Here is a 46,291-nt window from a genome sequence, read left to right as displayed (position 1 = left end):
TTACAACCGCCTGTACTGTCTCTTTTACCTCTTCAACGGCTTTTTCAGCCGCTTCTACAACTTCTTTGGCTGCTTCTGCTGTTTTGCTTTCAACAGCTTCAGTAACCTCTTCGGTCACTTCAGCGACTTTTTCGGTCATGGTCTCTTGGGGAGTTTCCTCTGGTTTGACCGCTTCGGCCACGACAGGGGCAGCAACTGGGGCAGCAACTGGGGCAACAATCACAGTTTCTTCAGACACAACATCGGAGCCATTAATCTCTTGCACCAAACTCAGCACACGCGCGTCTTCGCTTGGCGCAATGGTCAAGAACCCAGCAAAGCGACCGTCAGAACCGGCCTCGGATTGCGCGACTTCGTCACCGTCTAAAAGGATGCGGACCGCACCGCCATTGCCATCGGCCGATCCCGCGATCACGGCGCTCCCATCAGGTTCAACACGGACAACGTCAAACGCCGGGGCGTTGGGTTCTGGCAAGGCTTCGACAACTGGTTCAGTTTCTACCGTCTCTTCCGCTTCAGCGCTTGGAGCGCGCTCCACTTCAACAACAGCCTCGGTCGGCGCTTCTGTTTCCGCCGCAGGCTCTGCTTCTGCAACGGTCGCGTCCTCTGTGTCCGCCGATTCAGGCTTTGCCACCGCTTCTGTCACGGTCTCCTGTACAGTTTCCCGCGCTAGAGGCTGCGAGCGATCGAACGCACCGGTAAAATAGAAACCAGCACCAATCACGACCACTGCGGCGGCCCCTACTGCTGCGAAATTACCTGCAAAAAATGATGAGATTTTGCTCATGGCTGCCCCTTCCCCAGTATTTGGCAGTCGTCTTAGTTGAGGGACCCTAGCAACTTGGGTAACCATGGTCAAAAGCCCTTTGATTCCTCAGGAGATTTTCATGGCAACTGCCTCCATTTGTGTCTTTTGTGGCTCGCGCGCGGGCGTTGATCCGGCTTATGAACAAGCAGCAACCGCGCTTGGCCAAGCCATCGCTGATGAAAATTGGCGTTTGGTCTATGGCGCGGGCGATGTGGGGCTGATGGGCGCGGTGGCACGCGCGACGCAGGCGGCACATGGCGATACGTTCGGTGTGATTCCCCAGCATCTTGTGGATTGGGAGGTCGGGAAAACCGATCTGACCCGCTACATCGTCACCGAGAACATGCACGAACGCAAAAAGGTCATGTTCATGAACTGCGATGCGGTGGTGGTCTTGCCCGGCGGCGCGGGCTCATTGGACGAATTCTTTGAAGTGCTCACATGGCGACAGATTGGCCTGCACGACAAGCCGATCGTTTTGCTGAATGTGAATGGCTATTGGGATCCGCTGATCGGATTGATTGATCACGTGGTTGATCAGGGGTTTGCCGATGCATCGATTAAAGACTTCATGTTTGTGACGTCGACGGTCGAAGAAGCTGTAGAAACCTTTAAAGCGCGTCTGTAACGGCGCGCGGACCGGGGTTGTTTTCAAACATCGTCCCAACCGTGCGGAAGACCGAAAGCGAGTCTAAGAGCTCAGCATTGGAAGACACGCCAACTTTCTCATAGATCATCTGAATCTGATTTCGCACGGTTTTGGGGGATCGATGGGAGGTCTCAGCAATCGTGGCGACGCTTTGCCCCATTAATAAACTCTTACAGACCTGCGCCTCGCGGATACTGAGATCGAACACGTCTTCAAGCAAACCGGTGTTCACCGCATCCCGTTCCGACTGACCCACAAAAATCGCAAACATGCGTTCTTCATCTAACAGGTGTCTATCGATGGCACTGGCATCCCTCATGGACGGGCGAAAGGGTGAGATCGCCAGCATAAGCGGACTGTCACCTGCTTCAATGCGCATGCCACTTTGGATCTGATCACGGTTGGTTTGGCTCAGCTTGTGATAAAGGTCCAAAGTATCATGGCTATTGGTGAGCTTTAGCGCCCCATCAGCACCGAGGCGCAAAGGATCCCCGCGTTCCAAAACGCGGCGCCCTGCTCCGTTGGCAAACAGGTAGCGCCCGCTGGCGTTGGTCACAAGCATTGGCAAAATGATCCCGTCAAGGAAACCACTGAACACTTCGGTCGCACGTTTGGCCAATGTCAAAGCCCGCGCGAGCTGGCTTGCCCGTACCGCATGGGGCGAAAGGTATTTTAAAAGCTCAAAAAGCGGGTCATGCAGCTCGGCTTCTAACTTTGTGTCTTCTGGGATTGGAAACCCTAAAAGCGCTCCGCGCTCGCCGTTGTGGTCGACTTTCAAATGCAATGAGTTTCGGTAGCCCGACGGTTTCAAAAAATCTTGGTAGCAACTTGAATTCAATAGCTCGTGCTCTGAATAAATCATCATCGTGCGCGCCACAAAACCGTTGGGCACGCGCTTGACGGACTCCGACATCGTCTCGCCGAAGTTATTTTTCATATTGAAATCAAAGGATCGCGGGAAAAGCATATCAGCATCGGCACTGACATATTCGGGCAGCATAGTGTCGCCATCATACCCCCAAGCAATCCCACCAATTCCTGGAAACAACTCTGTGATTTTCTTGAGAAGCGACTGCCACTGTACCTCCTCAAAGGCCGAGTCATAGACCAGGCCAATGAGTTCGGACAGTTCTTCCGGAGTGAATGACAGTTTGCTCATGCGCGCATTCTACACCAATTCGACGCAAACCCATGGGTAAAATTGCCCAAAACGCTTTGGGCAAAGCTGCTCATGATTGGTCGAACACACTGTCAGAGAATGGGACATGTCATAACGAGGAAGATGAAATGTCTGCTGAAACACTTGTCCCAACCAAAGCGAAGCGCGCGGTCCCTCTAACGCGCCTAACCGTTCAGAGCGTCGCATTCCTAAAGCTGCAAGCCCAACGTGTTCTTAGCCTAAAACGCTTTGCGTCCCGTCGCATTGCATTACCCGAAATTTTTCCGGGCAAATGGTATATGTGATCAAACAAAAACGCCCTCTCAAACGAGAGGGCGTTTTGTCATTCCTGCGTCAGTCCGCGAATTACAGACGGGACGCGACGTTTTCCCAGTTCACCAGGTTGTCCAGGAAGTTGGACAGGTAAACCGGACGTTTGTTGCGGAAGTCGATGTAGTAGGAGTGTTCCCAAACATCACAACCCAGCAGAGCTGTTTGACCGAAGCACAGTGGGTTCACACCGTTTTCTGTCTTGGTCACTTTCAGACCGCCGTCAGTGTCTTTCACCAACCAGCACCAGCCGGAACCGAATTGGCCTGCGCCTGCTGCGGAGAATTGGGATTTGAATTCGTCAACAGAACCGAAAGATTCAACAATCGCTTTTTCCAGCTCGCCTGGCATTGCGGTCTTGTTCGGGCCCATCATTTCCCAGAACTGGTTATGGTTCCACAGCTGAGAGATGTTGTTGAAGATACCGTTCTGAGCCACGGCAGTTTTGTCGTAGGTGCCCACGATGATCTCTTCAAGAGTCTTGCCGTCCCACTCTGTGCCAGCAATCGCTGCGTTGCCGTTGGTCACGTAAGCGTTGTGGTGCAGGTCGTGGTGGAATTCCAGTGTCTCTGCGGACATGCCGTGTGCGGCCAATGCGTCGTGAGCGTAAGGAAGATCAGGAAGTTCAAAAGCCATGGGGGCCTCCATTCAGTTCGTGCGGTCAATCTGTGTGACAGATGTGAGTTTTTGGCCCGAAAGGTCAAGGGTAAAGAACGATTTCACTCAGGATTTGGAAAACTTTCTTCCACCTAGAAAAGTTGCGCCAATTGTCACATTTGGCATTCTGGCTTTCACCCTCGCTCCACAAAGGTTAGATGAAATCCACGAAGGGAATGCAACCATGCCATTTTGGATGACAGCGATCGGGCTGACCCTGATCACCGGAATATTCATTGCGCGCGCGATGTTGCTGGGTCGCACGGGAACAAATGAGACCGATGTCTCCCCTGCGGCTTATGACCTGCAGGTGTATCGAGACCAATTGACCGAGGTCGAACGCGATCTGGCCCGTGGTGTGCTGTCAGAAGAAGACGCAGAACGGGTTCGCACCGAAGTATCGCGCCGCATCTTGGCCGCCGACGCGCAAATCCAAAAAGAAGCGACCGGTTCGGGTGGCTCAAAGCGCAGCGCAATGCTCGCGGCTGGCATCTCGATCTTAGTGATCGCGCTTGGATCAGCCGCTCTCTACCAAAGCCTCGGCAATCCCGGTTACCCTGACCTCGCTTTGATCGACCGCAAAACAGATGCTCAGGACAATTTGGAAAATCGCTTGTCCCAGCAAGAGTTCGAAGCCCAACTTCCCAAGCTTACCCCGCCGGAAATTGACCCTGACTTCGCCGCTTTGATGGAACAATTGCGCGCGACCGTGGCTGAGCGTCCCAATGATCTTCGGGGCTTCGAGCTTTTGACCCGCAATGAAGCAATTATGACCAACTACAAGGCGGCCTATGCGGCGCAACGCAGAGTCATTGAGCTGAAGGGAGATGCGGCAAGCAGCTTTGACTATGTGCAGCTTGCTGATTTGATGATCCGGGCGGCACAGCTTTATGTTTCCCCCGAAGCGGAGGAAGCCCTTCGCAAAGCCCTTGAGCTGGACCCTGAAAGCGGGTTCGCGCGCTACTATCTTGGCCTTATGTTATCTCAGAGCGGCCGGCCCGACATGACCTTCCGGATTTGGCGCGACCTATTGGAGAAAGGCCCAGAAGGCGCTCCTTGGGTCGCTCCGATCCGTGCACGCATCGACGATCTTGCGTGGTTTGCGGGCGTCACTTATGCGGCGCCTGCACCTTCCTTAAATGGCCCCAGCGCGGAAGAAATTGAAGCCGCAGAAGATCTATCCGCTGAAGACCGGCGCGCCATGATTGAAAGCATGGTATCAGGGCTAGCAGAACGGCTGGGCACCCAAGGCGGAACGCCTGACGAATGGGCGCGGCTGATCGGTGCTTATGGTGTGCTCGGCCAAACCGACCGTGCGCAAGTCATCTGGAATGAAGCAAAGACAGTTTTTGCTGAAAAACCTGACGCCTTGGCAACAATTGAACAAGCCGCCCGCGGCGCTGGACTCGACTAAAGATGCAAAAGATTTTTGAAGATATCGAGGCACATGTTTCTGAAGTGCCCACAATGCGTGCGGTGGCAGGGCTCGACCTTGGCACAAAAACCATTGGCGTCGCAGTGTCGGATAGCTTTCAATCCATTGCGACTCCGCTCAGCACGATTAGGCGTAAGAAGTTCACGCAAGATGCCGCGCAACTGCTTGAGATCATCAAAGAGCGTGACATTGCTGCGCTTTTTCTTGGCCTTCCGTTGAACATGGATGGATCCGAGGGCCCAAGGGTTCAATCTACCCGCGCCTTTGCGCGCAATTTGGCACAATTGACCCCTCTCCCGATCTTCTTGTGGGACGAACGCCTTTCGACCGTCGCCGCAGAACGGGCGCTGCTTGAGGCGGATACCAGCAGAAAACGTCGGTCTGAAGTTATTGATCATGTGGCGGCGGGCTATATCTTACAAGGTGCATTGGATCGCCTCGCCCATATTCGGCGCGGCGCATAAAGGACCCTGGATTGGCGAAAAAGGATAAATCAGAGGTTTGGTCGCGGGCGGAGATTTCTTCGCCTTGTGTCAGCTTGTGTGGCATTCATCCAACCGCAGAGATCTGCACCGGGTGCTACCGGACCATGGATGAGATCCTGGAGTGGGGCCGCTACACCGAAGACCATCGGCTGAAACTGATGAGTGAGCTCCCAAGCCGCGCAAGCCGCCTGAAGCAACGTCGCGGTGGTCGCAACAGAGCCCTAAAACGGCAAACGACGCGCGGCGAATAACGCCACGCGTCGCTCTCTTTTCTAGGTTAGCTTAGGCCGCGATCGGTGAAACCGTATTCGCCGTCACGTCCGCCTCGACAACCGTGATGTCATCAAGCGTCAAAGTCCCAAAGGCTCCAACGACTTCAGCCACTTTTTGGCCGTCCACGAAGACATCCGCCTGACCCGCTTCGTCACCTTCTTCGATAGTGACAAGACCCGGAGCGCCTTCTTCAACCACAATCGCAAGGATGTCTTCACCGTCGTCCCAATCATTCACAATCGGTGTATTGTCTTCGTCCACATAGACACCGGTCAGGAACACATCTTCGCCGATACCGCCGTTCACGGTGTCGTTGGTGTCCATAAAGATTTGGTCATGCCCCGCCTCGCCACGAAGGACATCTCCTTCATCGTCAGTGAAGAACGTCAGGATTTCATCGTCGTCACCAGACACGCCGACGCCGCCGCCAATCAAAATATCGTCACCACCGCCGCCACGCAGCGTATCTTCGCCCTCTTCGCCAACCAACAGGTCGTCGTTGTCACCACCGAACAACTCGTCGTCGTCCGCAGCCCCATACAGGATGTCGCTACCGACTCCGCCGTCTAAGTAATCCGCACCCGCGCCGCCAGATAAGAAGTCATCACCGCGGCCACCGAGAATGGTGTCATCACCATCTTCGCCGAGAAGCACATCACCGCTGTTTGCGCCGTCGATGAAATCAGCACCGTCACCACCAGAGATCTGATCGCCGTCATTGCCACCGCGGATGCTGTCGTCGCCCTCACCGCCGTCGATGATATCGTTGCCCGCGGCAGCACCGATGGTGTCATCGCCTTCACCGCCGTTGATCGTATCATCTCCAAGACCACCAAGAATGTCATCGTCGCCAGCTCCGCCGTCGATCACATCGTCGCCGTCAAGACCGTTGATCGTGTCATCGCCCTCAGCGCCGGCCAAGGAGTCCGCTCCGTCTGTGCCTTCAATCAACATCCCGAGCATGCCGCCGTCACCGCCGCCGCCATCACCTGGGCCGCCATCGCCGCCCCCGGTGCCATCGTCACCGCCGCCGTCTGACCCGCCGTCGCCGCCACCGTCTACGGTGGCCTCATCATCATCATTTTGAAAAACAGCAATCAGACCTGCAGTCAGCAGGCCAAACACAATCAGGAGTTCCATAAATATGCCCTCGAAAATCTCTACCAAAAGAGAATTGGACAATTTTGAGGCGAAATAAAGCTATTTGCCGTCACTGTGTACCAAGCTGGCACAATCGGCCAAGTCAGAACTCTTTGTTCATAGAACTAAAGTTAATGAACAGAAAGTTTTGAGTAAGCCTCAGTAACCAATCGCTTTTCGAAGCATGTTCAGCGCGACCAGAATCAGGAAACCACCAAAGATTCGCTTCAAAGGTTTCGCGTCTAGCGCGTGTGCCAGCCGCACGCCGATCGGCGCAGTCATCAGTGTCATCGCAATGATCAGGGCAAAGGCAATCAGGTTCACAGCGCCAATGGTTGCAACCGGCCTAACGGCGGCATCCACCTGCACCAACAGAAAACCGATCACGCCCGGCACAGCGATAATCAGACCAAATCCTGCAGCTGTTGCTACAGCGCGGTGGATCGGCGTGCCATACAGGCTCATCAGAGGAACGCCGAAGCTACCACCACCGATCCCCATGAGGACAGAAAGAAAGCCCACCAAAGGACTTAGGACAGCACGCGTACCGCCTTTGGGCATGTCTTCCCCCAAACGCCATTCTGAACGGCCTAGAGCCATGTAGACGCCGACAATAATCGCGAGCACGCCAAAGACCGCCACCAGTGTCTCGGACCGAAGTTGCGCGGCGATCGTCACACCAATCGCGGCACCAACAGCAATCCCCGGCCCCCAAGAGCGCAGGATATCCCAATCAACGGCACCCTTTTTGTTGTGGCTCAGCACAGAACGAACCGACGTGACCACAATGGTGGCCAAAGACGTGCCCAGACACATCTGCATCAGTTGCGGCCCGTCATAGCCAAGCGTTTGGAACGCATAATAAAAAGCAGGAACCAGAACGATCCCCCCGCCAACGCCCAAAAGTCCCGCCAGAACGCCTGCAAACGCGCCGATAACGATGAGCAAAGCGCCCATCTGAAGAAGAAGAGAGATATCTGGCATGTGCTTTATTCCGCCGCTTGGTCTGGATGTGATTGAGAAATATGGGAGAGCGCTTCTAGTAGCAGCTCTGGTCCTGCCCCGGGTCGGCTGGCCCCTTGCGAGAGCACGCGACGCCACGCCCGTGCCCCAGGCTTACCGGTGAACAAACCCAGCATATGACGGGTCACTTGATGCAGTTTTCCGCCGCTTTGGAGATGCGCCTCGATGTAAGGCAACATATCGTGCACCGCCGCCTCGGCGCTGCTTTGATCATCTTTGCCATACACTCGGGAATCCGCATGAAGCAGAACCTGAGCCGGATCGTGGTAGGCTGCTCGGCCGATCATCACCCCATCTAAGCCTTGCTCTAGATGCGGCATCGCTTCTTCCAGCGAATTGATTCCACCGTTGATGGAAATATGCAGGTGTGCAAAATCCGCCTTCATTTTGTGAACCAGTGGATAATCCAGCGGAGGAATGTCGCGATTTTCTTTTGGTGACAGGCCCTTCAGCCAAGCTTTGCGCGCATGGATTGTGAACCGCGTGATCCCGGTGGCAGACACAGTTTCCAAGAAATGCGGCAGCACGGCGTGCGCGTCTTGATCATCGACCCCAAGCCGACATTTCACCGTTACTTCGACATCGCTCGCGTCCTGCATGGCTTTAACGCAATCGGCCACAAGCTCTGGCGTCTTCATCAAGACGGCACCAAACGTGCCCGACTGAACACGATCCGACGGACAACCCACGTTCAGATTGATCTCGTCATATCCCGCATCCGCGCCAAACTTTGTGGCTTGCGCAAGCTCGCTTGGATCAGATCCCCCAAGTTGCAAAGCGACCGGGTGTTCTTCAGGCGCAAAGTCGAGCAAATGTAGCGCCCCACCACGCACCAAAGCCGGTGCGGTCACCATTTCCGTATAAAGCAGCGTTTCTTTGGAGAGGAGCCGATGGAAATAGCGGCAATGCCGGTCTGTCCAATCCATCATGGGAGCCACAGACAGGCGCGCCGCGGTGCGGATGGGGCTGTCGATGAATAGGCTCACGTGCTGATACTCCAAGAAAGCGTCGTTAGAAGAGGATATTGCGCTCAATTAGGGCATTGTGAACAAAGAGGCAAACGATCGCAAAAATGTATTGGCGGCTTGAGGTTGGTAACGAACCCCCGGCAACGCCTGGGAATTGTTTCGCATTACAGAGATCCTGCTGAATTTGATTCGAAAACCGTGTTGTTTTCTCTCTCCAACCAGTCTCCCCAAGGGTCAACTGTTTCCAATTCCACAACAGTCGCGCTTTACCTACAAAATTGGTTCCGCATCCCTGTGGTTTGTCGCGGCCATATGTGTTGCAAATTAACCTTTTGTTCACCTTTCTACCCAAAAACACTGTTCCACGATTTGAGACAATCTCCGCGACTAACCCCTTCCGCAAACCATGTGCATTCATGAATTATTCGGAATATTGCTGCTAGATACTGGGTATCGTTTCCAATCGCGCAACTCTGCCATAATTGCGTGAAGCCGATTTCAGTTTTTTCCCCTGCCAAAAAGCCGCCAATTAACGACATTTGCGGAACGACGCTTTTGGGAAAGCTCGGAAAAGTGTAGATTTTATTAAAGGCTTCACGGCTTTCGTAGGCTTCACGGTTTTCGTGCTGTGTCGCAGGTTGGAAGACGCCGCCCAAGGGCGGTTTCATCGGTCCGGTGGTTTTGGGATAGATCACCCATTGGCTTCATTGCCGTGTTTTTGGACCGTGCAGAAGTACAGGTTGCCGCGTGTATTGCGGCGGATGCGTAAGTGAAACGGGGGCTTCATCTGCGCAAGAAAGGTTGGGATATGGCTCACGATTACGAAACCATCTGCTTCGCGCAGGATTCACAGATTGCAACAGTATCCGGCGAACGCACGGTTCAGACCCTGCTTGAAGGCGACCGTGTGATCACCCGTGACAACGGTCTGCAAGAAATTGCTTGGATTGGTCACAAGACACTGGATTCAGCGGCACTGACCGCAGCCCCTCATTTGCAGCCGATTTTGATCAAGGCAGGGAGCCTTGGCCACAATCAGCCAGAGCGTGACCTGATGGTGTCACCGAACCACCGTATGCTGATTGCCAATGACGCCAACGCGTTGTTGTTTGATGAGCGCGAAACACTGGTGGCAGCAAAGCATCTGGTGGGCAAGACAGGCGTTGAACGCGCGGCGGTCTCATCCGTCAGCTACTACCACATTCTGTTTGAAAACCACGAAGTGGTGCTTGGCAACGGGGCTTGGTCTGAAAGCTTCCAGCCGGGCGACTATTCGGTGACGACGCTGACAGAAGAGCAACGCAAAGAGATATTCACTCTGTTCCCAGAACTGGAAATCGAAGGCGCGTTGAAAGAATTTGCAGCGGCTCGCCGTTCGTTGGACAAGAAAGAAGCCTCTCTGGTGCGCTTTAACTAAGCCCCAGAAGACGCTTAACAGAAAAGAAAAACGCGCCCTCTCAGGCGCGTTTTTTTGTTTGAAGTTATGCGAGCGCGGTGACTTCGATCTCGATGCGGAATTTCGCGTCGATCAAACCACATTCGATCATTGTAGCAGCCGGAGGGTTGTCACTGAATGTCTCCGCAAGGATCGGCCAGCACGGCTCAAACTCTGCGGCATCTGGCAGGTAGTAGTTCACGCGAACAACCTTAGAAAAATCGCTGCCCGCTTCTTTCAAGGCACCTTCAATTGTGGCGAGCGCGGATTTACACTGCTCGGTCACTGTGTCGCCCAGCCCCACAGTGCCTGCCACGTGCACAAAACCACCGGCGACAACCGCGCGGCAATAGCCGATCTTTGGCTCAAACTCACCGCCAGAGAAAATACGTTTCATTTCATCATCCTTCATGCAAAACGGCGCGGATCAATCCGCGCCGCTTAAATCAAAAAACTGTTGGCTTAGCCTGCTGAGGCCGGCTCTTTTTCCGCATCCGCATGGATCATCAGCGGCGCGGCATCCGAGGTCACCGCCTCTTCATTCACAACCACCTCAGTGACGCTGTCCATCCCCGGCAGGTCAAACATTGTATCCAGCAGAATGTCTTCCAAGATTGACCGCAGACCACGGGCACCGGTTTTGCGCTCGATCGCGCGGCGCGCAATGGCTTGCAGCGCGTCATCAGTAAAGGTCAGGTCAGTGTCTTCCAGCTCAAACAGACGCTGATATTGTTTGACCAGCGCGTTCTTTGGCTTGGTCAGAATGGTGACAAGCGCATCTTCGTCCAGATCTTCCAGCGTTGCCAGAACCGGCAAACGACCAACGAATTCCGGGATCAGACCGAATTTCAACAGATCTTCTGGTTCCAGATCTTGGAATATCTCTCCAATGCCACGCTCGTCATCAGCGCGTACATCTGCACCAAAGCCCATGGCAGAGCCTTTGCCACGCTGGGCAATGATGCGGTCCAGACCCGCAAATGCGCCGCCGCAGATGAAGAGGATATTTGTGGTGTCCACCTGCAGGAATTCCTGCTGCGGGTGCTTACGGCCCCCTTGCGGAGGAACAGAAGCCACGGTGCCTTCCATCAGCTTCAAGAGCGCCTGCTGCACACCCTCCCCCGATACATCACGGGTAATGGATGGGTTTTCAGACTTACGGGTGATCTTGTCGACTTCGTCGATATAAACGATGCCGCGTTGGGCGCGTTCAACGTTATATTCAGACGCTTGAAGCAGTTTCAGAATGATGTTTTCAACATCTTCGCCAACGTAACCGGCTTCGGTCAACGTGGTTGCATCCGCCATTGTGAACGGTACGTCCAGAATGCGCGCAAGGGTTTGCGCCAGGAGCGTTTTACCGCAACCGGTTGGCCCCATCAGAAGGATATTGGACTTTTGCAGTTCAATATCACCAGCCTTCTGAGCATGGTTCAAACGTTTGTAATGGTTGTGCACAGCAACGGACAGAACACGTTTTGCAACCGCTTGACCGATCACATAGTCATCCAGCACTTCGCAAATCTCTTTTGGTGTTGGCACACCGTCAGAAGATTTCAGCCCGGTTGACTTTGTTTCTTCGCGAATGATGTCCATGCAAAGTTCGACACATTCGTCACAGATAAACACCGTTGGGCCTGCAATAAGCTTGCGGACCTCGTGTTGGCTTTTGCCGCAGAAGCTGCAGTAAAGGGTGTTCTTGCTGTCACCGCCGGAATTTGATGCCATAGTCTACCTTTCAGGCCCCATAATCTTCACGAGTGGACGCTTCTGCATCGCGCTGTCTTCGTGTTTCGCCCAGCTTAGGGCAGCGCTTTCGCGCATACAATCTCAAATTGACCCGCCGCACCTACTCAAACGGATAACGCCGGGTCTTTGTTTACTTTCCGAGCGGATTACTCCGCTTCGTCGTCACCCACACGGCTCTCAACGATCTGGTCAATCAAGCCCCATTCTTTTGCATCTTCCGGGGACATGAAGTTATCGCGCTCTAACGCGGCTTCGACTTCTTTGTAAGACTGACCGGTGTGTTTGACGTAAATCTCGTTCAAACGACGCTTCAGTTTTTGCGTGTATTCCGCGTGGATCATGATGTCGGTCGCCTGACCTTGATACCCGCCCGATGGCTGATGCACCATGATCGACGAATTCGGCAGGCTGAAGCGCATGTCTTTTTCGCCTGCGGTCAGCAGAAGTGACCCCATAGACGCGGCCTGACCAATCACCAAAGTGGACACCTTTGGCTTGATGTACTGCATGGTGTCGTAAATCGACAGACCCGCGGTCACAACGCCGCCTGGGCTGTTGATATACATAGAGATTTCTTTGGTCGGGTTTTCTGCCTCAAGGTGCAGAAGCTGTGCCACGATCAAGCTGGACATGCCGTCATGCACAGGACCGTTCAGGAAAATGATGCGCTCTTTCAACAGGCGCGAGAAGATATCATAGGCCCGTTCACCACGGCTGGTCTGCTCAACCACCATCGGAACGAGGTTCATATAGGTCTCAATCGGATCTTTCATAATCGCCTGCCTCTTGCTGTGTCGCACGATAATCATTTGTGTCTGCAAGAGTCTTAGTATCGCCTTGAGGGAGCTGCAAGGGCACCTTTGAAATTGACGTGAAGCTTGCGCGAATATCCCTGCCCGCTTGTGCAAAAATGCATGCAGGTTTGGCTTTTAAAACAAAGACCCCCGTGGGTATGCTTGCCAGGAAACGGCTTTGGAGACGACCATGCGTGACTTTGATGACATCTTCGCGATTGCGGCGGAACGCAAAGGCGGGGTGGATGCATTGGAAGCCCAATTACCCAGCCCGCTTTCAGCTGCCGAGATCGCCGCCATCCCCGAAGACCGCTGGCTTGCGCAATTTACCAAGTCCATTTTTCAAGCCGGTTTCAATTGGAAAGTCATTGAGAACAAATGGCCCGGATTTGAAGAAGCCTTTGATGGCTTTGACGTCAACCGATGTGCGTTTTTGAATGATGAAGAATTCGACGCGCTGCTCAGCAACAAAGCCGTGGTGCGCAACGGAATGAAACTGCGCACGGTCATCGACAATGCAATCTTTATCCAAGAGCTGCGCGATGATGGGGGCATTGGCAAAGTCGTTGCAGACTGGCCCGCGACAGATTTCATCGGGTTGCTAGAGCTTTTGAAGAAGCGCGCCGCACGCATGGGCGGCATGAGCGCGCCCTACAGTCTGCGCTTCATGGGCGTAGACAGCTTTATTCTGTCTCAGGACGTCACGGCGCGTTTGATCGCTGAAGGCGTGATTGATAAGCCTGCCACATCAAAAACGGCAATGCGCGCGGTTCAGGGGGCTTTCAACGAATGGATGGAACAATCCGGCCGTGGCCTGACCCAGATCAGCCGCGTTCTGGCGATGAGTGTGTAACCTTTTAAAAGAAAGCGATTATCATGTCCCAAACGTCGATATACGCACTGGTCATGCTGGTTGCCGGGATTGGCATTCCAATTCTTGCAGCTCTAAACGCTGGGCTTGGAAAAAGCCTTGGTTCACCGATTTCCGCAAGTGTGGTGCTTTTTTGCGTTGCTCTTTTGTCTGCAAGCATTGTTTTGGTGGTTTCCGGCGAAATTCCGAAATTGAACGGGGTATCGCTTGCACCGAAACACTTTTTGTTCGCGGGCGTGCTGATCGCCTTTTATGTCCTATCCATCACCTTCGTGGCACCAAAATTTGGCGTCGGAAACGCTGTTTTTTTTGTGCTGATTGGTCAAATGATTTCAGCCGCCGCCATCGACCATTTTGGCCTTTTCGGTGCACAGATTTCACCACTTTCATTGACCCGTGCGGCGGGTATCGGCCTTATGGCTTGCGGCGTTTGGCTGACCCAGCAAGCTTAAAAGCTATTTCTGATGAGCTTTCAGGTAGTCCACCAACGCCACCACCGGCGCGCTTGTGGCAATGGGCTGTCCCGCATCTGATTTGATAATCACGTCCTCACCCTCAAAGAAATCGCCATAAACCGGCATGGGCGAGCCATGTGACACTAAGGGATCGCGCCCATCAATGCGCTGGATCACCTGAAAAAGCGGAAAGGCGCCATCGTTATTGCGCGACAGCCTTGTCAGATCTTTGGGTTTAACAATCATGACACCGGCCATCACGCCTTTGCCGTCAAGCGAAACGCCATGGCAAGCAGCACAATTGTTCAGGTAGATCTCTTCGCCGGGCAGAGCATCATCCTGCGCTAAACCCGTAGTGGCCGCAATCGCCGCAGCCAGAGTTAGTATCCTTCGTGATGTCATGTCGGCTCCTCCTGTCATTGCAACTTCAGTTTGCCATGACAAGGAAACCCAGACCTTGCGCGGGATCAAATTGCGGTTAATCCGCTACAAGCACGCCATCTTCCAGCCGCAGGACTCGATCCATGCGGGAGGCCAGTTCTAAATTATGGGTGGCAATCAAAGCTGACATGCCGGTGCCACGCACCAAAGCCATCAACGCATCAAACACCTGATCAGACGTACCCGGATCAAGGTTACCGGTGGGTTCATCCGCCAACAGCAGTTTGGGCGCGTTTGCCAGCGCACGACAGAAGGCGACCCGTTGCTGCTCGCCACCAGACAGCTCCGCAGGCCGGTGGGATGCGCGGCTTTCAACACCGACTGAGGCCAGCAACTCCATCGCACGAGTTTCCGCATCCCCGCGCGACACCCCGTTGGCGCGTTGCGGCAATGTGATGTTCTCAAGCGCGGTGAACTCGGGCAGCAAATGGTGGAATTGATAGACAAAGCCCACATCTTGGCGCCGCGTGATGGTGCGGCGGCGGTCGGATTTCCCGCTCAACGGCTGTCCTGCAATTTCAACGTCCCCGCTATCCGCCACATCCAGCAAACCCGCAATATGCAAAAGCGTCGACTTGCCCGACCCTGACGGTGCCACAAGCGCAACCACTTCGCCCTCACCCAAAGTCAGATCACATCCCCTCAATACAGCCACTTCACTGGGCAATCCCGCATTGTAGGTTTTGGTGACACCTTCGAGTTTCAAAACATCACTCATAACGCAGCGCCTCCACCGGGTTCATGCGCGCCGCGCGGCGGGCTGGGAAAATCGTAACGATGAAAGACAGCCCCAGGGACAGGCTAACGGCCTTGATGACATCCTCTAGCCGCAGCTCGGCGGGCAATTGGTAAATGCCGCGCACAGCCGGGTCCCAGACCCCGCCGCCAGCGATGAAATTCACAAACGAGAATATCTGATCAATGTAGATCGCAAAGAGACAGCCTAAGACGACACCAAGCGCCGTGCCAATCACTCCGGTGAAAGCGCCGCAGATAAAGAACACACGTAAGACAGATCCTTCGGTCAGCCCCATCGTGCGCAGGATACCGATGTCCTTGCCTTTGTTTTTAACAAGCATAATCAGACCGCTGACAATATTCATGGCCGCAATCAACACGAGGATCGACAGGATGATGAACATCACATTGTCCTCAATCTCAAGCGCGCGCAGGAACCCACCGGAGCTGTCACGCCAAGTCCAAACCAAAGACCGTTCGCCCGCTGCTCTGATCAGATCAAGCGCCAACAGATCGACCTCTTCAGGATCTTCTACCATGACCTCAATCTCGCTGGCTTTGCCTTCAAGGTTGAAATAGCTCTGCGCCTCGGTGAAGGGCAGATAGACCCGCGTGCGGTCAATGTCATAGCGACCGGCCGTGAATACATAGACCACCTCATAGGATTTGACCCGAGGACTGGTGCCAAAGGCGGTCTTTACCCCATTTGGGGAAATCAGCTTGATCTTGTCTCCAACCGTAGCGCCAAGCTCGCGCGCCACACCCGATCCAATGGCGACCCCTTCATTGAACCGTTCAATATCGCCGTCCGCTGTCTCCGGTCGTGCAACTCGCGGGATGGTTTTCAGGTTTTCAAGCGTAATCCCAAAGACTTCTACTCCGGCATTGCGCTGGCGCTGGTTCGCCATGACTTGACCCTTGACCAAAGGCGCCGCGCGCGTCACTCCGTCGACACCGCGCAGGCGCGCTGCCATCTCTTCATAGTCGTGAATGGTGCGATCCAACTTGCCGCGTTCGGTCACTTCAGCGCTTTGATAGACGGTCACATGGGCGTTTGATCCAAGGATCGTATCGACGAACTCTGTCCGAAAACCAGACCGCACCGCCAAAGTCGCAATCAGCGCAAACACTGCCAGTGTGATCCCAACAAGAGAGATCCATGTCATCACACTCACGCCGCCCTCGGCGCGACGGGCGCGCAGGTATCGCCAGGCAATCATCCATTCAAATCGTGAAAAAGGCGCGGGTTGGGCCATTTATCTGCTCTCAATTATTTGCGCGCACCGTAAGCAGCGCGCCCAATACGGTCAAGCCGACCCCTCGGCTGCTTTCCGCCGCCGAAAGGGCAAGCGCAAGAGCGATAAAACAAAGGAAACCAAAGCACTACCGGACAGAAGTCCCCCGATGGCAAAGATTGCGCCTTCAAAAGTCACGGGAACTGCAGGCTTGAAATCTGCCAAGGCCGCTTGAGCAATTTCGCGATCATTAAACTGCGCCACATTATAGACCCGCGAAAACGGCCCAGCGCTTTCAAGCGTATTTTGCGCCGCGCGCAACCGTTCATATCGGTTGATGGTCTTCGACATGGTCTCAGCCCGTGCCGCGCCAAGCTCCCCACCCGCAGCAAGTTGAGTCAACGCCTCTTCGCGCCCAAGCCCGACAGACGCCGCATCCGCATCAAACTCGGCAACAAATCCCTGCAGCTCATCCACAGCCCCGCCAAGGCGTTGCGCATATTGCTGAGAAAACTCCGGAAACTGCGACAGGCCCACCGCCCCGCTGAAACCGCCTGCCAACACCAAGATGCGTGAAATCATGCCCTACTCTCTTCTTCTTTGCACAAATACTCCCGCCAGAGGCATCCCAAAGCAAGCCCCATGCGCAAAGCATTGAAACTTAGGCGGTAAACAGCAAAAAAGGCGGACCAAAGCCCGCCTTTCAAAATTCGATATGGGGTGAAAGCCTTACAGACCGCTCACACGGTGATTGGCATAAATCTCTGCAACTTTTTTCACCGCCTCTTCTGGGGACAGCTCTTCGCTCTCACCGGTCCGGCGCGATGTCAGTTCGACAACACCATTCTTGAGCCCCCGCGGGCCAACGGTAATACGCCAAGGCAGACCAATCAGATCCATGGTCGCGAATTTACCACCGGCGCGTTCTTTGCGGTCATCATAAAGCGGCTCAAGGCCCAGCGCTTCAAAGCTCTTCTCCAGAGCTTCACAAGCTGCATCCGCTTCCTCATCCCCTTGCTTCAGGTTCACGATACCAACATGGAATGGCGTGACGCCCTCAGGCCAGATGATGCCTTTATCGTCATGGCTTGCTTCAATGATCGCGCCCAGCAGACGGGACACACCAATACCGTGGCTCCCCATATGCACAGGAACATTCGCCCCATCCGGAGTTTGAACTGTTGCGCCCATTGCTTCGGAATATTGCGTGCCGAAATAGAAGATCTGACCGACCTCGATACCACGGGCCGTGCGACGGCGCTCTTCAGGCACATCGGTAAAGGCCGCCTCATCATGGGTCTCATCCGTACGGGCGTAGCGAGAGGTGAACTCTTCAAGAACGGCCTGACACTCTTCTACAGAGTCATAGTCAATCGCGCGATCGCCAAATTTTAGATCGGTGATCTCGCTGTCATAGAAGACCTCGGACTCGCCGGTCTCTGCCAAAACGAGGAACTCGTGAGTATAGTCGCCACCAATCGGGCCAGAATCCGCACGCATTGGGATCGCTTGCAGGCCCATCCGCTCATAGGTGCGCAGATAGCTGACCAAGTGACGGTTATAGGCGTGTAGCGCGTCTTCTTTGGTGAGATCAAAGTTATAGCCGTCTTTCATAAAGAACTCGCGGCCCCGCATCACACCGAAACGTGGACGCACCTCATCACGGAACTTCCACTGGATTTGGTAAAGGGTCAGCGGCAGGTCTTTGTAAGACTTCACATGGCTGCGGAACACATCTGTGAACATTTCTTCCGCTGTTGGGCTGAAGAGCATATCGCGCTCGTGGCGGTCTTTCATACGCAGCATCTCTGCACCATAGCCGTCATAACGACCACTCTCACGCCAAAGGTCCGCCGATTGCAGCGTTGGCATCAGCATCGGCACATGCCCGGCGCGCACCTGTTCTTCGTGTACGATGTTTTCCAGCTTGCGCAGCACCTTGAAACCCAGCGGCAACCAGGAATAAATCCCGGCGCTGGACTGTTTGATCATACCGGCGCGCAGCATATAGCGGTGGCTGACAATTTGGGCCTCTGAAGGGGTTTCCTTCAGCACAGGCAGGAAATAACGGGACAGGCGCATGCTCGCTCCAAAGTCTGAATTCAAGTTATGTCCCGTTTAGGCGCTTGTCCCCATACAGGCAAGCATCGTTGACGCAATGTGGGAGAAGAGAAACAGTTTCGCGCCTCTCCTCCCCTCCATACAAGTATTCGCTTAATCAATCACCCGCTCTAGGTGCCAGATCTTGGACACGATCTGCCAACCGTTCTCGCCGTTCACAAAGCCGAGGTGATCCACAAAGACGTTCTTATGCGCACGGATACGGATTTTGACCGTTGCACTGAGCGGAGACAGGTAATCAATCATCAGGATCTCGGCCTCCATGGCCTGCCCGACACTGGCTGGTGACACGCGCCCTGCCACATCTTCACTAAAGCTATCGATCGGTTCGACAAAGATGCTGCCATTATCTGCGTCAAACAGGCTGGAGGCTGGATGAAAGACCGTATTCAGCTTTTCGACATCGCAATCATGGATCGCGTCAAAATACATTTCGATGGCGGCGGTTAGATCGGTCATTTGGGCCATGGGTCAGTCTCCTGTTCAAAATCTCTGAAACAGACTTGCCATGATTGCCAAAACAGCGATATTGGCAGAACTGACATAGTTCGGTCAATTCCTGCCAATCGCGAAAATCAAATGTGAAATGTGAATTTTGCCAATGAACACCATGACAACCCTTCAGCGCACCGCCTCTGATGCACCTTTGGTCTGTGTCTTGGCCTATGACGGGCTTTGCACGTTCGAGTTCGGGATTGCGGTCGAACTCTTTGCCCTTCCCCGTCCGGAGTTTGAACAGTGGTACAGTTTCGCGACAGTCTCTGCTGATCCGGGGCCGATCCGGGCCACCGGCGGAATTGTCATTGAAGCAGAGCACGACCTAGCAAAGCTGCGCAATGCGAGCCTGATCGTGGTTCCCGGCTGGCGCGGCGCTGAAACGCCTGTTCCTGCAGAACTTTGTGAGGCGCTTCAAGCGGCTCATAAGAATGGCGCACGTATTGCCTCTATCTGTTCGGGTGTATTCGTACTTGCAGCTGCGGGGCTGCTAAATGGCAAGTCAGCGACGACCCATTGGCGCTATACAGATACGTTAGCTGCAATGTATCCAGAGATCACCGTGAACCCGGATGTCTTATTCGTCGAGGGCGACGGCATTTACACCTCTGCAGGTTCCGCTGCGGGGCTTGACCTTGGGCTTCACATTATTCGGCAAGACTATGGGGCAGCAGCCGCGGCAACGGTCGCACGGCGTTTGGTGCTTCCGGCGCAACGGGATGGCGGACAACGCCAATTCATTCCGCGTCCTGAACCCAAAGCCCGGATTGGTGCAGGCCTATCGGCGTTACAAGACCAAGTACGCGCACACTTGAACGAAGACTGGCCCTTGGCGCGCATGGCGCAGACAGCCGGAACAAGCGAGCGCACTCTTGCAAGGCGTTTTCACGAAGAGCTGGGCAATACACCGCTGAATTGGCTCAAGAGCGAGCGCGTGGCCCGCGCTGCGGAACTCTTAGATGGAAGTAACACATCCCTCGCAGACATATGCGACATCTGCGGGTTTGGATCCTTAGAAAGCTTTAGGCGGGATTTTCGCAAAACAATGGGGATCGCCCCAATAAAATACAGAGAAAGACTTGGTTCGTCCGGCGAGTTGTTCATCCGTCAAAACCTCGGTGAGCTTTCGAATGGGGACTTGTCTCAAAAGGATAGCTAGCGAAATCGTCGGTCGAACCCCATTGCCACCGTGCGTCCATCGCTCTAGGTGAAGAAGAGAAGCGCGAAAGAAGGAGCAAACTATGTCCGTCACTGTGGTAGCCATGGTAACTCTTAATGATGATGAGCCTATGGCGCTCGCAGAGTATTTCCGTGTCACAGGTCCGCTCATGGAACGCGCTGGCGCCGTCATAACAAAAACTTTCGACATTAACGAAGTTGTGGTTGGCCATCGCCCAGCCAAGAAGGTGTTTATTGTCGAATACCCAAGCCGCGCTGCCGTCGACATGGTTTTCAAGAGCCCCGAATACGAAGCGGTCAAACCCACTCGTGACATAGCATTTAGCGAATACAGTGTGACTGTGGCGGCAGACAATGAAGCCGCAGCGGCGGACGTCGCATCTGTTGATTGATACCTAAAACAACGACTTAACGCGCCACAAAATTATTTTTTGATCCAATCTGATCGAGATGGCGTATCTCTTTACAGTTGCACCTAGGGAATGAACTCAGCTCCTTGAGTTCGGGGATTGGGTGCGGCGTTCAGAGAGGAAATCACTATGTTCGCAAAGAAACTTGCGGCCACCATCGTGGCCGCCACCATTGGCTCGTCCGCAGTTGCATCCAACACTATCGTTGATATCGCCGTGGGCGATGATCGCTTCTCCACACTTGTCGCAGCAGTCAGCGCTGCCGGTCTGGTTGAAACTCTGCAAGGTCCGGGCCCATTCACCGTCTACGCGCCCCTCAACGACGCGTTTGCTGCTCTGCCTGAAGGGACCGTCGACACCCTGCTCAAGCCAGAGAACAAGGGCGACCTGACAAATGTGCTGCTCTACCACGTAGATGACCGCAACCTCACGGCTGGCATGATCCCAAGCGGCTCTAACTATTTCAAGCCCGTGCTGGCGTCCGAGCGCCTGTGCATCACCAAAGATGGCGGCGGTGTATCCATCGCTGATGGTACCGGTGAAATGGCGAACGTTATTATCGCAGATATCAAAGCCGACAATGGCGTGATCCACGTGATCGACAAGGTTCTGCTGCCGGGTAAGCGCCCTGATTGCCACTAAGAGCAAGAACAAGATTGTTTTGACGCACTCTTGAAACATCTGATGCCATGGGCGATGTCTAAGCAAAGAAGTTTGCAGGGACACGCGCATGGCATTGCCAGTTCAAGAACAGGTCAAATACTGGGGTATCTCCTCCGCGGTTTTCTTAGTGGCCCTGTGGTTCTTAGGAGATGTCATTCTTCCCTTCGCAATGGGCGCTGCAATTGCCTATTTCCTTGATCCAGTCGCAGATCGTTTGGAAACCATGGGGTTCTCTCGCGCAGCGGCGACCACCGTTATTACATTGGTCGCGCTCTTACTCTTTGTAATCATGATTTTGGCGGTTGTGCCCACTTTGGTATCACAAGCCACCAACCTGATCCAGATTGCGCCTGATCTGGCGCGGGATCTGCAAGCGTTCCTGAACCAACGTTTCCCGCAGCTCTTTGTGCCCGATAGCGCGGCACATCAGGCGTTGCTGGCCATTGGCGAACAAGTCCAGACCCGCGGCGGCGCGCTGTTGCAGACTGCGCTCACATCCGCCGCATCCTTGCTCAATGTTGTCATGCTGGTGGTCATCGTCCCTGTAGTCGCATTCTACCTATTGCTCGACTGGGACAATATGATCGCCAAGATCAATGGCCTCCTGCCGCTCGATCATGCGCCTATCATCCGTGAGCTCGCAGGTCAGGTTGACCAAACCCTCGCCAGCTTTGTGCGCGGCATGGGCACGGTTTGTCTCATCCTTGGTACCTACTATGCCATCGCGCTGATGCTCGTCGGCCTGCAATTCGGTCTCGTGGTCGGCTTCGTGGCCGGACTTATTACCTTTATCCCTTATGTCGGAGCGCTTGTGGGCGGCGCATTGGCGATTGGACTGGGCCTCTTCCAGTTCTGGGGCGATTGGGTATCCTTAGGTCTTGTTGCAGGTATCTTCGGGTTGGGCCAAGTCATAGAAGGCAATGTGCTGACACCAAAACTTGTTGGCCACTCCGTCGGGCTACACCCGGTTTGGCTGATCTTTGCGCTGTCAGTTTTTGGCACCTTGTTTGGGTTTGTCGGCATGTTGATCGCCGTTCCTGTGGCCGCCGCCATCGGCGTGCTTGTGCGTTACGGCGCTGACCAATACAAACTATCCCGGCTTTACACGGGGATCGCCGGAAAAGCCGCGAAAGACAGCGACGACTAATATGGCAGAACAGCTTAGCCTCGACCTCCCAGTGCGCCCCGCTCTGGGCCGAGATGATTTCTTCGTTTCCGACGCCAATGCCATGGCCGTGGCTTTGGTTGAAAACTGGCCGAATTGGAGCAGCGGCAAATTGGTTATCACCGGACCAGCAGGCAGCGGCAAAACGCATTTGGTGCATGTGTGGGCAAATCAAAGCGGTGGTGCGATCTTGGACGCAACCGACTTGGAGAGCGCCGACATCCCGTCACTTGCATCGGGCCCTGTCGCGGTTGAGAATGTTCAAGCGATTGCTGAGAACGGGCCAGCGCAAGACGCATTGTTTCACCTGCACAACCTCACGCTTGCAGAAGGCAACACGCTGTTGCTTACCGGCACGCAGGATCCAAAACACTGGGGCCTTACTCTGCCCGACCTAAAAAGCCGCATGCAAGGCACTATGACCGCGACCCTGTCAGACCCCGACGACATGCTGCTATCCGTGCTACTGGCGAAACTATTCAATGACCGACAACTGGTGCCGACGCCCGACACGATCCCATTCTTGGTCAAACAAATCGACCGTAGTTATGCGGCGGCTCGCGCGCTTGTCGAAGACCTTGACCGGGCATCGCTTTCTGAGAAAAAGCCCATTACACGCGCATTCGCCAGCCGCTTTCTCCGCAAACAGACATCGTAAAAAACGATTTAATCCGGCTGACTTAAGCCATCTGGACATCCCAGCCCCTCTCGTTAGTATTGTCATCTTCCCGTTACCGGCCATTGGCATACCCCTCTTTATGACTCACGCAGACTTTCTGAAATCCGACTTCCCCAACCCAGTAGACATGCCTGAACTGGACCTCACCGGTCCATCGCGGTTCTTTAATCGCGAGCTGAGCTGGCTCAGCTTCAACTGGCGGGTCTTAGAAGAAGCTGAGAATACGGCTGTGCCTTTGCTGGAGCGGTTGCGCTTTCTGTCGATTTCAGCGGCGAACTTGGACGAGTTCTACACGGTGCGTGTGGCCGGTTTGCGAGAGTTGCATCGTGAAGGTAACACGACGCCCGGCCAAGACGGTCTCACTCCGCAAGAACAACTGGCGTTGATTGACCAAGACGCGCGCAATTTGATGCAATCCCAGCAAAGCATTTTCTTGGCTCTGCGCGCTGAGCTTGGCGAAAACAACATTGCCCTTCTTGGCCACAAGGATGTCACGAAGGACGACAAGTCCTTCCTCGAAGCCTTCTTTTTGAACAAAGTGTTCCCGGTCCTGTCTCCATTGGCGATCGACCCGGCGCACCCGTTCCCGTTTATTCCGAATTTGGGCTACTCGCTTGCGCTGGAACTGGAGCGCAAGAAGAACAAGCGTGTCTTGCAAGCGCTGCTGCCAATTCCGCAACAGATCGACAGGTTTGTGCAACTGCCAAGTGACGGCGACCAACTACGGTTCCTGCCGCTGGAAGACCTGCTGCTATTGCATCTGGACAGCCTATTCCCCGGCTACAAAGCCAAAGGCCATTGTACCTTCCGCGTCTTGCGCGACAGTGATCTTGAAGTGGAAGAAGAAGCCGAGGACTTGGTGCGCGAGTTTGAAGTCGCCCTGAAACGCCGTCGCCGCGGTGAAGTGGTGCGCATGAAAATGTCCGCCAACGCGCCGAAGTCGTTGCAATCATTGATCATGGACGAGCTGCACGTCACAGAGCAGGAAGTGGTTGAGATCGAAGGCATGATCGGCATCGCAGACCTGAAAGAACTGGTCTTGGATGAGCGCCCAGACCTTCTGTGGCCATCCTTTACCCCACGGGTGCCAGAACGCGTTCAGGACCACGGCGGCGATATGTTTGCTGCGATCAAACAAAAAGACATGCTTCTGCATCACCCTTATGAGACGTTTGACATGGTGGTGCGTTTCCTGACACAGGCAGCACGCGACCCTAACGTTGTGGCGATCAAGCAGACGCTTTACCGGACCTCCAATCACTCCCCTATCGTGGAAGCGCTTTGTGAAGCCGCGGAAGACGGCAAATCGGTGACCGCTCTTGTTGAACTGAAAGCGCGCTTTGATGAGGCCGCCAACATTCGTCAGTCCCGCCGACTCGAACGCGCCGGCGCTCATGTGGTGTATGGGTTCACCGATTGGAAAACCCACGCAAAGGTTTCGACCGTCGTGCGCCGAGAAGGAGACCGGCTGGTCACTTACACCCACTACGGCACCGGAAACTATCACCCGATTACCGCGAAGATTTATACTGACCTCAGCTTCTTCACCTGTGATGACGCGCTGGGTCGCGATGCGACCAAGGTCTTTAACTACCTCTCAGGCTATGTACAGCCGGACAGTTTGGAAAACCTCGCCATCTCACCGCACTCTTTGAAGTCGACATTGATTAAGAAGATCCAAGCGGAAGCGGAACACGCGAAAGCTGGACGTCCTGCGGAAATCTGGGCGAAGATGAACTCGTTGATCGAACCAGAAGTCATTGATGCGCTTTATGCTGCGTCACAAGCGGGCGTAAAGATCAGCCTGGTTGTGCGCGGGATTTGTGGATTGCGACCTGGTATCAAAGGCTTGTCCGAGAATATTCGCGTGAAATCCATCGTTGGGCGTTTCCTTGAACACAGCCGGATTGCCTGTTTCGGCAATGGCCACGGGCTGCCCTCAAAACAGGCTGAGGTCTTTATTTCGTCGGCCGACTGGATGGGACGCAACCTCAATCGTCGCGTGGAAACTTTGGTCGAAGTGAAAAACCCCACCGTGAAAGCGCAGATTGTCAGCCAGGTGATGGCCGCCAACCTTGCGGATGTGGCCCAAAGCTGGGTGATGAATGCGGACGGCAGTTTTGACCGCCAGCCGGTGCCCGAAGGACAATTCGCCTTTAACTGCCACCGGTTCTTCATGGAAAACCCGTCGCTCTCAGGTCGAGGATCTGCTGGCGCAGCGGATGTACCAAAACTAACCCACACAAACTGACCAATACCAAAGCCCGCAATCACCGCATTGACGCAGCTAAAGCCCTGACGCATCTTACAAAAACGTCACAAAGGTCGAGACGGGGTGATTCATGGACGGAACCGGTGAGTCCACACAGGATTGGGGGGTCTTTGGCCGCCCTATCTTTGAAGATGCCGCAGCGCGCAAACTCTCTCGTGTGGGGGTGGTCGATGTTGGCTCAAACTCAGTCCGCCTTGTTGTGTTTGATGGCGCGGCGCGTAGCCCTGCCTATTTCTATAATGAAAAGATCATGTGTTCCCTTGGTGCGGGTCTTTCTGACACGGGCAAACTGAATCCTGAAGGCCGCGAACGCGCCCTTAACGCCTTGAAACGTTTCCAAGAAATTGCATCCAATATCTGTGATGACCCGCTGACTGCTGTGGCAACCGCCGCCGTGCGCGAGGCAGAGGACGGACCAGAGTTCTGCGCCGATGTACTGCGTGAAACCGGCCTGAACATCCATGTCATCGATGGTGAAGAAGAAGCGCGTCTTTCGGCACAGGGCGTCCTGCTCGGCTGGCCCGGTTCTTATGGTTTGGTCTGCGATATTGGCGGCTCCTCCATGGAACTCGCCGAAATGAGCCATGGTAAAATTGGCAAACGCGTAACCTCCGCTCTTGGTCCCCTGAAACTGCGCGATGTGGCTGGCGGCGCTGAGGGCCGCGCGGCCTATATTCGCGAAACGCTAGATCAGCTCAAAGAGAAGATGGGCGAGCAAGAAGACCGTTTGTTCCTTGTCGGTGGCTCTTGGCGCGCCATTGCCCGCATTGATATGGAGCGCCGCAACTACCCCCTACGGGTTCTACATGAATATCGCATGAGCGCCGAAGACATCCGCAAAACGGCCGCCTATATTCAAGCCTTTGATCCAGAAGAGCTGCGCCAACGCTGTGGTGTATCCTCGCTGCGTATGTCGCTAATTCCGATGGCGATTGAGGTGCTGATCGGCGTTTGTGAACGCTTTGATCCCCACGACATCGCCATTTCGTCTTACGGGATCCGCGAAGGCATGCTGTATGAGCAGATGTCAGACAAGCTGCGCGATCGGGATCCGCTAATCGAAGCCTGCCGCTTTGCTGAAAGCAAGGACGCGCGCTTGCCGGGATTTGGCAAATCCCTGTTTGATTTTGTGCGCCCCCTCTTTCCAGATGCAGGCCGTGCGCGTTTGCGCATTATCAAAGCCGCCTGCTTGCTGCATGACGTCAGTTGGCGCGCGCATCCTGATTACCGCGCAGAAACCTGTTTTGACTACGCAACCCGCGCCAATCTGGGGGGCTTGGGGCATGATGAACGCGTTGCACTGGGTCTTGCTTTGCTGCACCGCTACCGGAACAAACGCGAAGGCACTCGGTTTGAAGAGCTGATTTCGCTGCTGTCTGACGAAGAAATCCAACAGGCCGAGATTCTGGGCAAAGCCATGCGGTTCGGCGCAATGCTTTGGATGAAGAAAAACGCAGAGACCGGTCAGTTCGACTACGATCCGGACAAAGGAGCGTTGAAACTCACCCTGCCTGCTTCTGCCGCTTCGCTTTACGGAGAAGTCGCCGCGGCGCGGCTGAAGTCATTGGCTGATGCGATGGGCGCTGACCTTGAGGTGATCAGCCTTTAAAGGTCGACGACACCCTCATCATCCGCCTCGGCCTCGGTATCAGGCTTTCTCCGAATAATGATATCGCCATTGGGGAGCATTTCCGGGCGCTCATAAACGCTCCAGTCTTCCACCTCTTCCAACAGTTCGCCAAGTGCTGGCCCCATGCTAGAGAAGAATTCAAGAAGCTCTGGGCCCATATCCTCGGTCAGCGTTTTGAGGTCTTCAATCGCTGGCTCCATCTGCTCCGTCAGCCCCTTAAAGAAAAGCTCGGCACCCTGCTGCATCAGGGACTTTCCGTCTTCTTCCTCAGCAGCAATGGCCGGGGTTGCAAGACTGAGGGACAGGCAAAAAATAAATCTCTTCATGGACATGATCTGGGTCCTTCAAAGGCCAGTTTCAATTCAAATATCGATATCCATTGTAACAGGAAAATGGTCCGAAGCGGTCAAAAGCGCCTCTCGCAGCTCTGGTAGGCGGTAACATGCGTGGTCTTCAAATGGGTGCCAGATACGCCATTTCGGCCCGAAAGCCCTAAGATCAGCAGACACCATGATGTAGTCCAAAAGTGCCTGTAAGTATCTGTTTTCTTTTTCAATAAAGAACCGAGATGTCGTTGGCTGCGCTCCCAGTCTCCGGCCTAAAGCGGCCCGTGCATGGGGGTCGTGCAGGCAATCCTCGCCCTGCTCTCCCAGGATAATCTCGACCGATGAACGCCCAAACAGATCCTCATATTCATCCAGCCCCGGACCATCATTGAGGTCGCCTGCAAGGATCAGAGATTCCCCATTTTTCAGATGCTGTACAACCCGTCGACGCAGCCAAATGGCCTGAGCCAATTGTTTGCGACGGTTGGCGATGGAAATACGCATGACGTCATCGCGGTTGCGAGCGCCATGGGGGGCCTTGGACTTCAGATGTGCACCAATAAAGCGAAGGTCACGCCCCGCCTTTGTGGTTAAGGCAAGTTCAAGCGGCGGTTTTGAAAAAACCACCGCATCCGCGCGTTCATCTACGTCGAGGTCAATCTGAAACTGCTGGTCAAATCGCGGGGCGTCCAAGCTGCTGACTGCATCATGTCGCGCGGTCAGGACGTCTGGGTCATAAAGCAAGGCCAATTCTTGCTGTGTGTCGTTTGAGAAGCCGATCACAGCCTCTCTTGCACGCAAACCAAAGCCTTTCGCAAAATTCTCAAGCGCAGGGACCGTCGCGCGTTTGCTGTTCTGGTCCGGCGCTTCCACCACCAAAATCGCATCCGCGTCTAAGGCCGTGAACACAATCCCCAGCGCCTCGACCTGTTGGCGCTTTGTCACGTCATGGCGCGCGGACCAACTGTCATCCAGAACCAATTGATTTTCTTCATCAAAGAGGTTCGTAAACCATTCCACATTATACGTGGCGATGCGCATCATGCAGCCTTGCCGCTGATGGTTTCCCAAGCGCGATTGACGTCGATCATCTTCTTTTCTGCGATCTTAATGGCTTCTTCTGGCAGCCCCCGCGCGATCATGGCATCAGGATGCGTCTCGCGTACCAATTGCCGCCAAGCCTTGCGCGCCTCCTCTTCAGAGGCGCTTGGGTCAATACCAAGTACCGTAAATGGATCTGGCTCCGCATCCGGCACAAAACGCGTCTTGATCGCTTGGTATTTGGCCGGATCCATTTCAAAAATCTCGGCCACACGGTCTAGGAAAACATCCTCATTCGGATGAAACTCCCCATCGGCCATAGCGATGTGAAAAAGCCCCTCCATAAGATCACAGAAGCAAGCGTGATCCTCGGAAAAAAGCCCACGAATGCGTTGAGCGTATTCTTCAAAGCCAGCCGCATCCTGACGGGCGAGATTAAACACCCGGGCAGCCCCAGCCTCATCCTGCGGCGCAATATGGAACACCTCGCGAAAGGCTGTCACCTCGTCACGCGTCACGAGCCCATCGGCTTTGGCCATCTTCGCGCCCAGAGCAATCACCGCGATGGTGAAGGCCACAGAGCGTTCCGGTGGCGTGCGCAGGCGCTCGAACACCTCGCTCAGGCTTTCGCCATTGGCGAGGGCAGAAATCGCCTCAGTAATTTGGGTCCAAATGCTCATGGGGCCAACCTAAGTACTCTCGCTCAGAAATTCATCGCCAGCCAGTACGGCGTCAAAGAAATTTCTGCATCAAAATCAAATCCATCCAACGGTTAAACTTGTAGCCAACTTCCGGTATGCGAGCCACATGTTTGAAACCTAAAGCGGCATGAAACCGCACGCCGGCTTCGTTCTCAGATGAAATTCCAGCCATCATGGAATGCACGCCGTTCTCTTTGGCGACACTCAATATGGCATCCATCAGCGCGCGCCCTGCCCCTAACCCTTGCGCTTTGGGGGACAGGTAGATCGTGTGCTCTTTGCTGTGGGCATAGCCAATCCCACCGCGAAATGGGAAGTAAGTGGCAAAGCCGACGACCAAGCCTTTGTTTTCAGCAACCTGAAAGCCTGCGCCGCGTTCACTGATCTGCGCCTCTAATTCAGTGACTGTTTTCTCACGAGAGTTAAACGTGGTTACTCCATTGCGGATCTCAGCGTTCCAGATATCAGCAACACTTGGAGCGTCAGATAGGGTGGCCGCGCGGACGATCACGTGAGAACCCTCTCGCCATGAGGCGTGTCAAATACCGCTTCAAGTTTCAGCGCTGGTGCAGACAAAACTTGAATGGACGCCTTGGCTGACACTTCAGGGATAGACGACAACTCTATCGGTGTGTGCACTTTCAAACGCCGCAGTGCACACCCGGACGCTGGAAGCGTCTCTGGTGGAATCGGGCTGACTTGCCACTGCAGCAAGGATGGAAATGCCGCGGCCAAAGGCAACTGCCCATCAGCCCGGACCGCCATGCGCCAGCGCAGATCACCCCGCTGCATATCAATGCTATCGCCAGCGACGGTATATTGACTGATCGCAGCAGGTAGATCAGGAACACGTGCCGCCCAGCTGATCAGGCGCGGCGCTCCGCTAAACGCATCCAGACCAAACCAGCGCGGCAGGCTCTGAGGCGTGGCATCTGGGTCAATCGCAATGGCTTCCAAATAGATACCATCCGCGAGCCCCATCAAAGCATTATGGGTTCCATAGCGGACATGATGACCGCCGGTCTGCATCGACACACCAAGCGCCGCTTCAATATGCGCCACAGCATCATCCAGTCGCGCCCCCGCGACAACAATATGGTCAAGTTGCATCTCTGCCTCCGTCTTGGCCCATCGACCGAAAGCAGAGACTAACAAATGCCAGAGGTTTGGAAAGACTGAACCTGCAAAGAACAAACACTCTCGCTTCTTCTTTGCCCAAATACTCAAAACGGGGGGCAAAGCCCCCCGCAATATCGCTTAGCTGCGCGCTTCGCGGATCAGCTGCAGAATGTCCTGCGCCGCTTCCGGGATATTGGTGCCCGGACCAAAGATCGCCTTCACGCCTGCTTTCTTCAGGAAATCATAGTCTTGCTGCGGAATAACCCCGCCGCAAATCACAATGATATCTTCCGCTTCGTTCTCTTTCAGAGCCGCGATCAGTTGAGGCGCCAATGTCTTGTGCCCCGCTGCCTGAGAGGAAATGCCAACCACGTGCACATCGTTGTCAATTGCGTCTTGCGCGGCTTCGTCAGGTGTCTGGAACAGCGGACCAACATCGACGTCAAAACCGATATCCGCAAAGGCCGTCGCAATCACTTTCGCGCCACGGTCGTGACCGTCTTGGCCCATCTTCACCACCAGAAGACGTGGGCGACGGCCCTCTTCTTCTGCGAAATCCTCAATGGATTTCTGGATCCGAGCAAAATCTTCGTCGCCTTCATAAGCCGCGCCATAAACGCCAGCCAATGTCTTCACTTCCGCACGGTGGCGGCCGAATTCATCTTCCATTGCCATGCTGATCTCTCCGACTGAGGCACGCTGACGTGCGGCTTCCACGGCGGCTTCAAGCAAGTTGCCGCCTTCTTTCGCGCGACGGGTCAATTCAGCAAGTGCCGCTTGGCACGCATCGTTGTCCCGTGTGGCGCGGATCTGTTCTAGGCGGGCAATCTGGCTGTCACGTACAGCCATATTGTCGACGTCCAGAATCTCGATGTCGTCTTCTTGGGCGAGCTTATATTTGTTCACACCCACAATGACTTCTTCACCCCGGTCAATCATGGCCTGACGACGCGCAGCGGTCTCTTCAATGCGCAGTTTTGGCATGCCAGAGGCCACGGCTTTGGTCATGCCGCCCATTTCCTCGACCTCTTCCATCAAGGCCCAGGCTTTGTTGATCAGCTCATCGGTCAGGCTTTCCACGTAGTAAGAGCCCGCCAATGGGTCGACCACATTGGTCACACCGGTTTCCTCTTGCAGGATGATCTGCGTGTTCCGAGCGATGCGGGCAGAGAAGTCCGTTGGCAGCGCAATCGCCTCGTCCAAAGCATTGGTGTGCAAGGACTGCGTGCCACCCAATGCCGCGGACATCGCCTCGTAAGCGGTGCGGATCACGTTGTTGTAAGGGTCTTGTTCCTGCAGCGACACACCAGAGGTCTGGCAGTGGGTCCGTAGCATTTTGGAACGCTCGGACTTCGCATCAAACTCTGTCATCACCCGGTGCCACAGCGTCCGTGCTGCGCGCAGTTTGGCGGCTTCCATGAAGAAGTTCATGCCAATGGCAAAGAAGAAGGACAGACGGCCCGCGAATTTATCCACATCCATGCCCGCATTGATCGCAGCACGCACATATTCACGACCATCTGCCAGCGTGTAAGCCAGCTCTTGAACCAGGTTCGCGCCCGCTTCCTGCATGTGATAGCCGGAGATCGAAATTGAGTTGAATTTCGGCATCTCATTGGAGGTGTACTCAATAATGTCCGAAATGATCTTCATGGAAGGCTCAGGCGGGTAAATATAGGTATTCCGCACCATGAACTCTTTCAGAATGTCGTTCTGAATGGTTCCTGCGAGCAGTGACTTGTCGTGGCCCTGCTCCTCACCCGCAACGATGAAGTTCGCAAGGATCGGGATCACCGCACCGTTCATTGTCATGGACACGGACACTTTATCGAGTGGGATGCCGTCAAAGAGGATTTTCATATCCTCAACCGAGTCAATCGCAACACCCGCTTTACCGACGTCACCGACCACACGCGGGTGATCAGAGTCATAGCCCCGGTGTGTCGCCAAGTCGAAGGCAACAGACACACCCTGCTGACCAGCAGCAAGGTTACGACGATAAAATGCGTTGGATTCTTCTGCTGTGGAGAAACCCGCATACTGGCGGATTGTCCAAGGACGGCCCGCATACATGGTCGCCTTCACGCCCCGCGTAAACGGACCAAAGCCCGGCATCGTGCCCATATGGTCAAGATCTGCCGTGTCTTCCGCCGTATAAAGCGGTTTCACGTCGATACCTTCCAGCGTGTCCCATTGCAGATCTTCCAGCGGACGGCCGCGCAGCTCTTTCTCGGCGAGCTTTTCCCAATCGTTCTTTGTGGTCATTGTGTCGTCCTCATGCCTTCAGGGCGCAAAGTGGCCCCGTCAGTGAATGCGCGCAAAGCCAAAGGCTCGCTCGCGAAATTATTTGATAAGTTTAAAGCCCCGCCCATCGCATTCGCGCGGTCTTGGCCTATATTGAAGGGCATGACGCACTTAAAACGATTCTGCTTAGCTCTTGTTTTACCACTGTTTATTGTTCCGTTTGTTGGGCCAACGATGGCACAAGAAACGACAGTGGAAACCGAGGTAGAACCCGAAGCGCCCAGCATCTTTTTTGATGCGGATGGCGTAGATATTTCCGAATTCCAATGGGTCAACCGGCTGGTCATTGTCTTTGCAGACAGCCCCGCAGACCCGCGTTTTGTCCAACAGATGGAGCTGCTGGAAGCTTTGCCAGAAGAGCTTGCCGAACGGGATGTCATTGTGCTGACGGATGCGAACCCGGCGCTCAAAACCGAGCTGCGCACCAAATACCGTCCGCGTGGCTTCATGCTGGTTCTGGTTGGCAAAGACGGAACAGTGTATCTCCGCAAGCCCTTGCCTTGGGATGTACGCGAAATTTCACGCTCCATCGACAAGCTGCCAACGCGCCAGCAAGAAATCCGCGACCGCAGACTCACGCAATAATGCGCGCGCACAGCTTTCGGCCGCTGGGCGGCCCTTGCTGTTATGATACGCGCATTAAACATGTGCTTATTCAAACTCCATGATCACATCATCAACGGCCAAACTGTCGCCAGCACCTGCGTTGATTTTTGAAACCACAGCGGTCTTCTCTGCGCGTAGAATGTTTTCCATCTTCATGGCTTCAACAGTGCAAAGTGCCTGACCTTCTTGCACTTCGTCACCCACTTCTACGTCGACCTTCACGATCAGACCCGGCATTGGGCACAGCAGCATCTTGGACGTGTCTGGCGGCAGTTTCTCTGGCATCAGTTTCGCTAGTTCCGCCTGACGTGGTGAACGCACATGCACTTTCAGATCCGCGCCGCGGTTGCGAATGCGGAAACCGCCGGAGATCTTACCGACCTTCAGAACCAAAGGCGCACCATCCACGTCGACGTTTGCCAGCTGGTCACCAGGTGTCCAACTCGATGCCACACGTACGCTTTCGCCACCATCGAAGGAAACCGTTGAACCCTCTTGGTCAGCATCCACTTTCACTGCAAACTCAGTGCCTTGCAGGGTCACAACCCAATCTTCACCAACCCGGCGTTCATGGTTGTCCATACGGCCCGACACGCGTGTGCGACGGATTTCCGCAACGCGGTGCATCGCGGCGGTCGCCGCTGCGATCCGGCGCAATTCGGTTTCACCGAGTTCAACACCTTCGAACCCATCAGGATATTCTTCTTCGATAAAGGCGGTGGTCATATTTCCAGAGATGAATTTCTCATGGTCCATCACCGCTGCCACGAATGGAAGGTTGTGACCGATCCCTTCAACCTCGAAACCATCCAGAGCGTTCCGCATGGCCTCAATCGCTGTGCCGCGATCCGGACCCCAAGTACAAAGCTTTGCGATCATCGGGTCGTAGTACATGCTGATCTCGCCGCCTTCGAAAACGCCGGTATCGTTGCGCACCGCGGTTTCACCGACGGCAGCATCACCATGCCATGTGCCGTTTTCCGCCATTGGTCCAGCGGCCACTTCAACCGGTGGACGGTAGCGGGTCAGACGGCCAATGGATGGCAGGAAGTTGCGATATGGGTCTTCGGCGTAAAGACGGTTTTCAATCGCCCAGCCGGTCAGTTTCACGTCTTCTTGTTTGATGGAAAGCGGTTCGCCATTGGCGACGCGGATCATCTGTTCCACAAGGTCGACACCGGTGATCAACTCGGTCACAGGGTGTTCCACCTGCAGACGGGTGTTCATTTCCAGGAAGTAGAAATTCTTGTCGCCATCGACGATGAATTCCACGGTACCTGCAGAAGCGTAGCCCACGGCCTTGGCCAGCGCGACGGACTGTTCGCCCATGGCTTTGCGGGTTGCCTCATCCAAGAACGGGGATGGCGCTTCTTCCACAACTTTTTGGTTCCGGCGCTGGATAGAACATTCCCGCTCGCCCAGATAGATGCCGTTGCCATGTTGGTCGCACAGAACTTGAATTTCGATATGGCGCGGTTGGGTCACGAATTTCTCAATGAAGATCCGGTCATCGCCGAAGGAATTCGCCGCTTCGTTTTTAGAAGACTGGAAGCCTTCACGCGCCTCATCGTCATTCCAGGCAATCCGCATGCCCTTACCGCCGCCGCCGGCAGAGGCTTTGATCATCACAGGGTAGCCAACTTCATTGGAAATCTTAACCGCTTCTTCCGCGTCCTCGATCAGCCCCATGTAGCCCGGCACTGTGGAAACGCCGGCTTCTTGAGCGATTTTCTTAGAGGTGATCTTGTCGCCCATCGCCTCAATCGCACCCTTTGGTGGGCCGACAAAGGCAACGCCTTCTGCTTCGAGCGCTTCAGCGAATTTCGCGTTTTCAGACAGGAAGCCATAGCCCGGGTGCACCGCTTGCGCGCCGGTCTCTTTGATGGCAGCCATCACTTTGTCGATGACAATGTAAGATTGGTTCGCCGGTGGCGGGCCGATATGCACGGCTTCATCGGCCATCTTCACATGCAACGCGTTTTGGTCTGCCTCGGAATAGATGGCGACGGTGGAAATCCCCATTTTCTTGGCCGTTTTCATGACACGGCAGGCGATCTCACCACGGTTGGCGATCAGGATCTTATTGAACATCGGATGTCCCTTCTGTTTCGGGGCCCGCGATTAAGTGCGAAGGCCCAGTCGTAAACTTTGGCATTAAAAAACCACCAAAGCCGCGGCGGGCCTTGGTGGTTGAATCCATCGGTTGCGCTCCGGCGTAAACCGGAGACGCAGTTGTTGGGTTAGTTACAGCGGTCTGGATAGGTTTTGCAGTAGGCCACATTTGCGGCTGCGCCAATGGCTGCACCCGCTGTGGTGTTGCCGCCTGTAACAACGGCTGCACCCGCACCCGCGCCAGCGCCAAGCAAGCCTTGTTCAAGCGTTGTGTCACCACAGGCCGCCAGCCCGCCGAATGCGATGCATGTGATCGCCGTGATTTTGAGAATTCGCATCTGCTATTGCCCCTTTGTCCTTTAGTGGTCTGGGGCGACACTGCCATGGTCAAAGAAGCAGGAAAACGCAGTTCGTATTCTGCGCGCAAATCGGCAATCTGCCGCGCATTATTGTTAAGTTTATTTGCGGAGAATGAGGTTGCAGCTGACGTGGTGGGGACAGTACCACGCCAGCTGCGTTGGGATGGGTAACGGAATACACTGTTACAAACATCAGCGAGGGTTACCGCTGATGCCATGTCATTACTATTCTTGCGTGTATTGCGCCGCGCAACCTCAGCCTTCGGTTTGATCAAATTGTCAGCACTATCCCGCGCAATTTCGCAAATCATCGGCGAAGACATGCCAAAGGGCACCTTCTCCGCCGAAGCGATTGCTGAAGAACCAGCGGGATTTAGCCGACTTAGCATCATCTCCAGTCCGATCCATCAAATGCATCAGGGAAAGACGCACGCGCAACGTCCACATCAATACGCAGCAATGCCTCATAGCTTGCAGGATCGAACGGGTCTTCTGCTGGGATCACTTCACGGCCAAAGAGCCAGCTCAGCCGCCCCGCATCCAGATTGCCGCGTTCAAAGGTTTCTTCGCCGAAATGCTCCCAAAGCGCCTGCATAAAGCCGAGATCGGCCTTGCGATCCGGCGGACGGCGATCGCGGAAACGCTCAAGACGCTTCAGCGGGGTTACGCCCTTTGGATTTGGACGGCGAATTGTGAATTGGAAATCAGTGCCCGGCAAACGGCCCGGAAAGCCACGATGCTTTAGCATGATGCGCCCTCCGATCCTGAGACTTGACCGGAAGGTCGCGTGATTTGTGTCAGATCACTATGGACGTGCCCCGGTGCCCGGTGTGCTAGGCCGACCGCCACCGGTTGTGGAACTGTCATCGTCGTCATCCCCTCTTTCCGGAGGTGGACATTCAACGCCGGGCGGCGCAACGCTGCCGTCCGGCAGGATGCATGGGTCTTCATCGTCATCGGGCACACATGTATTGGTGCCCGGAATGACTTCGCACTCATAATTTCCGAATTTGTCGTAACGTGGTTCGGTTGTGATCGCTTCTGGCTCTGGCGATGCGCAGCTCGCGACCAGATACAACGCGGCGAAACCCGCGACGTGTAGGCGCATTTTTCTTCTCCCTCATTGTTCCAAGTGGTCCAATTCAAGGAGAAAAGACGGGCTGAGTCCAGATTTTTATGTAAAGAAACCTGAGGACCAAATGCTGGGCTTAGATTACAGGTTGAGGTTTTGGAGGCGGCGCGACGCCGCCCCCAAAAAGAATTACTTGTATTTGCCGGTGTGTGTCGGCTCTGTAGAGATCGGAGCTGGGTCGGTGACCACATACTCTTCTTCTGGTTCTTGTGCGCAGGCTGCGACGAATGCAACGAGGCCGATCGCGACCATGGCTTTGATGCTCTTGGACATTTTAGTCTCCTAGTTTTCTTTTCATTGACAACAGAGCCGAAAGACCCTGCCTGCCCCAGTTTTGGGCCCCTTGCGGGGTACGAGGTATCTTGGGAATACCCGCGGCAGAACGTAGCTGAAAACTCGAGAAAAATAAACGGATCTGCAACCATGGCGCGTTCATGTGACGTCAAAGACGCAACTTCCCGCCGATTGGCCTGCCGATCCCCTAGATATTGCGGCTTCATCAGAATGCCTCCCAGATACAGGTGTCGTTTTCCAAGGTGAAAACCTCGAAATACTGGGTGGCATTGGGGTTGGCGACCCCAAATTCGGTTTCTTGGTTCGAAAAAGACACAATAACTTGATCCGCCGATTGTCCGGATTCTGCCAACATCGGCAGGCCAATGTCTGTGCAAAGGCTCATGAAATCGTCCGCAACACCTGTGTAGTCGTAAGGGGACGTCCCAATCTCAGGAGCCACATAGCGCAACCGAAGCGCTTGTGTGCCATCTTGCAGGGCATCCATAAATGCCTCCTGCAACGAAAACTTCAAACCAGAGGGCACAGCCGGGCTAACCTCCATAGCACCGGCCGTGGTCGCAAGTACAAGTACTCCTCCGAATGCGACGAATTTCGTTCGTTTAAGCATCAAGGCGGCCTCCTCGATGCTGCGCAAAGCGTATCCATCGGGCGCGCTTGCTTGCGTCATTCAGCAGCGCATCAATCCGCGCTTCCATATCGGCACGTGCCACCTGACGGTCACATTGACCACCGGCGCGAATGGCGAGCTCTCCGTCCACATCGCGCACTTCCACCACGGGCGAGAACCCCGGTTGCCCCTGCAACGCGCGCCACAAATCCTGACGCACCTGCTGAGCCACGCGCAGCTTGCGCGCGGTTGGCAATTTGACTTCTGCAACCACATCAAACCGCACAGGGACACGACGGGCCACTGTCACAGACTGTTCGTCTTTCAGGATATGCCACGCGTTACGTGCCATCAGATCCACCGCCGCGTACGTTGCAGCAACGCTTTATAAGGTTCGCCAAATTTCTGCGTGAGGTAGGTCTCTTCATGCACAACCACGCCCCAATTCAGCGCGGCCCAGAGGATGGGTGCCGCAACCAGAGACCATTCCAAGGAAAACATAAACCCTAGCGCGATCTGCAACGTCACCATTCCCAGATACATTGGATTGCGTGTCAGCCGGTATGGACCAGTCTCAACCAACACCAATGCTTCCTGCTTGGGATCCACGTTTGTTCCCGCAGCCTTAAACGCCCGCGCACCGGAAACCGCCAGCCAAAGGGCAAAGCCCCCCAAAGCCGCTCCAAAAGCCACCTGCCCGGCGGGACCAGCAAAGTCCCACCCAAGCGGCGCCCCCCAATCGAGGATCACCGCCACGACGGGGGCCGTAATCGCCAGATATGGCGGATAGAGTTTTATGGCTGGTGCGTCTGCCACGGCGAAGTCCTTGATCCTACCTTAAAGCGGAATGTTGTCGTGCTTTTTCCATGGGTTTTTCAGGGACTTATTGCGCAAGGAGGCAAAGGCCCGGCTGACCCGGCGACGCGTGGAATGCGGCATAATCACCTCGTCAATAAAGCCCCGCTCTGCGGCCACAAATGGGTTCGCGAAACGATCCTCATAGTCCTTGGTGTGCGCCGCAATCTTGTCTGCATCCGCGAGATCAGCACGGTGGATGATTTCTGTCGCGCCTTTCGCGCCCATCACAGCGATTTCCGCAGTCGGCCATGCATAGTTGAAATCACCCCGCAGGTGCTTGGACGCCATAACGTCATAGGCACCGCCATAGGCTTTACGCGTAATCACGGTCACCTTCGGCACGGTCGCTTCACCATATGCGAACAGCAGTTTCGCACCGTGCTTGATGACGCCGCCGTATTCCTGAGACGTGCCAGGGAGGAAGCCCGGAACATCGACCAGCGTCATGATTGGAATTTCAAAGCAATCACAGAAGCGCACAAAACGCGCTGCTTTACGGGAGCTATCAATATCCAGACAGCCCGCCAGAACCATTGGCTGGTTTGCAACAACACCCACTGTCTGGCCTTCCAGGCGGATAAAGCCGGTGATGATGTTTTTGGCATAGTCTTCTTGGATTTCGTAAAAGTCACCTTCGTCAGCCACCTTATGGATCAGCTCTTTCATGTCATAAGGGGTGTTCGGGTTTTCAGGCACCAGCGTATCAAGGCTATCCTCAATGCGGCCCGGCTCGTCAAAGAACGGGCGCACCGGCGGCTTTTCTTTGTTATTCAGAGGCAGGAAGTCGACCAAACGGCGCACTTCAGCCAGCGCTTCAACATCGTTTTCAAACGCGCCATCTGCAACAGAAGACTTCTTGGTGTGCGTGGACGCCCCGCCAAGCTCTTCCGCGGTCACGACTTCATTGGTCACGGTTTTCACAACATCTGGACCAGTGACGAACATGTAAGACGTGTCCTTCACCATGAAGATGAAGTCGGTCATCGCTGGGGAATAGACCGCGCCGCCCGCACATGGGCCCATGATCACAGAGATCTGCGGCACCACGCCAGACGCCATGATATTGCGTTGGAACACTTCAGCGTAACCCGCCAAGGAAGCAACACCTTCTTGAATACGCGCGCCACCAGAGTCGTTGATCCCAATCACAGGCGCACCGTTCTGCACGGCCATATCCATGATTTTGCAGATCTTTTCCGCGTGGGTTTCGGACAATGAGCCGCCAAACACAGTAAAGTCCTGAGAGAACACATAGACCATACGGCCATTGATCGTGCCCCAACCGGTGACGACCCCATCCCCCGCTGGCTTTTGCTCTTCCATACCAAAGTCGGTGCAGCGGTGGGATTTGAACATGTCAAATTCTTCAAAGCTGTCTTCATCAAGCAGCAGGTCAATCCGTTCCCGCGCAGTAAGTTTGCCGCGGGCGTGCTGACTGTCGATCCGACGCTGACCACCACCCAGACGAGCGGTTTCCCGGCGATCTTCGAGCTCTTGCAGAATATCTTTCATGTTCGGTCCTCTTGCAGTTAGGCGCAGAATAGGACCTAGCCGATCCATCGCAATAAATATCCCGCAAATTTGCAAACTATAGCAAATGAAGCCCCGGCAAATTGCAAATATGCAAATTTCAAACCATCCAGTTTAGTTTTTTATGGCAATGGGTGGACAGAAGCTGCACTCGGCACTACGGCTGAATCCATGTCCGATGAAGTCTCAGTGCGATATTTTAAACGCAGCACCCCACCCCATATCAGCACCCTGATCCTGCTTGCGGGCCTTTCTGCGCTTTGCATGAACATATTCCTGCCAAGCCTACCGGGCATGACGACCTATTTTGAAACCGACTACCGGATCATGCAGCTTTCAGTTGGCATGTATTTGGGCTTTAGCGCGGTCTTGCAGATTTTGATTGGACCGATCTCTGACAAATTTGGCCGCCGCCCTGTGATCCTGTGGGGGCTCGCGTTGTTTGTTCTGGCGAGCATCGGCTGTGTTTTCTCAACCAGCGTCGAGATGTTTTTGACCTTCCGATTGGGCCAAGCTGCCGTTGTGACATCGATGGTGCTTAGCCGCGCAGTGGTGCGCGACATGTATGACACGGCGAAAGCCGCTTCGATGATCGGCTTTGTGACGATGGGCATGTCAATTGTGCCAATGGTTGGCCCGGCGATCGGCGGTTTCTTGGAAAACTACTTTAATTGGCATGCTAACTTTTGGCTGCTCGCTGGCCTGGGAATTCTGGCGTTCTGGATCACATGGAACGATCTGGGCGAGACGAAAACCGCAAGCGGTCAGACTTTGATCGAACAGTTCAAAGAATACCCGCACCTGCTCGTGAGCCCGCGGTTTTGGGGCTACACCCTGTCTATGGCCTTCTGTTCAGGGACTTTTTTCGCCTATTTGGGCGGCGCGCCTTTTGTGGGAACAGAGTTCTACGGCATGACACCTGCCCAATTGGGTCTGTTTTTTGGGGCACCGGCTGTGGGCTATATGCTCGGCAATTTCCTATCCGGTGTTCTTTCTCAACGGGTCGGCTTAAGCCCGATGATCATCGTCGGCTGCATTCTCAGCGCTGCGGGGCCTGCGGTTGTTCTGGCTGCGATCTCTGCTGGCAGCGCATCCCCACTTATATTCTTCGCACCGATGACCCTGACAGGTCTAGGCAACGGACTCACCATTCCCAATGCCACGTCTGGCGCTTTATCTGTGCGCCCTCACCTTGCGGGAACAGCGGCCGGCCTTAGCGGCGCAATGATGATCGGTCTAGGAGCTGCACTGTCCGCATGGGCCGGAACTCTGCTAACGGCCGATAGCGGACCGAACCCATTGCTCTGGCTCATGACACTCAGCGCTCTCTTAGGGCTTTTGTCCATCATTGCAGTCGTTTTGCGAGAAAGACGGCTGCAGGCCTAAGAGTAAAACCCAACGTCACAACTGGATTTGCAAAGCTGAACCGCGCTAAATGAAGCAAGGTGCAAATTTGCAAAGGAACGTCCTGTGGCTACCCAAAAACTCTTCGCCGGCGCAAAGCTGCGGGAAATTCGCAAACGATTGGGGCTGACCCAAAAGGATTTTGCACTGAACCTGGGTGTTTCCTTGCCCTACCTCAATCAAATGGAGAACAATAATCGACCTGTGGCCACCACAGTCGTGCTCGCATTGGCATCAGAATTTGCCATCGACGTCACCGAGCTCACAAGCGATGATGGCGAGCGTTTGGTGAGCGATATTCGTGAGGCTTTGGCAGATCCAGTGCTCGCTGATGACGAAGTTCCTCTTGCAGATATTCAACTTTCCGCCACCAACGCTACCGCCTTGGCCCGAGCCTTCCTAAATCTGCACCGCGCCTACCGCCAAACCCATGAAAGACTGGCATCTTTGGACGAAGCGCTTGGCCGTCAGGACGCTCTCACACAAGCAAGCCCATGGGATGAAGTGCGCGACTTCTTTCACTATTGCGATAATTATATAGACGCGGTGGATCGGGCCGCTGAACGCTTTGCCGAAACCGCGCCTGAGCATGGCGGCATCCAAGCAGCGGCCATTTCGGCGCTTGAAAGCATCGGTGTCCGGGTCACCCTTGAAAGCATTAATGCCCTGCGACGCTATGATGACCAGCGCAAGGTCCTGAGCCTGTCCGATCTCGCGACGCCAGAGACGCGAAACTTCCAACTTTTGCTTCAGGTCGCGCTGCTCCAACGCAACTCTTTGCTCGAAGCGACACTAGACCTTGCGCGTTTCCAATCAGACTCAGCGCGGCAAATCGCAAAGATTGGCCTCGCCAACTATTTCGCGGGCGCAGCCACCATGCCCTATGAGCGGTTTCTTAGCGCCGCGCGCACCCACCGCCACGACCTTGAGATCCTTGCAACGCAATTTGGGGCCTCGATTGAACAGGTCGCCCACCGGCTTTCGACACTGCAACGTCCTCATAACAAAGGGGTTCCGTTCTTCTTTGTCCGCGTCGATCAAGCAGGCACAATCACCAAACGCCATTCCGCGACCCGGCTGCAATTTGCCCGTTTTGGCGGTGCTTGCCCGCTTTGGAACGTGCACCGAGCCTTTGAAACACCCGGCCGTTTCATGCGTCAGCTGGCGCAAACGCCTGATGGGGTACAGTATTTCTCACTTGCCCGGGACGTGTCCAAGTCAGGCGGCCACTATGGCGCACCGGTGCGTCGTTATGCGATTGCGCTTGGGTGCGAAATCAAACACGCGGACAAGATCGTCTATGCGGACAATATGGACATCTCGTCCGATGCGTCCTTTGAACCGATCGGCATTTCTTGCCGGATCTGCGAGCGACCAGATTGCCACCAAAGATCGGTGCCGCCGCTTGAACGCAAGCTGACTATCCATGAAAATGAACGCGGTGTGATCCCGTACGAAGTTGGCTAGGCCTTAGCCAAAAATCAGCTTTGCTGCGATGGTCCACATGACCAATCCAACGATCAAGTCCAACACACGCCAAGCCCGCGCACTTGTGAATAATGGCCGCAAGAGCTTTGCCCCGTAACCCAATGAAAAGAAAAAGACAAAGCTCGATACGATCGCGCCAGAACCGAACGCCCATTGGAGCTCATATTGTGCGGAAATCCCGCCTAAAAGGACAACGGTATCAAGGTAGACATGCGGGTTCGCCCAGGTGAGTAGCAAACAAGTACTGACGGCAGCCCAAATCGACGTCGCAGTTTTTCCTGAGGTCTCAAGCGCATCATTGGCACGTAGGGCGGAGCGGAAACTCAATGTTCCGTAGACGAGCAGAAAAGCCGCTCCACCCCACTTTGCCAGGGATACTACGAGTGGGAAGGCAAGGACGAGAGCTCCGAACCCGGCGACGCCTGCGGCAATTAACAGGGCGTCAGATATGGCACAGGTCAGGACCAGCGGCAGGACATATTCCCCTTTTAAACCTTGGCGTAGGATAAAGGCGTTCTGTGCGCCAATAGCCAAGATCAAGGAAAAACCGAGAAGAAACCCGGCGCCCATCGCTTCGTACAATTGCTAACTCCACTTCGCAGGACTTGTATCGCGCCAAATCTTTGATTATTCAAATTAAAGTTTGTGACCCAAAATAAGATAATCTTATGAAACTTGACGGCCAACACCTTCGCGCGCTCTCCGCTATTCTTAGAAACGGAAGCTTTGACGCCGCCGCTGCAGAGCTTGGTGTCACACAATCAGCCATTTCGCAACGATTAAGAGCGTTAGAAGAGAATGTCGGCGTTAAACTGGTTAATCGCGAAAAGCCATGCACGGGTACCGAAGCCGGTCGCCGCATTGCCGCACATGCTGATCACATGCAGGCGATGGAACAGGCGTTGGCGGTTGATCTTGGGACGAAGGTTGACACGCAACAGGGGCGCATTCGCATCGCGGTGAACGCTGACAGCCTTGCGACTTGGTTCCTAGATGCGTTGGCTGAAGTGCCAGAGTATCTTTATGGTCTACATGTGGATGATCAGGACTTCTCCGACGAGCTCCTGCGGCGCGGCGAAGTGGCAGCCGCGGTAACATCAAATGCTGCAGCGTTGGCTGGCTGCGACGTCCATGACTTGGGGCATTTGGTATATATTGCCGTCGCGACCCCCGACTTTATGGATCGATATTTCTCCGACGGTGTAGATCCAAGCAGCATTGAACGTGCTCCAATGCTGCGATTCAATGAGAAAGATGACATTCAATTTCAATGGCTTGACCGGCATTTTTCAGGCAAGATTCGTCCTCCCTTCCACCTAGTTCCATCAGCAGAAGGCTATGCCAGCGCCACGCGGTTTGGTTTAGGCTGGGGCCTGAATCCGATGCCGCTCGTACAAGATGCTCTTAAACGCGGAGAACTTGTGGAAATCCGCCCCAACGCGCGTTTGAAAGTGCCATTGTATTGGCAGGTGAGTCGGCTACATAAATCGCTTTTGGCTCCGCTGACCCGGCGCGTTTGCCAAACAAGTATCCAATCCTTGCCATAAACGCGCCCCATCTGACTGGCATCTCCTACCCAGAAGTTCACTTGAGACTTTTTGAGACCGGAGACAGCTGGCATGGCAGCCACTGCAACATACCTCGAACGGCAATCGCCGTCGTTCCTCAGCGCCCTGTGGCTGACTGGGGTTTTATTGCGTGTTGTCCTTTCGACAGCTCTTCTGGCGCTTTCCCTGTTTGACCCCCTCACCCTCGCCATTTTGTCTGCCATTGTGGCGGTCGATCTTGCGGCTTTTGTCTGGGGCTTGAACCGCTATGCGAATGCTGCAGGCCATCACCTCAATTCGACTGGGCGTTTCTGGTCCGTAACCGGTGGATTTGCCATATTCTTGATGTCAGGCATCGTCATGGGGATTACATGGTGGCTTCTGTTTCAAGACGCAGACGTCAATGTCCGGTTTGAAAACAAAGAAGAAATTGCCGCGAGCGGCCCGACTCCGCCCAAAGAGCGCTATGTCGCCGAGACAACACGGGACGGTCAAGAGTTGGTTTTCAAAGGTGTTGTCGCTCAGGGTGCGGATTTTCTGATCTCAGAAGAATTTTCAAATTCCGATCGCTTACAAACGCTGATCCTCAACAGCCCCGGCGGCAATGTACGCGAAGCGCGGCGAATGGCTGAAACCGTGATGGCCAACGGCATCTCAACCCATGTCGCAAATGAATGCAGCGCCTCTTGCCTGCTTGTGTTTATGGCGGGTCAACAACGCACGCTGGGCCCGGGCGCTCAGTTGGGTTTCCATCGATATGGATTGGACTTCGTCCAAGTTCTTCCACACGTAAACCCGCTGCGTGAGATGAGAACCGATCAACAATACTATTTGGAACGCGGTCTTGATCTAGATTTCCTAGATAAGGTGTTTGATCTGGATCGAAGTTCGATCTGGTATCCAAGCCGCAACGAGCTGGTCGACGCTGGCGTCCTGCCTCAATAAATCAAACACAAAAAAAGCCCGCTGCCATGAGCGGGCTTCGTTGTTTTTGTGTTGAGCCAAGCGCTTTAGAGCTGCGCCATAACCTCATCGGTCGCTTCAAAGTTTGTGGTGACGCGTTGCACGTCATCATCATCTTCTAGCGCATCCACAAGCTTCATGAGCTTTTGCATATCTTCCAGACCCAACTCTGTTGTTGTGGTTGGTTTCCAGATCAGCTTGGTGGATTCAGATTCACCCAAATCGCTTTCCAATGCGTTAGACACATCGTTCAGGTCAGTATCGGCACAATAGATGGTGTGGCCGTCCTCAGAGCTTTCCACGTCTTCAGCCCCTGCTTCGATCGCCGCCATCATGACGTCGTCCGCATCACCAGCGGAAGCCGGGTAAACAACCTCGCCCTTGCGCTCAAACATAAAGCCAACAGAGCCGGTCTCACCCAAGTTCCCACCATTCTTTGTGAAGGTGGAACGCACAGTGGACGCGGTGCGGTTTTTGTTGTCAGTCATGGTTTCTACGATGACTGCGACACCGTTCGGGCCGTAGCCTTCATAGCGGATCTCATCGTAGTTTTCCGCATCGCCACCCATGGATTTTTTGATCGCACGTTCGATCACATCCTTTGGTACGGATTGGCTTTTGGCTTCTTTCACCGCCAA

At 54.6% G+C, this 46,291-nt stretch carries 52 protein-coding genes and 1 pseudogene (1 of these 53 running past the window's edge); 20 read left to right on the top strand and 33 right to left on the bottom strand.

Annotation, left to right across the window (positions count from 1 at the left end):
• Positions 1-787 (bottom strand): annotated as a pseudogene (locus tag TA5113_RS07420) (hypothetical protein); the annotation flags it as partial.
• A 100-nt stretch (positions 788-887) separates the two neighbouring features.
• Here TA5113_RS07420 and TA5113_RS07415 point away from each other — a divergent pair.
• Positions 888-1,436 carry an LOG family protein gene (locus TA5113_RS07415; protein ID WP_058315839.1) on the top strand — a complete coding sequence of 183 codons (549 nt, stop codon included), beginning with the start codon at positions 888-890 and terminating at the stop codon, positions 1,434-1,436.
• Here TA5113_RS07415 and TA5113_RS07410 read toward each other — a convergent pair.
• Positions 1,420-2,616: a helix-turn-helix transcriptional regulator gene (locus TA5113_RS07410; RefSeq protein ID WP_058315687.1), complete on the bottom strand. Its 1,197-nt coding sequence runs from the start codon at positions 2,614-2,616 to the stop codon at positions 1,420-1,422. The two genes, TA5113_RS07415 and TA5113_RS07410, sit on opposite strands and share 17 nt — an antisense overlap.
• A gap of 128 nt (positions 2,617-2,744) precedes the next feature.
• Between TA5113_RS07410 and TA5113_RS16935 the strand changes: the two genes are divergently transcribed.
• On the top strand, positions 2,745-2,921 hold the full coding sequence (locus tag TA5113_RS16935; protein WP_165589391.1) for a hypothetical protein: 177 nt from the start codon (positions 2,745-2,747) through the stop codon (positions 2,919-2,921).
• Positions 2,922-2,982: 61 nt separating this feature from the next.
• Here TA5113_RS16935 and TA5113_RS07400 read toward each other — a convergent pair whose 3' ends face one another.
• Positions 2,983-3,582: a superoxide dismutase gene (locus TA5113_RS07400; RefSeq protein ID WP_058315685.1), complete on the bottom strand. Its 600-nt coding sequence runs from the start codon at positions 3,580-3,582 to the stop codon at positions 2,983-2,985.
• Positions 3,583-3,787: 205 nt separating this feature from the next.
• Between TA5113_RS07400 and ccmI the strand changes: the two genes are divergently transcribed.
• The 3 genes from ccmI to TA5113_RS07385 are packed head-to-tail and all read left to right on the top strand — an operon-like array spanning position 3,788 to position 5,774.
• Complete coding sequence (gene ccmI / locus TA5113_RS07395; RefSeq protein WP_058315838.1) at positions 3,788-5,017, top strand: c-type cytochrome biogenesis protein CcmI; 1,230 nt, start codon at positions 3,788-3,790, stop codon at positions 5,015-5,017.
• Between the two features lie 2 nt (positions 5,018-5,019).
• The gene (ruvX, locus tag TA5113_RS07390; protein ID WP_058315684.1) at positions 5,020-5,502 is read left to right on the top strand and encodes a Holliday junction resolvase RuvX; all 483 of its coding nucleotides are present in this window, start codon (positions 5,020-5,022) and stop codon (positions 5,500-5,502) included.
• A gap of 11 nt (positions 5,503-5,513) precedes the next feature.
• Complete coding sequence (locus TA5113_RS07385; RefSeq protein WP_058315683.1) at positions 5,514-5,774, top strand: DUF1289 domain-containing protein; 261 nt, start codon at positions 5,514-5,516, stop codon at positions 5,772-5,774.
• A 31-nt stretch (positions 5,775-5,805) separates the two neighbouring features.
• Here TA5113_RS07385 and TA5113_RS07380 read toward each other — a convergent pair whose 3' ends face one another.
• From TA5113_RS07380 to TA5113_RS07365, 4 genes are all read right to left on the bottom strand, one after another.
• Positions 5,806-6,936 carry a calcium-binding protein gene (locus TA5113_RS07380; RefSeq protein ID WP_058315682.1) on the bottom strand — a complete coding sequence of 377 codons (1,131 nt, stop codon included), beginning with the start codon at positions 6,934-6,936 and terminating at the stop codon, positions 5,806-5,808.
• A gap of 159 nt (positions 6,937-7,095) precedes the next feature.
• Positions 7,096-7,920, bottom strand: a complete 825-nt coding sequence (locus TA5113_RS07375) for a sulfite exporter TauE/SafE family protein (RefSeq protein WP_058315681.1) — start codon at positions 7,918-7,920, stop codon at positions 7,096-7,098.
• 5 nt (positions 7,921-7,925) lie between these two features.
• Entirely contained in the window at positions 7,926-8,888 is a 963-nt protein-coding gene (gene dusA, locus TA5113_RS07370) for a tRNA dihydrouridine(20/20a) synthase DusA (protein ID WP_245627184.1), read from the bottom strand.
• A gap of 383 nt (positions 8,889-9,271) precedes the next feature.
• Positions 9,272-9,622: a hypothetical protein gene (locus tag TA5113_RS07365; protein ID WP_131726431.1), complete on the bottom strand. Its 351-nt coding sequence runs from the start codon at positions 9,620-9,622 to the stop codon at positions 9,272-9,274.
• Positions 9,623-9,696: 74 nt separating this feature from the next.
• Here TA5113_RS07365 and TA5113_RS07360 point away from each other — a divergent pair, with 74 nt between their 5' ends.
• A complete protein-coding gene (locus tag TA5113_RS07360; protein WP_058315679.1) occupies positions 9,697-10,344 on the top strand; it encodes a Hint domain-containing protein in 648 nt (215 codons plus the stop codon).
• 64 nt (positions 10,345-10,408) lie between these two features.
• Here TA5113_RS07360 and TA5113_RS07355 read toward each other — a convergent pair whose 3' ends face one another.
• From TA5113_RS07355 to TA5113_RS07345, 3 genes are all read right to left on the bottom strand, one after another.
• Complete coding sequence (locus tag TA5113_RS07355; RefSeq protein WP_058315836.1) at positions 10,409-10,759, bottom strand: RidA family protein; 351 nt, start codon at positions 10,757-10,759, stop codon at positions 10,409-10,411.
• Between the two features lie 65 nt (positions 10,760-10,824).
• The gene (gene clpX / locus TA5113_RS07350; protein WP_058315678.1) at positions 10,825-12,090 is read right to left on the bottom strand and encodes an ATP-dependent Clp protease ATP-binding subunit ClpX; all 1,266 of its coding nucleotides are present in this window, start codon (positions 12,088-12,090) and stop codon (positions 10,825-10,827) included.
• A gap of 167 nt (positions 12,091-12,257) precedes the next feature.
• Positions 12,258-12,884 carry an ATP-dependent Clp protease proteolytic subunit gene (locus TA5113_RS07345; RefSeq protein ID WP_058315677.1) on the bottom strand — a complete coding sequence of 209 codons (627 nt, stop codon included), beginning with the start codon at positions 12,882-12,884 and terminating at the stop codon, positions 12,258-12,260.
• A 211-nt stretch (positions 12,885-13,095) separates the two neighbouring features.
• Between TA5113_RS07345 and TA5113_RS07340 the strand changes: the two genes are divergently transcribed.
• Positions 13,096-13,758, top strand: a complete 663-nt coding sequence (locus tag TA5113_RS07340; protein ID WP_058315676.1) for a DNA-3-methyladenine glycosylase I — start codon at positions 13,096-13,098, stop codon at positions 13,756-13,758.
• A 23-nt stretch (positions 13,759-13,781) separates the two neighbouring features.
• A complete protein-coding gene (locus TA5113_RS07335) occupies positions 13,782-14,228 on the top strand; it encodes a DMT family transporter (protein WP_058315675.1) in 447 nt (148 codons plus the stop codon).
• A gap of 3 nt (positions 14,229-14,231) precedes the next feature.
• On the opposite strand, the gene TA5113_RS07330 is transcribed toward TA5113_RS07335, so the two are convergent.
• From TA5113_RS07330 to TA5113_RS07305, 6 genes are all read right to left on the bottom strand, one after another.
• Positions 14,232-14,633 (bottom strand): c-type cytochrome, encoded by a 402-nt coding sequence (locus TA5113_RS07330; RefSeq protein ID WP_058315835.1) that lies wholly within the window; start codon positions 14,631-14,633, stop codon positions 14,232-14,234.
• Positions 14,634-14,709: 76 nt separating this feature from the next.
• The gene (locus TA5113_RS07325) at positions 14,710-15,390 is read right to left on the bottom strand and encodes an ABC transporter ATP-binding protein (protein ID WP_058315674.1); all 681 of its coding nucleotides are present in this window, start codon (positions 15,388-15,390) and stop codon (positions 14,710-14,712) included.
• A complete protein-coding gene (locus tag TA5113_RS07320) occupies positions 15,383-16,666 on the bottom strand; it encodes a lipoprotein-releasing ABC transporter permease subunit (RefSeq protein WP_058315673.1) in 1,284 nt (427 codons plus the stop codon). The genes TA5113_RS07325 and TA5113_RS07320 overlap by 8 nt, the downstream gene beginning before the upstream one ends.
• Before the next feature lie 51 nt (positions 16,667-16,717).
• Entirely contained in the window at positions 16,718-17,227 is a 510-nt protein-coding gene (locus tag TA5113_RS07315; RefSeq protein ID WP_058315672.1) for a DUF2937 family protein, read from the bottom strand.
• A 147-nt stretch (positions 17,228-17,374) separates the two neighbouring features.
• On the bottom strand, positions 17,375-18,727 hold the full coding sequence (gene proS, locus TA5113_RS07310; protein WP_058315671.1) for a proline--tRNA ligase: 1,353 nt from the start codon (positions 18,725-18,727) through the stop codon (positions 17,375-17,377).
• Positions 18,728-18,859: 132 nt separating this feature from the next.
• The gene (locus TA5113_RS07305) at positions 18,860-19,234 is read right to left on the bottom strand and encodes a nuclear transport factor 2 family protein (RefSeq protein ID WP_058315670.1); all 375 of its coding nucleotides are present in this window, start codon (positions 19,232-19,234) and stop codon (positions 18,860-18,862) included.
• A gap of 133 nt (positions 19,235-19,367) precedes the next feature.
• Here TA5113_RS07305 and ftrA point away from each other — a divergent pair, with 133 nt between their 5' ends.
• The 7 genes from ftrA to TA5113_RS07270 all read left to right on the top strand — a co-directional run bounded on the left by ftrA (position 19,368) and on the right by TA5113_RS07270 (position 27,238).
• Entirely contained in the window at positions 19,368-20,420 is a 1,053-nt protein-coding gene (ftrA, locus tag TA5113_RS07300; RefSeq protein ID WP_082625910.1) for a transcriptional regulator FtrA, read from the top strand.
• A gap of 82 nt (positions 20,421-20,502) precedes the next feature.
• Positions 20,503-20,832: a DUF1330 domain-containing protein gene (locus TA5113_RS07295; RefSeq protein ID WP_058316661.1), complete on the top strand. Its 330-nt coding sequence runs from the start codon at positions 20,503-20,505 to the stop codon at positions 20,830-20,832.
• 147 nt (positions 20,833-20,979) lie between these two features.
• Complete coding sequence (locus TA5113_RS07290) at positions 20,980-21,492, top strand: fasciclin domain-containing protein (protein ID WP_058315668.1); 513 nt, start codon at positions 20,980-20,982, stop codon at positions 21,490-21,492.
• 88 nt (positions 21,493-21,580) lie between these two features.
• Positions 21,581-22,660, top strand: coding sequence for an AI-2E family transporter (locus TA5113_RS07285; RefSeq protein ID WP_058315667.1), 1,080 nt, complete (start codon positions 21,581-21,583; stop codon positions 22,658-22,660).
• A 1-nt stretch (position 22,661) separates the two neighbouring features.
• Positions 22,662-23,336: a P-loop NTPase family protein gene (locus TA5113_RS07280; protein WP_058315666.1), complete on the top strand. Its 675-nt coding sequence runs from the start codon at positions 22,662-22,664 to the stop codon at positions 23,334-23,336.
• 100 nt (positions 23,337-23,436) lie between these two features.
• Positions 23,437-25,608: an RNA degradosome polyphosphate kinase gene (locus TA5113_RS07275; RefSeq protein ID WP_058315665.1), complete on the top strand. Its 2,172-nt coding sequence runs from the start codon at positions 23,437-23,439 to the stop codon at positions 25,606-25,608.
• Positions 25,609-25,699: 91 nt separating this feature from the next.
• On the top strand, positions 25,700-27,238 hold the full coding sequence (locus tag TA5113_RS07270) for a Ppx/GppA family phosphatase (protein ID WP_058315664.1): 1,539 nt from the start codon (positions 25,700-25,702) through the stop codon (positions 27,236-27,238).
• Here TA5113_RS07270 and TA5113_RS07265 read toward each other — a convergent pair.
• The 6 genes from TA5113_RS07265 to scpA form a co-directional block, all read right to left on the bottom strand.
• A complete protein-coding gene (locus tag TA5113_RS07265; RefSeq protein ID WP_370736433.1) occupies positions 27,235-27,591 on the bottom strand; it encodes a hypothetical protein in 357 nt (118 codons plus the stop codon). The two genes, TA5113_RS07270 and TA5113_RS07265, sit on opposite strands and share 4 nt — an antisense overlap.
• 30 nt (positions 27,592-27,621) lie before the next feature.
• Positions 27,622-28,626 carry an endonuclease/exonuclease/phosphatase family protein gene (locus tag TA5113_RS07260; RefSeq protein WP_058315833.1) on the bottom strand — a complete coding sequence of 335 codons (1,005 nt, stop codon included), beginning with the start codon at positions 28,624-28,626 and terminating at the stop codon, positions 27,622-27,624.
• Positions 28,626-29,306: a molecular chaperone DjiA gene (locus TA5113_RS07255; protein ID WP_058315663.1), complete on the bottom strand. Its 681-nt coding sequence runs from the start codon at positions 29,304-29,306 to the stop codon at positions 28,626-28,628. Before TA5113_RS07255 ends, TA5113_RS07260 begins: the two co-directional genes overlap by 1 nt.
• A 52-nt stretch (positions 29,307-29,358) precedes the next feature.
• Positions 29,359-29,838: a GNAT family N-acetyltransferase gene (locus TA5113_RS07250; RefSeq protein ID WP_058315662.1), complete on the bottom strand. Its 480-nt coding sequence runs from the start codon at positions 29,836-29,838 to the stop codon at positions 29,359-29,361.
• Entirely contained in the window at positions 29,835-30,437 is a 603-nt protein-coding gene (locus tag TA5113_RS07245) for a VOC family protein (RefSeq protein WP_058315832.1), read from the bottom strand. The genes TA5113_RS07250 and TA5113_RS07245 overlap by 4 nt, the downstream gene beginning before the upstream one ends.
• Positions 30,438-30,584: 147 nt before the next feature.
• Entirely contained in the window at positions 30,585-32,711 is a 2,127-nt protein-coding gene (gene scpA, locus TA5113_RS07240; protein ID WP_058315661.1) for a methylmalonyl-CoA mutase, read from the bottom strand.
• A 213-nt stretch (positions 32,712-32,924) separates the two neighbouring features.
• Between scpA and TA5113_RS07235 the strand changes: the two genes are divergently transcribed.
• The gene (locus TA5113_RS07235; protein WP_058315831.1) at positions 32,925-33,335 is read left to right on the top strand and encodes a DUF4174 domain-containing protein; all 411 of its coding nucleotides are present in this window, start codon (positions 32,925-32,927) and stop codon (positions 33,333-33,335) included.
• A 66-nt stretch (positions 33,336-33,401) separates the two neighbouring features.
• Here the strand turns inward: TA5113_RS07235 and TA5113_RS07230 are convergent, their stop codons facing one another.
• From TA5113_RS07230 to TA5113_RS07195, 9 genes are all read right to left on the bottom strand, one after another.
• On the bottom strand, positions 33,402-35,447 hold the full coding sequence (locus TA5113_RS07230) for an acetyl-CoA carboxylase biotin carboxylase subunit (protein WP_058315660.1): 2,046 nt from the start codon (positions 35,445-35,447) through the stop codon (positions 33,402-33,404).
• Positions 35,448-35,596: 149 nt separating this feature from the next.
• Positions 35,597-35,806 (bottom strand): hypothetical protein, encoded by a 210-nt coding sequence (locus TA5113_RS07225; protein WP_058315659.1) that lies wholly within the window; start codon positions 35,804-35,806, stop codon positions 35,597-35,599.
• Positions 35,807-36,215: 409 nt separating this feature from the next.
• Positions 36,216-36,575, bottom strand: coding sequence for a hypothetical protein (locus TA5113_RS07220; protein WP_058315658.1), 360 nt, complete (start codon positions 36,573-36,575; stop codon positions 36,216-36,218).
• Positions 36,576-36,632: 57 nt separating this feature from the next.
• A complete protein-coding gene (locus tag TA5113_RS07215) occupies positions 36,633-36,935 on the bottom strand; it encodes a hypothetical protein (RefSeq protein WP_058315657.1) in 303 nt (100 codons plus the stop codon).
• 153 nt (positions 36,936-37,088) lie between these two features.
• Complete coding sequence (locus TA5113_RS16930) at positions 37,089-37,232, bottom strand: hypothetical protein (RefSeq protein ID WP_165589390.1); 144 nt, start codon at positions 37,230-37,232, stop codon at positions 37,089-37,091.
• A 226-nt stretch (positions 37,233-37,458) separates the two neighbouring features.
• The gene (locus TA5113_RS07210; RefSeq protein ID WP_131726430.1) at positions 37,459-37,863 is read right to left on the bottom strand and encodes a DUF6497 family protein; all 405 of its coding nucleotides are present in this window, start codon (positions 37,861-37,863) and stop codon (positions 37,459-37,461) included.
• Positions 37,856-38,215, bottom strand: a complete 360-nt coding sequence (locus tag TA5113_RS07205) for a hypothetical protein (RefSeq protein WP_058315655.1) — start codon at positions 38,213-38,215, stop codon at positions 37,856-37,858. The genes TA5113_RS07210 and TA5113_RS07205 overlap by 8 nt, the downstream gene beginning before the upstream one ends.
• Positions 38,215-38,679 (bottom strand): methyltransferase family protein, encoded by a 465-nt coding sequence (locus TA5113_RS07200; RefSeq protein ID WP_058316660.1) that lies wholly within the window; start codon positions 38,677-38,679, stop codon positions 38,215-38,217. Before TA5113_RS07200 ends, TA5113_RS07205 begins: the two co-directional genes overlap by 1 nt.
• 21 nt (positions 38,680-38,700) lie before the next feature.
• On the bottom strand, positions 38,701-40,233 hold the full coding sequence (locus TA5113_RS07195) for an acyl-CoA carboxylase subunit beta (protein ID WP_058315653.1): 1,533 nt from the start codon (positions 40,231-40,233) through the stop codon (positions 38,701-38,703).
• 189 nt (positions 40,234-40,422) lie between these two features.
• Here TA5113_RS07195 and TA5113_RS07190 point away from each other — a divergent pair, with 189 nt between their 5' ends.
• Positions 40,423-41,637, top strand: coding sequence for a multidrug effflux MFS transporter (locus TA5113_RS07190; protein ID WP_058315652.1), 1,215 nt, complete (start codon positions 40,423-40,425; stop codon positions 41,635-41,637).
• A gap of 84 nt (positions 41,638-41,721) precedes the next feature.
• Positions 41,722-43,122, top strand: a complete 1,401-nt coding sequence (locus tag TA5113_RS07185; protein ID WP_058316659.1) for a helix-turn-helix domain-containing protein — start codon at positions 41,722-41,724, stop codon at positions 43,120-43,122.
• A gap of 3 nt (positions 43,123-43,125) precedes the next feature.
• Here the strand turns inward: TA5113_RS07185 and TA5113_RS07180 are convergent, their stop codons facing one another.
• A complete protein-coding gene (locus TA5113_RS07180; protein ID WP_058315830.1) occupies positions 43,126-43,713 on the bottom strand; it encodes a LysE/ArgO family amino acid transporter in 588 nt (195 codons plus the stop codon).
• A 98-nt stretch (positions 43,714-43,811) separates the two neighbouring features.
• Here TA5113_RS07180 and TA5113_RS07175 point away from each other — a divergent pair, with 98 nt between their 5' ends.
• Together TA5113_RS07175 and TA5113_RS07170 are read left to right on the top strand one after the other, a co-directional pair.
• Positions 43,812-44,690 carry a LysR family transcriptional regulator ArgP gene (locus TA5113_RS07175; protein ID WP_058315650.1) on the top strand — a complete coding sequence of 293 codons (879 nt, stop codon included), beginning with the start codon at positions 43,812-43,814 and terminating at the stop codon, positions 44,688-44,690.
• A 72-nt stretch (positions 44,691-44,762) separates the two neighbouring features.
• The gene (locus TA5113_RS07170) at positions 44,763-45,635 is read left to right on the top strand and encodes a COG3904 family protein (protein ID WP_058316658.1); all 873 of its coding nucleotides are present in this window, start codon (positions 44,763-44,765) and stop codon (positions 45,633-45,635) included.
• 65 nt (positions 45,636-45,700) lie between these two features.
• On the opposite strand, the gene TA5113_RS07165 is transcribed toward TA5113_RS07170, so the two are convergent.
• Positions 45,701-46,291, bottom strand: the 3' portion of a protein-coding gene (locus tag TA5113_RS07165) for a YebC/PmpR family DNA-binding transcriptional regulator (protein WP_058315648.1). Its footprint extends 150 nt past the window's final position; 591 of the gene's 741 nt are visible here — the last part of the coding sequence; the start codon falls outside the window, past its right edge; it ends in the stop codon at positions 45,701-45,703.

It is taken from the genome of Cognatishimia activa, from assembly GCF_001458335.1.
Classification (GTDB): domain Bacteria; phylum Pseudomonadota; class Alphaproteobacteria; order Rhodobacterales; family Rhodobacteraceae; genus Cognatishimia; species Cognatishimia activa.
The sequence above is the reverse complement of the archived record's forward strand: the minus strand, read 5'-3'. Positions and strand labels throughout refer to the sequence as shown.

Excerpts from the sequence above, each read along its gene's own strand:
- TA5113_RS07415 (WP_058315839.1), top strand. The coding sequence starts at position 888 with ATGGCAACTGCCTCCATTTGTGTCTTTTGTGGCTCGCGCGCGGGCGTT.
- TA5113_RS07410 (WP_058315687.1), bottom strand. The coding sequence starts at position 2,616 with ATGAGCAAACTGTCATTCACTCCGGAAGAACTGTCCGAACTCATTGGC.
- TA5113_RS16935 (WP_165589391.1), top strand. The coding sequence starts at position 2,745 with ATGTCTGCTGAAACACTTGTCCCAACCAAAGCGAAGCGCGCGGTCCCT.
- TA5113_RS07400 (WP_058315685.1), bottom strand. The coding sequence starts at position 3,582 with ATGGCTTTTGAACTTCCTGATCTTCCTTACGCTCACGACGCATTGGCC.
- ccmI (WP_058315838.1), top strand. The coding sequence starts at position 3,788 with ATGCCATTTTGGATGACAGCGATCGGGCTGACCCTGATCACCGGAATA.
- ruvX (WP_058315684.1), top strand. The coding sequence starts at position 5,020 with ATGCAAAAGATTTTTGAAGATATCGAGGCACATGTTTCTGAAGTGCCC.
- TA5113_RS07380 (WP_058315682.1), bottom strand. The coding sequence starts at position 6,936 with ATGGAACTCCTGATTGTGTTTGGCCTGCTGACTGCAGGTCTGATTGCT.
- TA5113_RS07375 (WP_058315681.1), bottom strand. The coding sequence starts at position 7,920 with ATGCCAGATATCTCTCTTCTTCTTCAGATGGGCGCTTTGCTCATCGTT.
- dusA (WP_245627184.1), bottom strand. The coding sequence starts at position 8,888 with ATGATGGATTGGACAGACCGGCATTGCCGCTATTTCCATCGGCTCCTC.
- TA5113_RS07355 (WP_058315836.1), bottom strand. The coding sequence starts at position 10,759 with ATGAAACGTATTTTCTCTGGCGGTGAGTTTGAGCCAAAGATCGGCTAT.
- clpX (WP_058315678.1), bottom strand. The coding sequence starts at position 12,090 with ATGGCATCAAATTCCGGCGGTGACAGCAAGAACACCCTTTACTGCAGC.
- TA5113_RS07345 (WP_058315677.1), bottom strand. The coding sequence starts at position 12,884 with ATGAAAGATCCGATTGAGACCTATATGAACCTCGTTCCGATGGTGGTT.
- TA5113_RS07340 (WP_058315676.1), top strand. The coding sequence starts at position 13,096 with ATGCGTGACTTTGATGACATCTTCGCGATTGCGGCGGAACGCAAAGGC.
- TA5113_RS07335 (WP_058315675.1), top strand. The coding sequence starts at position 13,782 with ATGTCCCAAACGTCGATATACGCACTGGTCATGCTGGTTGCCGGGATT.
- TA5113_RS07330 (WP_058315835.1), bottom strand. The coding sequence starts at position 14,633 with ATGACATCACGAAGGATACTAACTCTGGCTGCGGCGATTGCGGCCACT.
- TA5113_RS07325 (WP_058315674.1), bottom strand. The coding sequence starts at position 15,390 with ATGAGTGATGTTTTGAAACTCGAAGGTGTCACCAAAACCTACAATGCG.
- TA5113_RS07320 (WP_058315673.1), bottom strand. The coding sequence starts at position 16,666 with ATGGCCCAACCCGCGCCTTTTTCACGATTTGAATGGATGATTGCCTGG.
- TA5113_RS07315 (WP_058315672.1), bottom strand. The coding sequence starts at position 17,227 with ATGATTTCACGCATCTTGGTGTTGGCAGGCGGTTTCAGCGGGGCGGTG.
- proS (WP_058315671.1), bottom strand. The coding sequence starts at position 18,727 with ATGCGCCTGTCCCGTTATTTCCTGCCTGTGCTGAAGGAAACCCCTTCA.
- TA5113_RS07305 (WP_058315670.1), bottom strand. The coding sequence starts at position 19,234 with ATGGCCCAAATGACCGATCTAACCGCCGCCATCGAAATGTATTTTGAC.
- ftrA (WP_082625910.1), top strand. The coding sequence starts at position 19,368 with ATGAACACCATGACAACCCTTCAGCGCACCGCCTCTGATGCACCTTTG.
- TA5113_RS07295 (WP_058316661.1), top strand. The coding sequence starts at position 20,503 with ATGTCCGTCACTGTGGTAGCCATGGTAACTCTTAATGATGATGAGCCT.
- TA5113_RS07290 (WP_058315668.1), top strand. The coding sequence starts at position 20,980 with ATGTTCGCAAAGAAACTTGCGGCCACCATCGTGGCCGCCACCATTGGC.
- TA5113_RS07285 (WP_058315667.1), top strand. The coding sequence starts at position 21,581 with ATGGCATTGCCAGTTCAAGAACAGGTCAAATACTGGGGTATCTCCTCC.
- TA5113_RS07280 (WP_058315666.1), top strand. The coding sequence starts at position 22,662 with ATGGCAGAACAGCTTAGCCTCGACCTCCCAGTGCGCCCCGCTCTGGGC.
- TA5113_RS07275 (WP_058315665.1), top strand. The coding sequence starts at position 23,437 with ATGACTCACGCAGACTTTCTGAAATCCGACTTCCCCAACCCAGTAGAC.
- TA5113_RS07270 (WP_058315664.1), top strand. The coding sequence starts at position 25,700 with ATGGACGGAACCGGTGAGTCCACACAGGATTGGGGGGTCTTTGGCCGC.
- TA5113_RS07265 (WP_370736433.1), bottom strand. The coding sequence starts at position 27,591 with ATGTCCATGAAGAGATTTATTTTTTGCCTGTCCCTCAGTCTTGCAACC.
- TA5113_RS07260 (WP_058315833.1), bottom strand. The coding sequence starts at position 28,626 with ATGCGCATCGCCACGTATAATGTGGAATGGTTTACGAACCTCTTTGAT.
- TA5113_RS07255 (WP_058315663.1), bottom strand. The coding sequence starts at position 29,306 with ATGAGCATTTGGACCCAAATTACTGAGGCGATTTCTGCCCTCGCCAAT.
- TA5113_RS07245 (WP_058315832.1), bottom strand. The coding sequence starts at position 30,437 with ATGCAACTTGACCATATTGTTGTCGCGGGGGCGCGACTGGATGATGCT.
- scpA (WP_058315661.1), bottom strand. The coding sequence starts at position 32,711 with ATGACCACAAAGAACGATTGGGAAAAGCTCGCCGAGAAAGAGCTGCGC.
- TA5113_RS07235 (WP_058315831.1), top strand. The coding sequence starts at position 32,925 with ATGGCACAAGAAACGACAGTGGAAACCGAGGTAGAACCCGAAGCGCCC.
- TA5113_RS07230 (WP_058315660.1), bottom strand. The coding sequence starts at position 35,447 with ATGTTCAATAAGATCCTGATCGCCAACCGTGGTGAGATCGCCTGCCGT.
- TA5113_RS07225 (WP_058315659.1), bottom strand. The coding sequence starts at position 35,806 with ATGCGAATTCTCAAAATCACGGCGATCACATGCATCGCATTCGGCGGG.
- TA5113_RS07220 (WP_058315658.1), bottom strand. The coding sequence starts at position 36,575 with ATGCTAAAGCATCGTGGCTTTCCGGGCCGTTTGCCGGGCACTGATTTC.
- TA5113_RS07215 (WP_058315657.1), bottom strand. The coding sequence starts at position 36,935 with ATGCGCCTACACGTCGCGGGTTTCGCCGCGTTGTATCTGGTCGCGAGC.
- TA5113_RS16930 (WP_165589390.1), bottom strand. The coding sequence starts at position 37,232 with ATGTCCAAGAGCATCAAAGCCATGGTCGCGATCGGCCTCGTTGCATTC.
- TA5113_RS07210 (WP_131726430.1), bottom strand. The coding sequence starts at position 37,863 with ATGCTTAAACGAACGAAATTCGTCGCATTCGGAGGAGTACTTGTACTT.
- TA5113_RS07205 (WP_058315655.1), bottom strand. The coding sequence starts at position 38,215 with ATGGCACGTAACGCGTGGCATATCCTGAAAGACGAACAGTCTGTGACA.
- TA5113_RS07195 (WP_058315653.1), bottom strand. The coding sequence starts at position 40,233 with ATGAAAGATATTCTGCAAGAGCTCGAAGATCGCCGGGAAACCGCTCGT.
- TA5113_RS07190 (WP_058315652.1), top strand. The coding sequence starts at position 40,423 with ATGTCCGATGAAGTCTCAGTGCGATATTTTAAACGCAGCACCCCACCC.
- TA5113_RS07180 (WP_058315830.1), bottom strand. The coding sequence starts at position 43,713 with ATGGGCGCCGGGTTTCTTCTCGGTTTTTCCTTGATCTTGGCTATTGGC.
- TA5113_RS07175 (WP_058315650.1), top strand. The coding sequence starts at position 43,812 with ATGAAACTTGACGGCCAACACCTTCGCGCGCTCTCCGCTATTCTTAGA.
- TA5113_RS07170 (WP_058316658.1), top strand. The coding sequence starts at position 44,763 with ATGGCAGCCACTGCAACATACCTCGAACGGCAATCGCCGTCGTTCCTC.